50 protein-coding genes and 1 pseudogene are annotated in these 53,850 nt (G+C 42.0%); 26 read left to right on the top strand and 25 right to left on the bottom strand.

Going from position 1 to position 53,850, the window contains the following annotated elements; translation table 11 throughout:
- A pseudogene (locus H6G18_RS25355) lies at positions 1 to 93 on the top strand (IS982 family transposase); the annotation flags it as partial.
- Between the two features lie 338 nt (positions 94 to 431).
- On the opposite strand, the gene H6G18_RS18635 reads toward H6G18_RS25355, so the two are convergent.
- Both H6G18_RS18635 and moaA read right to left on the bottom strand, forming a co-directional pair.
- Entirely contained in the window at positions 432 to 1,100 is a 669-nt protein-coding gene (locus H6G18_RS18635) for a Uma2 family endonuclease (RefSeq protein ID WP_190408589.1), read from the bottom strand.
- 34 nt (positions 1,101 to 1,134) lie between these two features.
- Positions 1,135 to 2,121, bottom strand: a complete 987-nt coding sequence (moaA, locus tag H6G18_RS18630) for a GTP 3',8-cyclase MoaA (RefSeq protein ID WP_190408588.1) — start codon at positions 2,119 to 2,121, stop codon at positions 1,135 to 1,137.
- A gap of 169 nt (positions 2,122 to 2,290) precedes the next feature.
- Here moaA and H6G18_RS18625 point away from each other — a divergent pair, with 169 nt between their 5' ends.
- Together H6G18_RS18625 and H6G18_RS18620 are read left to right on the top strand one after the other, a co-directional pair.
- On the top strand, positions 2,291 to 2,530 hold the full coding sequence (locus tag H6G18_RS18625) for a hypothetical protein (protein ID WP_096648910.1): 240 nt from the start codon (positions 2,291 to 2,293) through the stop codon (positions 2,528 to 2,530).
- Positions 2,527 to 2,976, top strand: coding sequence for an HNH endonuclease (locus H6G18_RS18620; RefSeq protein WP_190408587.1), 450 nt, complete (start codon positions 2,527 to 2,529; stop codon positions 2,974 to 2,976). Before H6G18_RS18625 ends, H6G18_RS18620 begins: the two co-directional genes overlap by 4 nt.
- 128 nt (positions 2,977 to 3,104) lie before the next feature.
- Here the strand turns inward: H6G18_RS18620 and H6G18_RS18615 are convergent, their stop codons facing one another.
- A complete protein-coding gene (locus H6G18_RS18615; RefSeq protein ID WP_190408586.1) occupies positions 3,105 to 4,148 on the bottom strand; it encodes an aromatic ring-hydroxylating dioxygenase subunit alpha in 1,044 nt (347 codons plus the stop codon).
- Positions 4,149 to 4,413: 265 nt separating this feature from the next.
- Between H6G18_RS18615 and H6G18_RS18610 the strand changes: the two genes are divergently transcribed.
- Positions 4,414 to 5,778: a cysteine desulfurase-like protein gene (locus H6G18_RS18610; RefSeq protein ID WP_190408585.1), complete on the top strand. Its 1,365-nt coding sequence runs from the start codon at positions 4,414 to 4,416 to the stop codon at positions 5,776 to 5,778.
- Between the two features lie 53 nt (positions 5,779 to 5,831).
- Here the strand turns inward: H6G18_RS18610 and H6G18_RS18605 are convergent, their stop codons facing one another.
- Positions 5,832 to 6,230: a RidA family protein gene (locus H6G18_RS18605; RefSeq protein WP_190408584.1), complete on the bottom strand. Its 399-nt coding sequence runs from the start codon at positions 6,228 to 6,230 to the stop codon at positions 5,832 to 5,834.
- 18 nt (positions 6,231 to 6,248) lie between these two features.
- Positions 6,249 to 6,686: an NUDIX domain-containing protein gene (locus H6G18_RS18600; protein ID WP_190408583.1), complete on the bottom strand. Its 438-nt coding sequence runs from the start codon at positions 6,684 to 6,686 to the stop codon at positions 6,249 to 6,251.
- A gap of 187 nt (positions 6,687 to 6,873) precedes the next feature.
- Between H6G18_RS18600 and malQ the strand changes: the two genes are divergently transcribed.
- Positions 6,874 to 8,382, top strand: a complete 1,509-nt coding sequence (malQ, locus tag H6G18_RS18595) for a 4-alpha-glucanotransferase (RefSeq protein ID WP_190408582.1) — start codon at positions 6,874 to 6,876, stop codon at positions 8,380 to 8,382.
- Between the two features lie 103 nt (positions 8,383 to 8,485).
- On the opposite strand, the gene H6G18_RS18590 is transcribed toward malQ, so the two are convergent.
- Together H6G18_RS18590 and H6G18_RS18585 are read right to left on the bottom strand one after the other, a co-directional pair.
- The gene (locus H6G18_RS18590; RefSeq protein WP_190408581.1) at positions 8,486 to 9,310 is read right to left on the bottom strand and encodes a helix-turn-helix domain-containing protein; all 825 of its coding nucleotides are present in this window, start codon (positions 9,308 to 9,310) and stop codon (positions 8,486 to 8,488) included.
- An 85-nt stretch (positions 9,311 to 9,395) separates the two neighbouring features.
- Positions 9,396 to 10,184: a pseudouridine synthase gene (locus tag H6G18_RS18585; protein WP_190408580.1), complete on the bottom strand. Its 789-nt coding sequence runs from the start codon at positions 10,182 to 10,184 to the stop codon at positions 9,396 to 9,398.
- A gap of 144 nt (positions 10,185 to 10,328) precedes the next feature.
- Between H6G18_RS18585 and H6G18_RS18580 the strand changes: the two genes are divergently transcribed.
- Positions 10,329 to 11,042, top strand: coding sequence for an LmeA family phospholipid-binding protein (locus tag H6G18_RS18580; protein WP_190408579.1), 714 nt, complete (start codon positions 10,329 to 10,331; stop codon positions 11,040 to 11,042).
- An 86-nt stretch (positions 11,043 to 11,128) separates the two neighbouring features.
- On the opposite strand, the gene H6G18_RS18575 is transcribed toward H6G18_RS18580, so the two are convergent.
- Both H6G18_RS18575 and cbiT read right to left on the bottom strand, forming a co-directional pair.
- Positions 11,129 to 12,016, bottom strand: coding sequence for a phosphatidate cytidylyltransferase (locus H6G18_RS18575; RefSeq protein ID WP_190408578.1), 888 nt, complete (start codon positions 12,014 to 12,016; stop codon positions 11,129 to 11,131).
- A 197-nt stretch (positions 12,017 to 12,213) separates the two neighbouring features.
- Positions 12,214 to 12,816, bottom strand: a complete 603-nt coding sequence (gene cbiT / locus H6G18_RS18570) for a precorrin-6Y C5,15-methyltransferase subunit CbiT (RefSeq protein ID WP_190408577.1) — start codon at positions 12,814 to 12,816, stop codon at positions 12,214 to 12,216.
- A 94-nt stretch (positions 12,817 to 12,910) separates the two neighbouring features.
- Here cbiT and H6G18_RS18565 point away from each other — a divergent pair, with 94 nt between their 5' ends.
- The 3 genes from H6G18_RS18565 to tatA all read left to right on the top strand — a co-directional run bounded on the left by H6G18_RS18565 (position 12,911) and on the right by tatA (position 15,104).
- Positions 12,911 to 14,302, top strand: a complete 1,392-nt coding sequence (locus tag H6G18_RS18565; RefSeq protein ID WP_190408576.1) for a serine/threonine protein kinase — start codon at positions 12,911 to 12,913, stop codon at positions 14,300 to 14,302.
- 209 nt (positions 14,303 to 14,511) lie between these two features.
- Complete coding sequence (locus H6G18_RS18560) at positions 14,512 to 14,889, top strand: transposase (RefSeq protein WP_242040405.1); 378 nt, start codon at positions 14,512 to 14,514, stop codon at positions 14,887 to 14,889.
- A gap of 50 nt (positions 14,890 to 14,939) precedes the next feature.
- Positions 14,940 to 15,104, top strand: a complete 165-nt coding sequence (gene tatA, locus H6G18_RS18555; protein ID WP_277875612.1) for a twin-arginine translocase TatA/TatE family subunit — start codon at positions 14,940 to 14,942, stop codon at positions 15,102 to 15,104.
- A gap of 75 nt (positions 15,105 to 15,179) precedes the next feature.
- Here the strand turns inward: tatA and cphA are convergent, their stop codons facing one another.
- Both cphA and H6G18_RS18545 read right to left on the bottom strand, forming a co-directional pair.
- Positions 15,180 to 17,885, bottom strand: a complete 2,706-nt coding sequence (cphA, locus tag H6G18_RS18550) for a cyanophycin synthetase (protein WP_190408593.1) — start codon at positions 17,883 to 17,885, stop codon at positions 15,180 to 15,182.
- Between the two features lie 171 nt (positions 17,886 to 18,056).
- Positions 18,057 to 18,920, bottom strand: a complete 864-nt coding sequence (locus tag H6G18_RS18545) for a cyanophycinase (RefSeq protein WP_190408592.1) — start codon at positions 18,918 to 18,920, stop codon at positions 18,057 to 18,059.
- Between the two features lie 620 nt (positions 18,921 to 19,540).
- Here H6G18_RS18545 and trmD point away from each other — a divergent pair.
- From trmD to argH, 6 genes are all read left to right on the top strand, one after another.
- The gene (trmD, locus tag H6G18_RS18540) at positions 19,541 to 20,287 is read left to right on the top strand and encodes a tRNA (guanosine(37)-N1)-methyltransferase TrmD (RefSeq protein WP_190408574.1); all 747 of its coding nucleotides are present in this window, start codon (positions 19,541 to 19,543) and stop codon (positions 20,285 to 20,287) included.
- A gap of 31 nt (positions 20,288 to 20,318) precedes the next feature.
- On the top strand, positions 20,319 to 20,801 hold the full coding sequence (gene ispF / locus H6G18_RS18535; protein WP_190408573.1) for a 2-C-methyl-D-erythritol 2,4-cyclodiphosphate synthase: 483 nt from the start codon (positions 20,319 to 20,321) through the stop codon (positions 20,799 to 20,801).
- 94 nt (positions 20,802 to 20,895) lie between these two features.
- On the top strand, positions 20,896 to 22,683 hold the full coding sequence (locus H6G18_RS18530) for an ABC transporter substrate-binding protein (RefSeq protein WP_190408572.1): 1,788 nt from the start codon (positions 20,896 to 20,898) through the stop codon (positions 22,681 to 22,683).
- 75 nt (positions 22,684 to 22,758) lie between these two features.
- Complete coding sequence (larB, locus tag H6G18_RS18525; protein WP_190408571.1) at positions 22,759 to 23,535, top strand: nickel pincer cofactor biosynthesis protein LarB; 777 nt, start codon at positions 22,759 to 22,761, stop codon at positions 23,533 to 23,535.
- Between the two features lie 106 nt (positions 23,536 to 23,641).
- The gene (locus H6G18_RS18520; protein ID WP_190408570.1) at positions 23,642 to 23,848 is read left to right on the top strand and encodes a hypothetical protein; all 207 of its coding nucleotides are present in this window, start codon (positions 23,642 to 23,644) and stop codon (positions 23,846 to 23,848) included.
- Between the two features lie 167 nt (positions 23,849 to 24,015).
- Positions 24,016 to 25,401: an argininosuccinate lyase gene (gene argH, locus H6G18_RS18515; protein WP_190408569.1), complete on the top strand. Its 1,386-nt coding sequence runs from the start codon at positions 24,016 to 24,018 to the stop codon at positions 25,399 to 25,401.
- A gap of 135 nt (positions 25,402 to 25,536) precedes the next feature.
- Here argH and H6G18_RS18510 read toward each other — a convergent pair whose 3' ends face one another.
- Positions 25,537 to 25,701: a hypothetical protein gene (locus H6G18_RS18510; protein ID WP_010998029.1), complete on the bottom strand. Its 165-nt coding sequence runs from the start codon at positions 25,699 to 25,701 to the stop codon at positions 25,537 to 25,539.
- A 467-nt stretch (positions 25,702 to 26,168) separates the two neighbouring features.
- Here H6G18_RS18510 and H6G18_RS18505 point away from each other — a divergent pair, with 467 nt between their 5' ends.
- Positions 26,169 to 26,912 carry a hypothetical protein gene (locus H6G18_RS18505; RefSeq protein WP_190408568.1) on the top strand — a complete coding sequence of 248 codons (744 nt, stop codon included), beginning with the start codon at positions 26,169 to 26,171 and terminating at the stop codon, positions 26,910 to 26,912.
- A gap of 766 nt (positions 26,913 to 27,678) precedes the next feature.
- On the opposite strand, the gene H6G18_RS18500 is transcribed toward H6G18_RS18505, so the two are convergent.
- Complete coding sequence (locus H6G18_RS18500; protein ID WP_190408567.1) at positions 27,679 to 29,391, bottom strand: diflavin flavoprotein; 1,713 nt, start codon at positions 29,389 to 29,391, stop codon at positions 27,679 to 27,681.
- A gap of 118 nt (positions 29,392 to 29,509) precedes the next feature.
- Positions 29,510 to 31,234 carry a diflavin flavoprotein gene (locus H6G18_RS18495; RefSeq protein ID WP_190408566.1) on the bottom strand — a complete coding sequence of 575 codons (1,725 nt, stop codon included), beginning with the start codon at positions 31,232 to 31,234 and terminating at the stop codon, positions 29,510 to 29,512.
- A 109-nt stretch (positions 31,235 to 31,343) separates the two neighbouring features.
- Here H6G18_RS18495 and H6G18_RS18490 point away from each other — a divergent pair, with 109 nt between their 5' ends.
- Positions 31,344 to 32,174: a pantothenate kinase gene (locus H6G18_RS18490; protein ID WP_190408565.1), complete on the top strand. Its 831-nt coding sequence runs from the start codon at positions 31,344 to 31,346 to the stop codon at positions 32,172 to 32,174.
- Between the two features lie 7 nt (positions 32,175 to 32,181).
- Here the strand turns inward: H6G18_RS18490 and H6G18_RS18485 are convergent, their stop codons facing one another.
- Both H6G18_RS18485 and H6G18_RS18480 read right to left on the bottom strand, forming a co-directional pair.
- A complete protein-coding gene (locus tag H6G18_RS18485; protein WP_190408564.1) occupies positions 32,182 to 32,997 on the bottom strand; it encodes an alpha/beta fold hydrolase in 816 nt (271 codons plus the stop codon).
- A gap of 103 nt (positions 32,998 to 33,100) precedes the next feature.
- Positions 33,101 to 33,595, bottom strand: coding sequence for an NUDIX hydrolase (locus tag H6G18_RS18480; protein WP_190408563.1), 495 nt, complete (start codon positions 33,593 to 33,595; stop codon positions 33,101 to 33,103).
- A 488-nt stretch (positions 33,596 to 34,083) separates the two neighbouring features.
- Between H6G18_RS18480 and H6G18_RS18475 the strand changes: the two genes are divergently transcribed.
- Positions 34,084 to 35,277, top strand: a complete 1,194-nt coding sequence (locus H6G18_RS18475; RefSeq protein WP_190408562.1) for a site-2 protease family protein — start codon at positions 34,084 to 34,086, stop codon at positions 35,275 to 35,277.
- 100 nt (positions 35,278 to 35,377) lie between these two features.
- Here the strand turns inward: H6G18_RS18475 and H6G18_RS24860 are convergent, their stop codons facing one another.
- Complete coding sequence (locus H6G18_RS24860) at positions 35,378 to 38,254, bottom strand: tetratricopeptide repeat protein (RefSeq protein ID WP_242040404.1); 2,877 nt, start codon at positions 38,252 to 38,254, stop codon at positions 35,378 to 35,380.
- Between the two features lie 605 nt (positions 38,255 to 38,859).
- Positions 38,860 to 39,330: a hypothetical protein gene (locus tag H6G18_RS18465; protein ID WP_190408561.1), complete on the bottom strand. Its 471-nt coding sequence runs from the start codon at positions 39,328 to 39,330 to the stop codon at positions 38,860 to 38,862.
- Positions 39,331 to 39,424: 94 nt separating this feature from the next.
- On the opposite strand from H6G18_RS18465, the gene H6G18_RS18460 reads away from it, so the two are divergent.
- Positions 39,425 to 40,039, top strand: a complete 615-nt coding sequence (locus tag H6G18_RS18460; protein WP_190408560.1) for an HD domain-containing protein — start codon at positions 39,425 to 39,427, stop codon at positions 40,037 to 40,039.
- On the opposite strand, the gene H6G18_RS18455 is transcribed toward H6G18_RS18460, so the two are convergent.
- A complete protein-coding gene (locus H6G18_RS18455; RefSeq protein ID WP_190408559.1) occupies positions 40,023 to 40,754 on the bottom strand; it encodes a lipoate--protein ligase family protein in 732 nt (243 codons plus the stop codon). The two genes, H6G18_RS18460 and H6G18_RS18455, sit on opposite strands and share 17 nt — an antisense overlap.
- A gap of 52 nt (positions 40,755 to 40,806) precedes the next feature.
- The gene (locus tag H6G18_RS18450) at positions 40,807 to 41,286 is read right to left on the bottom strand and encodes a YbjN domain-containing protein (protein ID WP_190408558.1); all 480 of its coding nucleotides are present in this window, start codon (positions 41,284 to 41,286) and stop codon (positions 40,807 to 40,809) included.
- Positions 41,287 to 41,535: 249 nt separating this feature from the next.
- On the opposite strand from H6G18_RS18450, the gene H6G18_RS18445 reads away from it, so the two are divergent.
- Positions 41,536 to 42,120: an endonuclease dU gene (locus tag H6G18_RS18445; RefSeq protein ID WP_190408557.1), complete on the top strand. Its 585-nt coding sequence runs from the start codon at positions 41,536 to 41,538 to the stop codon at positions 42,118 to 42,120.
- Between the two features lie 42 nt (positions 42,121 to 42,162).
- Here the strand turns inward: H6G18_RS18445 and H6G18_RS18440 are convergent, their stop codons facing one another.
- The gene (locus tag H6G18_RS18440) at positions 42,163 to 43,050 is read right to left on the bottom strand and encodes an ATP adenylyltransferase family protein (RefSeq protein WP_190408590.1); all 888 of its coding nucleotides are present in this window, start codon (positions 43,048 to 43,050) and stop codon (positions 42,163 to 42,165) included.
- Between the two features lie 797 nt (positions 43,051 to 43,847).
- Between H6G18_RS18440 and cysH the strand changes: the two genes are divergently transcribed.
- The 6 genes from cysH (at position 43,848) to H6G18_RS18410 (ending at position 50,525) form a co-directional block, all read left to right on the top strand.
- Positions 43,848 to 44,573: a phosphoadenosine phosphosulfate reductase gene (gene cysH / locus H6G18_RS18435; RefSeq protein WP_190408556.1), complete on the top strand. Its 726-nt coding sequence runs from the start codon at positions 43,848 to 43,850 to the stop codon at positions 44,571 to 44,573.
- A gap of 115 nt (positions 44,574 to 44,688) precedes the next feature.
- Complete coding sequence (sbcD, locus tag H6G18_RS18430; protein WP_190408555.1) at positions 44,689 to 45,921, top strand: exonuclease subunit SbcD; 1,233 nt, start codon at positions 44,689 to 44,691, stop codon at positions 45,919 to 45,921.
- A gap of 85 nt (positions 45,922 to 46,006) precedes the next feature.
- Positions 46,007 to 47,446: a BCD family MFS transporter gene (locus H6G18_RS18425; RefSeq protein ID WP_190408554.1), complete on the top strand. Its 1,440-nt coding sequence runs from the start codon at positions 46,007 to 46,009 to the stop codon at positions 47,444 to 47,446.
- Positions 47,447 to 47,471: 25 nt separating this feature from the next.
- A complete protein-coding gene (locus H6G18_RS18420) occupies positions 47,472 to 48,278 on the top strand; it encodes an inositol monophosphatase family protein (RefSeq protein WP_190408553.1) in 807 nt (268 codons plus the stop codon).
- Positions 48,279 to 48,873: 595 nt separating this feature from the next.
- Positions 48,874 to 49,443 carry a hypothetical protein gene (locus H6G18_RS18415; protein ID WP_190408552.1) on the top strand — a complete coding sequence of 190 codons (570 nt, stop codon included), beginning with the start codon at positions 48,874 to 48,876 and terminating at the stop codon, positions 49,441 to 49,443.
- A 125-nt stretch (positions 49,444 to 49,568) separates the two neighbouring features.
- Positions 49,569 to 50,525, top strand: coding sequence for an MDR/zinc-dependent alcohol dehydrogenase-like family protein (locus tag H6G18_RS18410; RefSeq protein ID WP_190408551.1), 957 nt, complete (start codon positions 49,569 to 49,571; stop codon positions 50,523 to 50,525).
- A gap of 69 nt (positions 50,526 to 50,594) precedes the next feature.
- Here the strand turns inward: H6G18_RS18410 and H6G18_RS18405 are convergent, their stop codons facing one another.
- The 4 genes from H6G18_RS18405 to petP all read right to left on the bottom strand — a co-directional run bounded on the left by H6G18_RS18405 (position 50,595) and on the right by petP (position 53,669).
- The gene (locus tag H6G18_RS18405; RefSeq protein ID WP_190408550.1) at positions 50,595 to 50,882 is read right to left on the bottom strand and encodes a hypothetical protein; all 288 of its coding nucleotides are present in this window, start codon (positions 50,880 to 50,882) and stop codon (positions 50,595 to 50,597) included.
- 273 nt (positions 50,883 to 51,155) lie between these two features.
- Positions 51,156 to 52,169, bottom strand: a complete 1,014-nt coding sequence (gene chlG / locus H6G18_RS18400; protein WP_190408549.1) for a chlorophyll synthase ChlG — start codon at positions 52,167 to 52,169, stop codon at positions 51,156 to 51,158.
- Positions 52,170 to 52,289: 120 nt separating this feature from the next.
- Positions 52,290 to 53,390 carry a Get3/ArsA fold putative tail anchor-mediating ATPase NosAFP gene (locus H6G18_RS18395; protein ID WP_190408548.1) on the bottom strand — a complete coding sequence of 367 codons (1,101 nt, stop codon included), beginning with the start codon at positions 53,388 to 53,390 and terminating at the stop codon, positions 52,290 to 52,292.
- A gap of 84 nt (positions 53,391 to 53,474) precedes the next feature.
- Positions 53,475 to 53,669, bottom strand: a complete 195-nt coding sequence (gene petP, locus H6G18_RS18390; protein WP_190408547.1) for a cytochrome b6f subunit PetP — start codon at positions 53,667 to 53,669, stop codon at positions 53,475 to 53,477.
- Positions 53,670 to 53,850: the final 181 nt, after the last annotated feature.

The raw sequence follows: 53,850 nt of genomic DNA, 5'->3' as shown, positions 1-53,850 counted from the left end.
ATTGCTGCCAAAATCGCCTCTCACACACTACGCAAATTGCTTCGCCGCCTTTTTGGTATTGATGTTCTCACCTTCCAGTCTCATTCTCTTTAATTCACATTAGACGTAAGTTAATTCTCTAAACCTACCACGTCCAATCACCATTCAGTTGTCGTTTATCTGGAATATATCTGCTATCCAGTCGCCAATGTTTTAAGCATGGTGTAGCGTTAAGCAGTAGAGTAACACAATGTATTACTCTACTTACCTAGCCTAATTACCTAGTTAACGTGAGTTCGACGGAACCTAACCCCAACCCCTTCCCTTGTAGGGAAGGGGCTGAAAATCTATAACTGAGTACCAAATAATCAAGGTTTTAAGCCTCTCCCCGCGTCGGGGAGAGGTTTGGAGAGGGGTTCTTCCGAATTTATCGAACTCATCACTTAAAAAGGTTATTTGTTTAGCTCGTCAGCTGCTTTCAATCCCTGTTCAAATTCATCAACAGCTTGAATGGAATCGGAAATAGAAAGGCATTGCTCTAGCAAAGAAATGTCTAATTCTGGCAGTATCTTACTTGTGACTATCAGCTCATACCCATAAGTTTCAGGGTAAACAGTGGCTTGCTCATTCTGGGAATTGTTCCGCAGATGGTACAACTTAAACTGGTTTTTCTGCCAAAACCAGACTTCTGTAACTCCTAGTCTGCGGTAAATTTCTAGTTTGTTGATACTGCCGCTAGTAACAACTACTTCGATGGCTAAGTCCGGTACTTTTTTCTCTTCACCTATGCAGTAACACTCATCTGGTTCTGCACCTGCTTTTTTGGCTTTGTTTTTAAAAGTAGAACTTCCCATCGGCACAAAACGAATGCGCTTGCTGTAGAAGAAACGCTCTAACAGCATACCTAAATTCGTTTTGATTTTTTCATGTCTAATTGATGGCGACACTATCTCTAATATTTCATCTAAATAAGTAACACGGTAATGAGAGTTGTTTTCTAGTTTGGCTAGTAGGGATTCATAGTTTTCCCAACTCACCCCACTGCTGATAAACCTTTCCTCTGAGTCGTCATGACGATGTAACTCTGGCTCATCAATTAGTTCTTTAAGGCTGTTGACCATTGTCATCTCTCCGGTTTAATCATATTGTCTATGCTTATCCCCCAATTTGTGACATGGTGCGGCTGTAGACTCCTGTCGTACCTGAGTCGCGTCCTTTATAGTTAATTTCTGGTTTGATTGCTAATAAATCTCTAACCTGTTCTCGTAACTGGTGGGTGCTGATACCATTACGTAAAGCGGTTTTTAAGTCAAGTTGACCAGTTTCGTTTAATAAGCAAGGACGTAACCAACCATCAGCACTCAAGCGCATCCGGTTACAGCGATCGCAAAAACATTCTGACATTTGACTAATAAATCCTAGAGTACCCTTGGCTCCAGGGATTTGGAAGACATCCGCCGGGCCAGCTCCACGAACTTGAGATTCTGTCAAACCCCAGCGATCGCGGATTTTTTGGCGTAATTCGGCGGAGGATATCCAACCGCGATCGCCAAATAATTCTCCGTTACCAATGGGCATAAATTCAATAAACCGGATGTGCCATTGTTTATCAATACTTAAGGCGGCTAAATCTAAAATTTCATGGTCGTTGACACCAGGAATTACAACTACATTTAATTTCAACGGATCGAAGCCGACACGATGGGCTGCTTGAATCCCATCCCAGACTTTTTGCCACTGAGAACGTCCGCGATTGCCGATAATTTGGTCAAATATGTGGGGGTCGAGGGAATCTAAACTAATATTTATGCGCCTTAGACCAGCATCGTAGAGATTTTGGGCGATGGGTGCGAGTAAAAAGCCGTTGGTAGTCATGGAGAGGTCTTGCGTTTGGGGGAAAGATGCGATCGCCTTGACCAAATCCACCACACGAGGACGTAGTAAGGGTTCTCCCCCAGTCAACCGAAAGCGACTAAAACCAACAGGAATAAATACTTCTTGAACTAAAGTGAGCAATTCCTCATCAGTCAATAATTGTTGCTTGAGGATATAGTCTAGCTCTGACCCCTCTGGCATACAGTACTGACAACGGAAATTGCAGCGATCTATTAAGCTAATGCGGAGGTAGTCTACCTGGGTCATTGTGGTTTTATTTCTATTGTGAGCGATCGGTTGCATCTACAACATTAGAGTTCTATGATATCTTTTCAACAATTCAGAATATGACTCCGATATTCATCCTCAAACAACGCAGACAGGATTCGTTGTTACAATACCACCAGTCCGCTTAATTAAACGAGAGCAGAAGCTTATGATTACTCAAATGATGGTCCAACCCTCATTCTGGGTAGAATCTGGAATCAAACTAAGTCAAGTTAGGAATATATATTTATTTAAATTTACTGAAGAATTACAGTCTCGACTCGAAGAACTATCTGAGAAGAAAAAAGCCGGATTACTAACCTCAGAGGAAGACGCGGAATTGGCAGGAATATTAGAACTTGATAGAATTTTTACCTTGCTCAATGCCAAGATTATCTCAGAATCATGACCATCAATGATGTCACCAAAAAATTAGTCCGAGCAAGAGCTAAATTTCTTTGTGAATACTGTCATTCTTCTGAAGAAGCAAGTGCTGCGCTATTTTCAATTGACCACATCATGCCTCAATCTCTCGGCGGTTCAGATGCCCCTGATAACCTAGCGTTAGCTTGTCAGCGTTGTAACGGGTATCGTTATAACTTCACGACTGGAATTGACCCAAATACAGGAGAAATCATACCTCTATTTAATCCACGCCAGCAAAAGTGGCATGACCACTTTATTTGGTCAGAAGATGGTCTAAAAATTATTGGGCTTACTTCCACCGGACGGGCTACTTGTAATAGTTTAGATTTAAATGATGAACGTCATAATGAGGGGTCGATTGTCAAAGCGCGCCGTCTTTGGATCAAAGGCGGTTGGCATCCACCGGATGAAGACCTGCGAAAAATATAAGGTAGTTTAGCTATGATTCCTTTAATTTTTTCTTTTTCAAGTTTCGGCTTTTTTGATGCTTTTTTCAAACTGTCAAACTCACTTTAGATATAAGCTTCTAGGTAGGCTTTAAATCCTATGTTCTCATTTTATGATGCTTGATTTTTCATCAATCTTTGTACACTAACTAAAGCTCGATTCAACTCATAATTGCGTCTTTGGGGATTTTGTAAATAAGCTTGCTGTTCTTCTTCAATCATCTGTACATCTTTAACAACTAAACCATCAAGAAATTTTTGGGCTGCACCAAACAAACTATCTTTGATAAATCGTCGAAACCATATAGGTAATTTATGCAAGCGCCAAAAAGCGTTTAGAGATGTGAAATGAATTAAATAAGCTTTTGTTTGAGTTTCATTTATCGGACACAATAAACAATAAATTTTAAAATCTTTTCCCAAGGTAGACATCCAATGGGGATAGATGTAACTCACATCTAAAGGTTCAGGATGTAAGCGTCGTAAAGCCGGGAAAAATAATTGCGAAATAGACCAAATTTTATCTATTTTGTAATAGCTTTGGGCTTGATAATGAGCGTCTACACGATCGCTTGATTCTTTGATGTCTTGTAATTCTGCTTCTGCCCAAGCTTGTAAATCTTCATGTAAATGTCCGTGATACATATCCATCAGGTTTTCAATTAAATAAGAATAATGAGCCTGACAGTTAATAATGGCAACTGAAGCAATGTAATTCAAATGATCCCATTCTGGTAAACCCAGAGGCTCTACAGATGGTTCTCCATCACCAGGAAATAACCAAATAAAACCGTCTTGTTCTTTGACTGGGTAACGGCGAATTGTGCAGTTTGGTATTTTTTGATTCTCTGCTAAGTATGGAACAGATGCACATTCACCATGATGATTGAAGCGCCAACCATGATAAGCACATTCTAATTCATTACCGATGACTTGACCGTGACTAAGTTTAACTTGACGGTGGGGACAACGGTCTTCTAGGGCGTGAATTTGTCCTTCTTTGTCTCGATACAGTGCGATCGCCTGATGCCAAAGTGTCACACCCAAAGGCTTATTCGTGACTTCATCACTACGTGCAATTACATACCAATGATTAAGATTAATACCCAACTGACGAACATCACGTACAGGCACAATTTGAGACAGAGAGGACATAGTTTAAGGCATCCTTTTCGGCTATAAAAGTGAATTTGTTACATTAGTCATTAGTCATTAGTCATTAGTTAATTTCTCTTACACCCCCATATTTCTTATCACACAAGATATTACATCTTTTGTTCTCTTTACAAGTATGACCAACGTAGAAAAAAGCAGGGGAGCAGAGGAGGCAGGGGAGCAAGGGAGCAGGAGTATTTACTCATTACTCATTACTCATTACTCATTACTCATTACTCATAATTTTGAATATCAGGAGTTTTATATGGAAGCTTTAGACCTAAAATGGATACGCGCTCAGTTTCCAGCACTTACACAAAAAATTAACGGACAACCAGCCATATTCTTTGATGGCCCCGGTGGAACACAAGTACCGGGTTCTGTTCTCGATGCTATCAGTGACTATTTAGTGAGGTCAAATGCCAATGCTCACGGGTATTTTGCTACCAGTGCGCGGACAGATGCTTTAATTATCGCAGCTAGAACAGCGATCGCTGATTTTTTGGGTTGTCATAGTGATGAGGTGGTTTTCGGCGCTAACATGACGACCCTCACCTTTACCTTGAGTCGCGCTATTGGACGCACAATCAAACCTGGTGATGAAATTATCGTTACACGGCTAGACCACTCGGCTAATGTTTCTTCCTGGTATGCTTTGGCAGAACAAGGTGCAATTATTCGCGTTGTCGATGTCAAAATTGATGATTGCACCTTAGATATAAGCGATTTAGAACAACAGATTAACCCCCGCACCAAGTTAGTAGCAGTCACTTATGCTTCCAACGCTGTCGGGACAATCAACGATATCGCCACCATCGTCAAACTAGCCCATGCTGTAGGCGCTTTGGTGTTTGTCGATGCAGTTCATTATGCTCCTCATGGGCCGATTAATGTTCATGCTTTGGGATGCGACTTTCTCGCCTGTTCTGCATACAAATTCTTCGGCCCCCACGTAGGAATTTTGTATGGTAAGCGAGAATATCTTGCAAATCTGCAACCTTATAAAGTCAAACCAGCCCCCGATGAAGTTCCATCCCGTTGGGAAACCGGAACCCTGAACTTTGAAGGACTGGCGGGTGTGGTAGCGGCGATTAACTATTTGGCAAAATTAGGTTGTCATGTCTCGCCAACAATAGACGATGAGTTGGTTTCTACGTTGATCGAGGCTGATAAGGAAGGCTTAGAACACTTCCATTGTCCCCGGTTTTTAACATCACCAGAACAACCATCATCCACTCTGGCATCAGCTTATCACAGTCGCCGGGCGGCTCTAGTTGCAGCCATGTCAGCCATTCAGCAATATGAACGAGAATTGAGCCATAAGCTGATTTCCGGCTTGCAAGAAATTCCTGGATTAACTATATATGGCATCACAGACCCCAATCGTTTTGCTTGGCGAACACCAACAGTAGCAATTCGACTCCAAGGTAAAAGTCCAGAAACTCTTGCAAAAGAATTAGGCGATCGCGGTATTTTCTCCTGGCATGGTAACTTTTATGCCTTGAGCCTCACTGAGAAACTAGGTGTAGAAGCCAGTGGCGGCTTATTGCGCCTTGGGCTAGTACATTACAATTCAGTAGAAGAGATTTTGCAATTACTGCAAGCTTTAAAAGAAATTGAGCATCATTAGAATTAATAGAAAGATAAGATCCCCTATTTTTTACAGGGGATCTAGAAATTTCACTATTTTTCAGGAATAACAGCAATACATTCAATTTCTACTAATACATCTTTTGGCAACCGCGACACCTCTACACAAGCACGAGCCGGCGCTGTGGCTTCGTCAAAATACTTAGCGTAAACTGCATTTACATCTGCAAAGTCATTCATATCAGCCAAGAATACGCTAGTTTTGACCACGTTTTTAAAAGTCACACCTGCTGCTGTCAAGATAGCTTCCAAATTAGCGAATACTTGCTCAGTTTGCTTTTTTACATCATCAGTATAGACAACATCACCCAATCGGGGATCGATGGCAATTTGTCCAGCTACAAATAATAATTTACCAGAAGCAGCGATCGCTTGATTATAAGGCCCCACTGGTGCAGGTGCTTTATCAGTACGAATAACTTGATGTGTCATGGTTTCCTCTGCGGTGCGTTACTCAAAACCCAATCTGGGACGAATCCCATAATGGCGATAACGCCAATAATCCCGCAAAATGCGATCGTGGTCAAAACATAAATTATTAGGTACAAGCCAAGGCTCAAAAATGCCTACACCTTTAGCATCATCTCCCGCTTTGGGTTCTCCTGTCGCTGTCGCCAAAAACACAACACTAATGGTATGCTGACGAGGGTCTCGACTAGGGTCAGAATACACCAAAAACTGCTCAACTAATTCCACCTGCAAACCCGTTTCTTCTTCCGCTTCCCGTTGCGCCGCTACTTCCACAGCTTCCCCATAATCCACAAAACCCCCAGGAAGCGCCCAACCCAAAGGCTGATTATGTCGCTCAATTAATACTATCGGTCTATGTGGTCTGTCTATCAACTCAATGATGATATCAACCGTAGGTGCAGGATTTCTGTAATTCATAGTCATTAGTCATTAGTTAACAGTTCTCTTCTCCCTACTCCCCTGCTCCCTGCTCCCTGCTCCCCTGCTTCTTCCCATTCCCCTATCTACCGATAGCTTTCCAAGGTGGTCTTGGCGTGATAGATTCGATGCGATCACTTGTGATGGGCGCTTGCACCATCGCTTCTTGCTGTATTGAAAGTAAAATATGCCTTTTATTAGATCAAGCGGTGTTCTACTGCATCCTACCTCGTTTCCTAGTCAATTTGGTATCGGGGATTTAGGCTTAGAAGCCTACAAGTTTATTGATTTCCTCGAAAAAAGCTATCAGCAATTTTGGCAAGTATTACCCTTGGGGCCGACAGGTTACGGTAATTCTCCTTATATGTGTTACTCAGCATTAGCGGGAAATCATCTGCTAATTAGCCCAGAACAATTACTCAACGAAGGTTTACTAACTGAAGCTGACTTAGTTGATTTACCAAACCTTCCCACCGAAAAAGTTGATTATGAGCAGGTTGCATCAATTAAGATTCAACTCCTCAAGAAAGCTTGTGAAAATTTTAAAACTAAAGCATCAGCCTTACAGCAGAAAGAATTTGCGGGGTTTTGTGAAACTAAAGCCTATTGGTTAGATGATTATGCCTTATTTATGGCGCTGAAAGATACCCAAGATGGCGCTAGTTGGCACACTTGGGAACCAGCACTGGCGCAGCGTGAACCAGAAGCCTTGGAGAAGGTACAGCGTCAGATGACCGATGAGATTTTCTATTATAAGTTCATTCAGTATGAATTTTTCCGCGAGTGGTCAGAGTTGAAGACTTACGCCAATATGCGGGGGATAGAAATTATCGGTGATATTCCAATTTACGTAGCCCATGATAGTGCTGATGTTTGGGCGAATCCTGAAATATTTTGCCTAGATGAAGAAACGGGAGAAGTTGCACTCATGGCGGGTGTTCCACCAGATTATTTTAGTGCTACTGGTCAGTTGTGGGGCAACCCGGTTTACAACTGGGAGGAATTGCAAAAACAAGACTTTGAGTGGTGGGTGCAGCGTTTTGAAGCGATGCTGGATTACGTTGATGTGATTCGCATCGACCACTTCCGGGGGTTTGAAGCTTTCTGGACTGTACCCCAAGGAGAGGAAACAGCTATGAATGGTGAGTGGGTGACAGCACCAGGAGAGGAACTATTCGATGCAATTAAGCAAAAACTGGGTAAATTACCTGTCTTAGCAGAAGATTTAGGAGTGATCACACCAGAAGTAGAAGCACTACGAGACAAGTACGAATTTCCAGGGATGAAGGTTTTGCAGTTTGCTTTTGGTTCTGACCCTGGTAATCCATTTTTACCTTTCAATTACACCCGTAATTTTGTGGTTTACACGGGGACTCACGATAATGACACAACAGTAGGTTGGTTCAACCAAGCCAATGACTACGAGAAACAAAATCTATTACTTTATTTGGGTTGTGTTAGTCCTGAAGGTATCCACTGGGATTTAATTCGCTTGGCGTTGGGTTCCATAGCTAATCAAGCGATTCTTCCCTTGCAGGATATTTTGGGTTTGGGTAATGAGGCGCGAATGAATTTCCCTAGCATTGCTACAGGAAATTGGGCGTGGCGCTATGATTCCTCAGCTTTAACAGATGAATTAAGCGATCGCCTTAAGACTCTAACCAAACTCTACGGTCGCGCCCCTCATGGAAGATAGAGGAATTAATTTGTAATTCGTAATTTAGAGTGTGGGGGTTTAAGGGTGTAGGGGTGTAGATTTAATAGCTATACCCCTATACCCCCATACCCTTATACCTCTTCTACAATCCAGGTTTAGCAGCAGCAATCTTAATTTCTTCCTCTTCACCTAGTTGTCCCATTTCTTTGGCTGCTTGCTGATTGACACTCATCAGCACACCACCTGCATTGTTGGTTTTTACTGTTAGTTGTTCTTCGGCTTTCCAAACTCGATGAGTACCTTCTGGTAAAGTCCCCTCAAATTCTGTTTTACCGTCAGCTACTACACGAATCCACGATGATGCTTTGAGGGTGACACCAATCTGTACTGATTGATTACTTTTGTCTCTACTATGATGGTCTCCTATCGACGCTCGGTCATCGCTTACAGGTTCAGTTTTGATTAACTTCTCTTGAGAGTTGACTACAGTTCCTTGACCTATTACTGGTGTACTCTCGTTATTATTTGCCCTCAACTCGGCATTATTCAATAATTGAGACAACCCACTAACAGAGCAGATAATGACAAATATGTAAAGTAAATAAAGATGTATAGGACGTAATAGACCAATTGATTTAGGTTCGCCTACAGGCTGAAGTTTCATTTGCTCGGAAGCAACAGGGAAATTGCTTGCAAATTCTGCACCATTAAAGCCGACTGCATCCGCAAATTGTCTAATTAAACCTTGAATATAGATTGGTTCTGGCAAATCATTGAGATTACCTTCTTCAATTGCTTGCAACAATCGTCGGGGAATTTTGGTCATGGCGACCATTTCTTCTAAAGATAAACCCCGTTCTTGTCGGGAAGCCCATAATTGAGCGCCTAACTCTGCTATTTTTTCGGCTCTTTGTTGCTCTACGGAAAGTTGTGGTTGCGCATCCTGCTTTCTTTTTAGCCATTTCATGACTTGTCTAAACTCCTTACCTCAGCTGAATCTTTTAATAGAATTAAGTCTTAATTTTCAGTCAAAATTTATCAACTAACCGTCTTTATGGCTGGAGATTTTTAATGTTGACTGATTTGATAGGGATATGCTTTACCTGCTCTTGCAAACCGCAAATTTCGTCATCCTGAAGAAACCGATAATTTCCTTCACGTAATAAGGGTTTTTTTGGTGTTTGTAATTGAATTGAACCAATCGCAGTGCGGTGTAATTTAATTACCGGATATCCCAATTGTTCTGCTACACGGCGAATTTGGCGATTGCGTCCCTCCTGCAAAACGATTTCTAAACGAGTTTTATTACCAAGACTTTCTAGCAAGCTTACCTTGGCTGGACGGGTTTTTCTCCCATCTAACAGCACACCCCACCGCCACATTTGTAGCACTGCTTCAGGGGGATGACCTTTAACTAAAACTTGATAAGTCTTGGGAATACTGTGACTTGGATGAGTCAACCTGAACGTCAAATCTCCATCATTTGTCAGTATTAATGCTCCTGTAGAATCTGCGTCTAGGCGACCAACTGGATGAAGACCCAAACCCTTGCGTAATTCTTCTGACAATAAATCTAACACAGTCTTTCTACCCTGGGGATCGTAGCAAGTAGAAACTACTCCGGTGGGTTTGTTTAATAATAAGTATGTTAGATGAGGATGTTCTTGAGCAGATACTGACTTACCATCTACTGTAATTATATCTCTTTGAGGGTCAACTTTTTGACCTAATTGAGCCAATGTACCATTGATTCGCACCCGCGATCGCCGAATCATTTCTTCTGCCTCCCGACGAGAGGCAATACCCCATTGAGAAAGAACTTTTTGTAACCTATCCTCCATGTAAAAATTACGGATAATACTTTAAGGGTTTAAACAATAATCATAATATTGGCATTTTGTAGATATTAGCCATAAATGTTACAGTTAAGACTTATTTAAATTTCGGTTGATTACCCCGCAAATACCCATCAGTAGAGTGGTTAAATGCCAGAGAATAACACCCAGAAAAGAGGTTTAAACAAAATCCGCATCATTACAAATGTGCTGACCACAGCTTTAAAACTGTGGTTGCGATCGCAAGTCAGCCAAGTATCTGATCTGGAAGTAGAAATTAAAGCTAGCGATCGCCAACTTCTCTCCGGTTGCATTCCCTGGGTTTCCATATTTGCTAGTCATGCCATCTACCAAGACCTCCATATTACACAAATTAAACTCGCAGCAGAGAATATTAAAGTCAACATAGGTCAAGTACTTAAGGGTCAACCACTGCAATTATTACAAGTGGTATCGGTAAGTGGTGAGTTAACAGTAGACGAGACGGATTTGAATAGTTCCCTCTCCTCTGAGTTATTATCGACTGCTTTAAATGATGTACTGGATAAACTTTTACCAGAATACTGGTCAAAATCCAAGCCTATTCTTTGGCAAAAAATTATTCTAGACCATCAGCAAATAAAACTGAACGCTATCCTAACATCTACAAGTGAACCTATACCCCTGGAAATTTGCTTACACTTAGAATTGCTCAGTGGGCATGAATTGCAATTATCTCAAATCCAAGTCAAACAAAACCAAATCACACTATTAGAAGGTAGCGATTCCCACAATGTGGATCTTGGCTCAGATGTCGATATTCAAGAACTGAAGCTGATCCCCGGACAGTTAGTTTGTCGTGGACAAGTCAATGTCAATCCGTGATCGGGAAGCAGGGGAACAGGGGAAGCAGGGGAACAGGGGAAAGAAAATCGACAACTGACAACTGACAACTGACAACTGACAACTGACTATTGACCAAGTAATGGCAAAATCAGGGTGACAAAATAGTAAACCAAAGGAGCAGTAAAGATATAGCTATCGGTGCGGTCTAAGATGCCACCATGACCGGGGATCAACTGCCCAGAGTCCTTAACTCCAGCATCACGCTTTAGCATTGACTCAGTGAGATCACCTAAAAGACTAGCCAAGCCAATGAGTAAGCCTAAAATTATACCAGTCAAAAGAAATTTGGGTAAGTGAAGGTAATAAGCGCCAGCCAGGGCTACGGCTAGACTCGCACTGATCCCAAAGACTGCACCTTCAACAGTTTTCTTAGGACTAATATCAGATAGTCTAGTTTTACCGAAGAATTTACCGATAGTGTATGCACCAATGTCTGCTGCCCAGATGCACAAGAAAGTTAGTACAGTGATCTTGAATCCCTGTGGTATAGAGGCAAAATTTCTTTCTTCGAGAATATCAGTCCAACTTGCTGGCCAGTAGCCACCCAAAGGTAAATTACTGACGGTGGTGCTGCCAATAGCTCGTAATCGCACCCAATAACTCGGCAAATAACCTACATAAAACAGCCCCATAATCGATGCGGAAACATCGGCGATTGTGGCCATTTTTGGTTGAAATAGCAAGTAAAAACAAATAAACGTACCAGCAATGGGCATGACAGCATCGACTAAATTGCTATCCAAAGTGCAAGTAACCAGTAAAACTTGACTGAGGAATATGGTAGTTTTTGCGGCTGGCAAAATGCCTCTAGTGCGTACTAAATCAAAATATTCCTGTTGTCCCAAAAAAACGACAACTGCCAACATGATGGTAAAATACCAACCCCCCAACAGGACAGCAACTAAAGCAAGCGCGATCGCAACAATTCCACTTATAATCCGAGACCAAGGCATAGAAGTATTTGGGGTTGGGGATTGGGTAATTACTAATTCGTAATTTGTAATTAAAATTGGGTATTTCTGACTGAGTATAAGGAATGAGCGAGTTTTTATTCCGCTTTTTCCTCAGCTAAATGACTTTTAATTTGCGTTATCCCTAAAGCTAGAATGATTACCATGACCAGGTTTTTTCATTTTGAATTGCTTTGTTCCTAGTCTAGTTTCTCACCACTGAGGATAAAAATGGGATCAACTGCGGCAAAGGTTTGGGAAAATCCCCGCGTTTCTAGGCGATTGACCGCAGATTGAACGACTTCAATATTTCTCGCCTGTAACTGAGAAAAGCTCTGGGAAATAGCATACAGGCTTTCGAGATTAGGTGCTGTAGCAATGATTCTGCCTGATGATGGTAAATACTGCCACACTGCTTGCAAAATATCTTGGATGGGTCGTCCTCCCTCAATACAAACCCGATGAGGGGCAACCTTAATATTATGTAAACATTCTGGGGCGCTACCCTCGACAATTTCCACATTTTTGACACTAAAGCGATCGCAATTGCGCTTAATTAAATTAGCTACTTCTTCATCTCGTTCCACAGCAATAATTTGCCCTTTTGGACATAGTAGCCCCACTTCCACAGGAATTGTACCTGTTCCTGCGCCAATGTCCCATAAAACTGAATCAGGTTCTAAACGTAGCTGAGAAATCAACAACAGCCTAATTTCTCGCTGGGTGAGGGGGATACCCGGTAAATGCTCAAAGAATTCATCGGGAATACCAGGGGTAACGTAAGGCCAAAGTTGGGAAGGCATAGAAATATACAATATATTAGGTGTATTAGTTTGTTTAATTAGGCAAGCTATAATCTATGGGACTTTTGACAACGTAGCGTTATAAGCAATTATTATGCTTGGAGAAATTTTTAACACTCGCTACGAGATTCGACAGGTATTAGGAAAAAAAGCAGGGCGGCGAACACTACTCGCTAAAGATGTTGTCACTGGTGAGTTAGTAATTGTCAAGTTGCTGGCTTTTAGTAGTGACTTTGAATGGGACGATCTCAAGCTGTTTGAGCGTGAAGCTGAAACCCTCAAGTCTTTGTCTAATCCCATGATTCCCTGCTATTTGGACTATTTTGAGGTAAATTCACCTACTATCAAAGGGTTTGCCCTTGTACAGAGTTATATCCCGTCCCAAACTTTAGAGCAATACTTACAATCTGGGCGTAGCTTTAGCGAATCTGACATTAAGCAAATAGCTACAGCACTTTTAGAGATTCTCATCTATCTACACGGGTTGTATCCGCCTGTAATTCACCGTGATATTAAGCCTAGCAATATTTTGTTGGGAGAGCGCTCTGGCAATAATGTCGGTCAAGTTTACTTGGTAGATTTTGGTTCAGTACAGACAGCCTTGGGTACAGAAGGCGGGACAAGGACTGTTGTGGGAACCTACGGTTATATGCCACCAGAACAGTTTGGTGGACGTACCGTGACAGCATCTGATCTTTATAGTTTAGGAGCGACGTTAATTTATTTAGTTACAGGTACTCACCCAGCAGATTTACCCCAAAAAGATTTTCGTATTCAATTTGAATCAATCACTCATCTCAGTCCTGGGTTGACAAACTGGTTAAAATCGATGATTGAACCCAGTTTAGAAAAACGCTTTAGTTCAGCACAGGAAGCACTCAAGACTTTGGTACAGCCACAGTTAGCCAATGCTAGTAAATTAGTTGTCAGTCAACCAGCCGAGAGCAAAATTCAACTCACAAAAGATGGGGATTCTCTAGAGATACTGATCCCCCCCCTTGGTTTTCAGCCATCAATGGTATTTATGGGATTATTTGCGATCGCCTGGAATTCCTTTATTCTATTTTGGACAATAGGCGCACTCTCGGCACCATTTCCTATCAACATCCCCTTTGCTTTATTCTCCCTGCCTTTTTGGGGTGCTGGCTATTTTATGGCTTATACTTTTCTCCTCAGTTTATTTGGCAATATTCGACTAATTTTGAATAACAAACAAATTAAATTGACTTATGAATTATTTGGCTTTAAATACAATCGCCCTAAACCTTCAGCCAGGAAAAATATTACCAAGCTAGTTTATACGCCAAAACATTTAACCAAAGATTCTAGTGGCGATAAAACTCAAGTATCAGCACAATTAGAGATTTGGGCTGGAGTCCGAAAATATCAGCTTGGTGATACCACCGTAATTCAATCAGAAGCAGAACTAGAATGGTTAGCCCATGAATTAAGCGATTGGCTCAACCTCCCAATCCAACGAGATTAACAATTCAAAATTCAAAATTCAAAATTAAAGACAGTTGGAGTTGGGGATTTAAACCCCGACTCAACTGATACTATGTATAGACGTAAGGGTCTGGAAGCATTGATTTTATGATAAAAGATGCCACAATTTCCTCAAACCTCTGCGTCCCTTTGCGCTCCCTGCGTTTAAAAAATCAAACTCAGCTTTCCACAAAAGCAGGGCGGTAAAACATGGTAAAAAACCACAACCTAGCTAAATCAATCAGTGATGCTGCTTGGGGTCAATTTTGTACCATGTTGAAATACAAGGCAGAATGGGAAGGAAAAATATATATTGAATTAGATAGATTTTTCCCCAGTTCCAAAACTTGTAGTAACTGTTTGCACCAAGTAGATAGCCTCAATTTAGATATTCGTATTTGGCAGTGTTCCAAATGTCAAACGATACATGATAGAGATATTAACGCTGCGGTGAATATCAGAGATGAAGGTTTACGACTTTTGGCGGGAGGGCATCTCGCTACCGCTTCTGGAGAAAGAGTAAGACCAAGTAAAGGCACTGCTTTTACAAGGCGTTTTTCTGTGAAGGAAGAATCCCCACGCCTTTAGGCTGGGGAGTTGTCAAAGTTAATTAAGATACTTTAGAGGAACTGTATATGTTGTTCGGACTAGGATGGCCAGAAGTGGCGATAATCGTCGTCGTAGCTGTGGTAATATTCGGCCCAAAAAAAATTCCCGAACTGGGAAGCGCACTAGGTAAAACCCTGAGGGGTTTTAAGGAGGAGTTGAAAACTCCTAGTGAGGATACCAACCCGGAAGAATAAAAATAAAAATTTCCCATTAGAAGATTCAGCAACGGTCAATAGTGGAGATGCGGATCATCACATCTCTACTATCGACTACAGCAAAGTATTAATTACTGAAGAAGATGCTACGCCATTTTGGTTATCTATAACGGTTGTTGAGGGATTTTGTTGCTGTATCTCCTCTTTGACTAAACCGCGCAGTTTAATTAACTTAATAGCGCGGTTGACGCTTTCTGGTAAGATGACAACCAGACCATTAGCGGGAGCCATATCCAAGCCTTTGTTAATTGCTTGGGTTTCGTCCAGAATTGACTCATAACGAGCATCTGGTTTAACTTGGGTGATGCCTTTGGTGATCAACTCGGAGGCTGAACCCCTGGCTCTACCTCTAGTGTCGTCATCTTCTTTGACGATGATATAATCAAATATTTCGGCTGCTAGTTTGCCTAAGGTGACAAAATCTTCGTCACGGCGATCGCCTGGCCCACCGATTACGCCAATCCGTTGTCCATTCGTCCAGTTACGCACAAATGCACCCACAGCTTCGTAACTGGCTGGGTTGTGTGCGTAATCGACTAAAGCATGATAATTCCCCAAATTAAATAAGTTCATCCGTCCTGGCGTTTGACTCACGGAAGCCCGAAAGGTCTTTAAGCCAGCGCGAATTTGCTCAATTGAGACGTTCTGCACAAAAGCAGCCAAACTAGCCGCTAAGGCGTTAGCAATCATAAATGGTGCGCGTCCACCCATTGTCAAGGGGATTTGTTCTGCCCTTTCGATGCGGTGTGTCCAGTCGCCTTTGACGATTGACAGATAGCCATTTTCATAGACGGCTGCTACTCCGCCCTTTTGGATGTGCTTCCGCACCAATTCCGAATCGGGGTTCATGGTGAAGTAGGCAATATTGGCTTTGGTTTTTTCTGCCATTGCTGCCACTCGGCGATCGTCGGCATTTAAAACCGCATAGCCATCAGGATATACTGCTTCTGCCACCACGCTCTTCAGGTTAGCTAACTGATCGATGGTATCGATGTCACCGATCCCTAAGTGGTCGGCAGCAACATTTAACACGACACCTACATTTGCAGCTTCAAAGCCCAAGCCAGAGCGTAAAATACCCCCACGGGCTGTTTCTAAGACTGCCACCTCTACCGTTGGGTCTTGTAAAATCAAATGAGCGCTTTGAGGCCCGGTATTATCACCTGTTTCTACTAAGTAATCACCGATATATGTGCCATCTGTAGTTGTATAACCAACAACTTTACCTGTTTGCTTATAAATATGTGCCAACAAGCGGGTAGTTGTGGTTTTACCGTTAGTCCCGGTGACGCTGAGGATAGGGATGCGGCTGGATTGTTCATTGGGGAATAGCATATCCATAACTGCGCCGGCAACGTTGCGGGGAATGCCTTGGCTGGGGGCTACGTGCATTCTAAAGCCGGGAGCAGCATTCACTTCGACAATTACACCATCTAGTTCCCTTAGGGGACGGCTAATGTCTGTGGTGACTATATCTAGTCCGGCGATATCTAAGCCAATAATTTTGACTACCCTTTGGGCTAACCAGACGTTTTCCGGGTGAATTTCGTCTGTTCTATCTACAGCAGTACCACCTGTACTTAAGTTAGCAGTTGCCCTTAAATAACAAATCGTGCCTTTTGGCGGCACGCTGTTGAGTGTATAACCGGCCCTTTCCAGTAGCTGGTAGCTGGTGCGGTCTAGTTCTATTTTGGTGAGGACTTTATCATGTCCGTCGCCACGGTTGGGGTCAAGGTTTGTTTCTTCGATTAGTTCGGCAATGGTAGATCGGCCATTCCCAATCACATGAGCGGGTACACGTTCGGCAACGGCCACGACTTTACCATCTACCACTAGTACCCTGTGGTCGCGCCCAACGTAATACCTTTCAACAATGATTGACCGGGAAACCTGTCTGGCTGCTTCGTAAGCGGCTTCAGACTCTTCCCAACTTCTAATATCAATAGTGATACCGCGTCCATGATTGCCATCTAGCGGCTTAATCACAATTGGATAACCACCAACATATTCGATGGCTTCTTCCAAATCATCCAAGAAATTAATGACTGTACCCCTGGGTACTGGTACACCAGATGCGGCTAGGATGCGTTTGGTTGCTTCTTTATCGCAAGCTAGTTCTACGCCTAAAATGCCGGTTTTATCGGTCATGGTGGCTTGCATCCGCTTGTGATTCACGCCATAGCCTAGCTGAATCAAAAAGCGTGCGCCTAGTTGCATCCAAGGGATACCGCGTTTCTCTGCTTCTTTGACAATTGCTTCGGTGGAGGGGCCCAGGGAAGCATCACGCCATAAATCTTTCAGGTCTTGTATATCTTGCTCTAGTTCTGCCTTGGGGTATCGACCGCGATCTACAATGCTTTGGCACAACCTGACAGCTGCTCGTCCAGCATAGCGTCCCGCTTCCTCGTTTAAATACTCGATTACTACCTGATAAATTCCGGGTGTGGAAGTTTCACGGGTACGACCAAAGCCCACGTGCATTCCCGCTAACTCTTGGAGTTCTAGGGCTACGTGTTCCACGATATGACCCATCATGGTGCCTTCTCGCACTCTCATCAAAAAACCACCATGACAGCCAGGCGAGCAATAATGACCCTCCAGACTTGGCAGCGCCTCTACTAATCCTTCATAAAATCCGGGGATTTCATTTGATGGCGTCTCGGCAAGGGTTTCTAAATCGAGGCGCATGACGATCAGTTTGTGGCGTCGAATGCTCCAGTAGTTTGGGCCGCGTAAGGTCTGGATCTTGAGGATTCTCATGGGAATAGGTAGATGGAGATTCGGAACCAAAATTCTAGTTTCTTACTGGAATTGATCGCTAAACTGTTCATCGTAAACAGTTTTTTCTTTTTACATGGTATTCCTCTGATTTTTTTACATCAGGAAATAAATCGTCGATCAATTCAGTCTAACCTCAGGTACTCTATTCCGTCAGCTGGAGATGCGGTGTACCGCAGGCAATACAGTCCTTTGGTACAGGTGGAAGCGATCGCCGTAGCTGAGGATATGCAGACGTAAGTTATGCACGGTTAAGGGTTCGTTAGCACCAACGTGGGGTTCGTTGGTATGGGTGAGTTCGGTGGGATCGACAATAGTGACACTGCCTTTACCCATTACCTGTAGCCAACCATCACGTTCAAATACAGCACAAGTATCTTCATCAATGCCAATGCCTAAGCGATCGGGGTGAGCTGAGATCGCACTAATGAGACGACCCATCCGATTGCGGTTGTGGAAGTGTTGGTCAACAATTACTTCAGGGATTAACCCTAAACCTGTTGCCATATCCACTAGGGAACGATTGGGTGTTTCGCCACTACCGCCGCCAGCAATCATATGATGCCCCATCACTGCCGCCCCAGCACTTGTGCCTGCCAGGGTAAGTTGCCCACCTCTGACTCGCTGCCGGATAATTTCCATCACTGGTGTATCAGACAATACACCACACAGACGCAGTTGGTCTCCTCCTGTTAAAAACACACCACTACAGGCTTCGAGGGATGCTTTTACTTGGGGGGATTCGCACTGTTCCCGTTCACGGATGTCTAAAATCTCGACCTTTTCAGCACCCATTTCTTCAAAAATGCGAATGTAGCGACCACCGATGATCGCAGGTTCGCGGGAGGCAGATGGAATAATTGTAATATAGGCTTTACTTGCACCAGATCGTCCAAAAAAAGTTCTGAGGATTTCGCGTCCATGAACTTTATCTTCTGCGCCTCCGATTACGAGAACGGCGGTCTTAGTTGCTTGAGGTGTCCTCATTTCCAGCGATTTAGCTTGTAGTTGCGGCATTGTGTTTCTCCTGTCAACAACTTCAGGAGCCATCGCCTTGGACGGTGAGTGCAGCCAAACGTGCGGTATGAAGCGCCGAGTGGACTGCCGTTCCCCGGAGGGATTCCCCGACTTGTGGCGAATGGCGTGTGAATTTAACAAGGTTTAGCAGCCTGATGATATTCGCACTTTGTTTTTTTCTTGAGGACACTGCAAAATATGCACACAAAGCCTCATGATTTGTATGTCCTGTGTCCTCAAAGCCAGCGCCTTGTTTTTCACCTGTCCACTTTTTCCAGACTGGCTCAATAGTGCTTGGGGTTCAGGTTCCCCTCTGGCGCTAGGAATTAGTTTTCCCATCTGGGCTAGGAATGAGCAGGTCATTACACACATTTTCTGAGGCTGGCTCGACGCATCCTGTAAGTTGTTAACCTGGTTAGATTATTTATTTAAATGGTAGTTGTGACAATATTTAAACATAAATTAAGTAATTAGAAAAACTTTTGATCCCAATAAAAAACAATAGTTCTAGTACTTTTAGATACTATTGTTAAAGTCTATCTCTACTTTTACCCTGTATAAGCATCTTGTGTTTGATAGTCATTCAAATTTAAGATTAGTGTTCTCGAATACGAATTACTGTGCGTTTTGATATAGTTACACTTTTTCCTGACTGTTTTACCTCAGTTCTGAGTTCCGGCCTACTGGGTAAAGCCCTTGCCAAACAAATTGCTCAAGTGAATTTGGTGAATCCCAGGGATTTCACCACAGATAAACACCGCAAGGTAGATGACGAACCCTATGGCGGTGGTGTAGGGATGCTGATGAAGCCAGAACCAATTTTTAGTGCAATAGAGTCGCTACCGATTCTAGAGCGCCGAGAAATTATTTTGATGAGTCCCCAAGGTCAAACTATTAATCAACCTCTACTGCGAGAATTGACTAGTAATTATGATCAATTGGTCGTAATTTGCGGGCATTACGAAGGAGTAGATGATAGAGTATTGCATCTAGTCACCCGTGAAGTATCTTTGGGAGATTTCATTCTCACAGGGGGAGAAATTCCCGCAATGGCACTAATTAATGGCGTGGTGCGGCTTCTCCCTGGAACTGTTGCCAAAACAGAATCTCTCACCGCCGAAAGTTTTGAGGAGGGTTTATTAGATTATCCTCAATACACCCGCCCCGCAAACTTTCGTGGTTGGAAAGTTCCTGATGTTTTGCTATCTGGAAACCATTCAGCGATCGCTCAATGGCGTTATGAACAGCAAATTCAAAGAACAAGCGATCGCCGCCCGGATTTGCTAGAAAAATGGCAACAGGAGAAGAAGCAGGGGAGCAGGGGAGCAGAGGGGCAGGGGAAGCAGGGGAAGCAGGGGGAGAAATAGCAAATGAAAACCGATAACTGACAAGTAACTAATGAATATCAGAATTGGTAACGGCTACGATATCCACAGATTAGTAAGCGATCGCGCTTTGATTTTAGGCGGTGTTCACATTCCCCATGAACTCGGTTTATTGGGGCATAGTGATGCAGATGTACTCACACACGCCATTATGGATGCCATGTTAGGAGCATTATCTTTGGGGGATATCGGTCATTATTTTCCCCCCACTGATCCCCAATGGGCTGGGGCAGATAGTTTAGTTTTGTTAAGTCAAGTAAATGAGTTAATTCGCGCTCAAGGTTGGCACATAGGTAACATTGACTCGGTGGTAGTCGCAGAACGTCCAAAATTGAAACCACATATTAAAACAATGCGTGACAAACTAGCAGATATTTTGCAATTACAACCAAATCAAGTTGGTATTAAAGCCACTACCAACGAACAACTAGGCCCAGTGGGACGAGAAGAAGGTATTTGTGCTTACTCTGTTGTCTTGTTGGTAGCTGCTGATTAAGTTAGTTAATTAACTAACAATTTGAGGATAGTAAACGAAGAAATAATTACAAAATCAATGAAACATTAATTCAACAATTAGTGCATCTAAATTTATGCAATATACAAATAATCTCATTTCCTTAATTAAACGTTTTTGGATACTCATAATTCTATCTGCCTTCACAGCAGTTACAGTTGCAGCTTGTAATCCAGCTAACTTTAGAAGTTCGGCTACTCAAGTACCTCAATTAGTAACTAGTATTCTTAGTGATCCTAAAACGTTTAACTACCCTCTAAGTTCAGAATCACCTAATGTTTTTGGTTTGATTTATGAAGGGCTAATTACCGAAAATTATGATACTGGTGAAGTTGAGCCAGCCTTAGCGGAGTCTTGGGAAATTTCTGATGACAAATTAAAAATTGTTTTTACTCTCCGCGACGGTTTAAAGTGGTCTGATGGACAACCGTTAACTGTAGATGATGTTGTCTTTACTTATAATGACATTTACTTCAACGAAGCCATTCCTACAGATATCAGAGATATTATGAGGGTTGGTGAAAGTCGAAAACTGCCAACTGTTAGAAAAGTTGATAACCGTCGGGTTGAGTTTGCTGTTCCAGAACCATTTGCTCCTTTTTTGCGGAGTTCTACAGGGGCTGCGATTTTACCAGCTCATGCACTGAGAGAATCAATACAAACCAAAGATGCTGAGGGTAAGCCGACGTTTCTCCAAAAATGGGGAGTAGATACACCGCCAGATCAAATCGTCGTTAATGGATTGTACAAATTAGAGCGTTATGACACCAGTGAGCGTGTAGTTTTCCGACGCAACCCTTATTATTGGCGTAAAAGTCCCAAAGGAGAAGCCCAACCTTATATTGAACGATTAGTATGGCAAATTGTCGAATCCACAGATACTGCGTTACTACAATTTCGTTCCGGTGGGTTGGATAGTATTGGTGTCACCCCAGACTACTTTTCTCTGCTGAAAGTACAAGAAAAACAAGGTAATTTCAAGATATATAATGGTGGGCCGGCTGCTGGTACGACTTTTATAGTATTTAATTTAAACAAGGGTAGAAGAAATGGTAAACCACTAGTTGATCCGATAAAATCTCGTTGGTTTAATACTTTAGAATTTCGCCAAGCAGTAGCTTATGCGATTGACAGACAGACTATGATTAATAATACTTATCGTGGTTTGGGTCAAACGCAAAATTCACCCATTTCTGTCCAAAGTCCTTATTATCTTTCGCCGGAAGAAGGATTAAAGGTTTACGATTATAATTCAGAAAAAGCCAAGCAATTACTGTTAAAAGCTGGCTTTAAGTACAATACTCAAAATCAGTTATTAGACTCTGAAGGAAATCGAGTCCGGTTTACGCTGCTGACGAATGCTGGAAACAAGATTCGTGAGGCTATCGGTTCGCAAATCACCCAAGACTTAAGCAGAATCGGTATTCAAGTCGATTTTACACCCTTGGCATGGAATACTTACACAGATAAGCTGGCTAACACCTTGGATTGGGACGTTTCGATGCTTGGTTTAACTGGAGGTTTAGAACCCAATGATGGTGCTAATGTATGGAATCCTGAAGGCGGGTTACATATGTTTAATCAGAAGCCCCAAGCAGGGCAAAAGCCAATTGAAGGTTGGGAAGTAGCACCTTGGGAAGCGAAAATTGGTCAATTATACATTCAAGCTGCTAGAGAGTTGGACGAAACTAAACGCAAAGCAATTTATGCTGAAACTCAAAAAATAACTCAGGAAAATTTACCATTTATTTATTTGGTAAATCCCTATTCATTATCAGCAGTACGCGATCGCTTTGAAGGTATCAGATTTTCTGCACTAGGCGGCGCATTCTGGAATTTGTATGAAATCAAAATGGTTGAATAGTTATTGGTCATTAGTCCCTAGAAATTCCTTAGTTTTGAATTTTGAATTCATTTGTCCCTACTCCCCAAAATTGCTGTGACTCAACCCGAAGCTTTGCGATCGCTCTTAGAGGCTGTCGCTAATGGTAAAGTTACCCCAGATGTGGCATTAGACTCCCTCAAAGATTTAGCCTATGAACCTGTGGGTGAATTTGCCAAAATTGATCATCACCGTCATCTCAGAACTGGTTTCCCAGAAGTGATTTGGGGGCCTGGTAAAACACCAGAACAAATTGCTCAAATCATGGAGGTGATGCGTCAGCGCAATCCGGTAGTTATGGCTACTCGCATTGAACCAAGTGTTTATAGCCTATTGCAACCAAAAATTAGAGATTTACGATACTACGAATTGGCGCGAATTTGTGCTATTACTCCCCCTACTATCGAAGCAAAGTTTGAGGGCGTCATTAGTATTCTTTCTGCTGGGACTGCTGATTTACCTGTAGCTGAAGAAGCAGCCGTAACAGCTGAACTGTCTGGTTTTCGTGTACAGCGTCTCTGGGATGTGGGTGTTGCGGGGATTCACCGTTTGCTGAGTAATCGTCATTTAATTGAATCAGCATCAGTGTTGATTGTTGTAGCTGGGATGGAAGGCGCTTTACCCAGCGTCGTGGCTGGCTTGGCTAATTGTCCTGTAATTGCTGTACCTACTAGTGTGGGTTATGGCGCTAGTTTTGGCGGTTTAGCACCTCTATTGACAATGCTTAATTCATGTGCTGCGGGAGTAGGAGTAGTCAATATAGATAATGGTTTTGGTGCGGCTGTGTTGGCTGGGCAAATTTTGCGAACAGCAGAGAAATTGCGGTTGGCATAACTGGGATCTTGAGTTATCACATCAAGGTAAATACAGAAACTAGGGATGTAGAGGAATTCATAAAGAATTCAATACCTCTAGCTTCTAACTTAATCAATTACCTAAGATGAACTACTTTAGTGATTTAATCTCTCAGACTATTGGGGATCTACCTATAAATTTAACTGTAGTGGCAGTAAATATTACCGATCCTAACGTTGTTGGTCAGATGCAGAAAGTTTGGCATAATTTTGTCCAGACAGGACAAATCTGGGCGCTGTTGATTGGTGTAGTTATTGGTTATATGTTCCGTAACCTGACTAAGTACGGTTGACAAGTATGGGGTGTAGGAAGTAAGGAGTAGGGATTAGGGGCTAGAGCCTAAGGAAAATTACCCAGTCCCCGCCCCCCTTGAATTTTGGATTTGCGATTTTAAATTTTAGATTGTTCAATCCAAAATCCAAAATCTAAAATTCTTCACTCCCCAGTAACCTTGTATTTATGACCGAAAAACAAACTTGGAGTCAGCGATTTGAATCTGCGCTACATCCAGCGATCGCTCGTTTTAATGCCAGTATAGGTTTTGACATAGAATTAATAGAATACGACCTCACAGGTTCTCAAGCTCATGCCAAAATGTTGGCGCATACGGGGATTATTTCACCTGAAGAAGGAGAACAACTAGTTACAGGTTTAGAACAAATTCGCCAAGAATACCGCCAAGGTCAATTTCAGCCAGGAATTGATGCGGAAGATGTACATTTTGCAGTAGAACGGCGGTTAACAGAGATTGTCGGGGATGTAGGCAAAAAACTCCACACAGCGCGATCGCGTAATGACCAAGTTGGTACAGATACTAGGCTTTACCTACGTGACCAAATCTTGCAAATCAAAAACCACCTGCGGGAATTTCAACGAGTCTTATTAGATATAGCAGAACAAAATGTAGAAACTTTAATTCCCGGTTATACTCACCTGCAACGCGCCCAACCTGTAAGTTTAGCTCATCATCTGTTGGCTTACTTGCAAATGACACAACGAGACTGGGAACGATTGGGTGATGTTTATCGCCGGGTGAATATTTCGCCCTTAGGCTGTGGTGCTTTGGCTGGTACTACTTTTCCCATTGACCGCCACTACACAGCCGAATTGTTAAATTTTGAGCGTATTTACGAGAATAGCTTGGATGGAGTGAGCGATCGCGACTTTGCTATTGAATTTTTGTGTGCGGCTAGTTTGATTATGGTTCACCTCAGCCGTCTTTCTGAGGAAATTATTCTGTGGGCTTCAGAGGAATTTCGCTTTATTACTCTCAAAGATAGCTGTGCCACAGGTTCCAGTATCATGCCTCAAAAGAAAAACCCTGATGTACCGGAATTAGTCAGGGGAAAAACTGGGCGCGTATTCGGTCATCTCCAGGCCATGTTGGTAATTATGAAGGGATTACCCTTGGCATATAACAAAGACCTGCAAGAAGACAAAGAAGGCTTATTTGATAGCGTTAACACTGTTAAAGCTTGTCTAGAAGCTATGACTATTTTGCTGCGGGAAGGTCTAGAATTTCGGACTCAGCGCCTAGCGGAAGCTGTTACACAAGACTTCTCTAACGCCACCGATGTGGCAGATTATCTAGCAGCTAGGGGTATTCCCTTCCGGGAAGCATATAATCTCGTGGGTAAAGTAGTCAAAACCAGTATTGCTGCTGGCAAACTTTTAAAAGATTTAACCTTAGAAGAATGGCAACAAATACATCCAGCATTTGCAGCCGATATTTATGAAGCGATCGCCCCTCATCAAGTTGTATCTGCCCGTAATAGTTATGGTGGCACTGGTTTTGCTCAAATCAGTAAAGCCCTCGCTACTGCGCGTGAGCAAATTGGAGAGTAAGGAATAGAGACTGGGAAGCAGTAGGGGAGAAGAACTTTTGACTATGGACTGTTGACTATTGACAAAAAACAAGGGTGTACAGATGTACACCCTAAAAAATAAAACACTTAAAGAATCACATTCTGAATAGGCAAATTATTCAGCGTCAACTGCTGCTGCGCCTTCTTCTTCCTCACTCTTAGGTGTTCTTTGTTGGAACCTTCTTTGCATTCTTCCTGTTGTAGTCCGTTTACGAAACTTTCTGGCGTATGCCTGGTTCCGTAGCGCCTTTTCTTTTTTCGGGTTACGGCGCTTTGCCATATTCACCTCGTTAATAAACAACAAAAAATGGCTGCTAGGCTTTTTAGAGAATATCAGCCACGAAAGTTATTGATAAAACTCTAGCCTAGTTTAGCTTGCATAAATCTTTGAACAGCATACAATACTACCGTATTTGATTTGATTGTGTCAATGGTAAAAAACTATGACAAAGTAGGGTTTCTTGGGAATAAATTACGGAGACAACCCTAACAACACTTAAATATAATCTGTGAACTTTTTAAGTGTAAATACTATGTAAGATTATATATAAGCCTTTTAAAAAGCTTGTATAGCAATACAAGTAAAACAATTTATAAAAAAGGTTGCCTTTTATGAAAATCGTGTTAAGGTGTTGTTTTACACTGTAAAACCATAAGATTCAGGATAGCCTGCGGCGATAGACTATCTGTTCACTTATGGCTCCTGACTCTTATGATTCTTTTTTGAAAATAATTAGGACAGGTTAAATGATTAAATATCGCCAATTGCCAAAGTATCTGGCTTTTTTGTCTTTAGCAGCAGTCTTCTCAGCTGATTTAGTTACTCCTTCAGCGATCGCCCAAACTACAATTAAATCATCTGTTCGTAATGCTGTAACATTCACTTGCAATGATAGTGAAGCAACTATCAAGGCTAAAAATGGCCCTAAAGTGGTGATTGGACTCACCACCATCTACATCGGTTATCAGCAGGTATCATCTAAGAACAAAGACCCACGCATCGTTCGTTTTGATAATGGAGTCAAAACATGGTGTCGTAGTGACTATGAAACGACAGGGGACGATGGTACAGGGTACGGACTGTACTGGGATGGGGGAAGCAACCTGTATGGTGTGTTTACTTCCACTGGTACTCAGACTGGTAATGATTTTCGTCGCTTTGCTAGTGGACGTTGGCTAAGTAGCTACGGTAGTGGTGGCGGTGCAAAAGTAGCCGTTATCGCTAGAATTAATCCCAGCAATGGTAATGTTACCTCGGCAAGTTATTTATCTGCTAAAAAGCCTAGTGATGGTAAAAGTAACTCGTTACTTGTTACTGGTTTGTCATGGAATGGCACAAATCTGACTGTGCAAGCAGATTCCTGGTGGTCTCCTCGCCGTCCTGATAAGAATCACATGAACTGTTCGGGATCATCACCTTTTAAATACACAGTTGTCTTTGCTGGCGACTTAAAAACGGTGAAATCAGCTTCAGCTATTAACTGTAGCTGAGTCCGTAATTTCTAATTACAAACTGTAAATTAATTTTGTTGTCAGGGTTGTATCTCCTTAATTTTTACGAATAGTATGATTCTAACCAGGGACTAAAATAACCATCAGCAAGAAAAACTAGTGGCGCTGGATTTAGCTCAAGTGCGTCAGGTATTAATTAAAAACAGTTATTTAAAATTTCTAAAATTTCAAGTACTTAACCTACATCAACAGTCGGCAATGAAGAAAACCGTTAATATTGCTTAAATACAAGCTCAATACTATATCTTATGTTTAAGTATTTTGAAATTTGATGCTACAATAGAACTTAGGTGTTCTTTATTTTGATTTAAAGAACACCTATAAAATTATATAAGGAGAATAAAGTGAAAAAAAGACCCAGCTCACCAATTACACGCTGGTTACTTATAGCATTGCTTATTACTTCTCCTGTGGTTGCCATTGCAGCTAGTACAAACTTAACTATCGAATTGACACATTTGAAAGTTAAGCTGTCAAAGAAGTAAATTTTTGCCGTCTCTTACCAAATTAGACCACCATCTAATTTAGAGTTTTTATCATTTTGTAAGTAACTCAGTCTTGTAAGTTACTTACAAACCAATAATAACATACATACTTGACATCGCCAAGTAAAATGTCTTTCAAACTCTTCCTAAAATTGCCTACAATCCAAATACCCCACGCCCAACTCTAACCAAATGCGGTCAAGAGGAATTTTAGGCTGGTAAAAGCAGGATAGGGTTATTGGTAATTTTCCGTGAATTGTTTAATAATGATTGCCTGATGTGCGATGATGCACTGCTGTAACGCCGTCCTGATTTAGAACTTTGCCATTCTCTACCGTTGCATAAACTAGCCAGTGGTCGCCTGATTCCATTCGGTTTTGTACTGAACATTCCAAATATGCCAGAGCGTCTTTGAGTACGGGACTGCCGTTTTCAGCTTCTGCTGTCGCCACATCAGCAAACCTGTCTTGCGCTGGGCCAAAGGGTTTGAGGAAGTGTTTCATTAGCCCCAGATGATTACCCTCTTTTAAAACATTGAGGACAAATTTATTACCGGAATGTGTCAGTTTTTCTACCGCCCGGTCTTTAGCAACAGCGATAGTTAAGCCGGGAGGATTAAAGCTGGCTTGGGCTACCCAAGAGGCTAACATGGCGCTAGATACTTCGCCTTGCTTGGCTGTGACAACGCACAAGGAACCAACAATTCGTCCTACTGCTTGTTCTACATTTGTGGCTGGGACACTTTGAGTCCGCACTTTCCTAGCTTTCTTCAATGCTTGAGCAAAGTCGGTTCCGGCTTCTTCGCACATTTGCAAGGTGACTTCGTTTGGTTTGAATTTCACACGAATTGAATCAAAACCAAATCGATAACCTGCATCTTTGAGCTTACCCTCAATTAAATCAACGGCTTCACCACTCCAGCCAAAGGAACCAAACACACCAGCTAATTTATTATTGGTGGCAGTTGATAAGACAATACCTAAAGCTGTTTGCACTGGTGTAGGTGCATGACCGCCAAGGGTGGGGGAACCCATGACAAAGCCTGCTGATTTTTCTATTGCGGCACGAATCTCTTCTGGGTCGGCAAATTCACAGTTAATTGATTCTACCGCGACACCAGCTTTGGTAATACCACGAGCGATCGCCTGAGCTAAGGTTGCCGTGTTTCCGTAAGCTGACGCATAAATTAAGGCTACTGTCAAGTCAGCAGAGGTCTGTTGTTGACTCCATTCCCGGTAGGCGCGTGTCAGTTCAATTAAGCCGTAACGCACCAAGGGGCCGTGACCAGTGGCGTACAAGCGTGCAGGGAAATCGGCAAGTTTATCTAAGGCGGTTTCTACTTGTCTGGCATGGGGAGCCATCAAGCAATCATAATAATAGCGGCGGTCTTCGTTGATTGTCTCCCAACCTTCATCAAATACTTGGTCGCCGCAAATATGCGCCCCAAATAGCTTATCTGTATAGAGAATTTCGGTTTGGGGGTCGTAGGTACACAACTCATCGGCGTAGCGGGGGTTGGGTGTGGGGATGAATTGTAAGTGATGCTCCTTGCCTAAATCGAGGGTTTCCTCGCCCCGCATAATCAGAATGGGTAAATCCTGGTTTTCTAAGGCTCCCCGCAAATTAATCGCCCCTGGATTAGAACAGACAAAGGTGATTTGCGGTGCTATTTCCAACAAAGCTTTTAAGGTAGCCGCCCGGTTGGGGTTAACGTGACCGAGGATGACATAATCGATAGTTTTGACATCCAGCCTTTGTTGCAACGCATCCAGGTAAATTTGGGTGAAAGTTTCCCCTGGAGGGTCGATCAAAGCCAGCTTATCACCTTGGATAAGATAGGAATTTGCCGTCGTTCCTTTGGCTAAAGCATACTCAATTTCAAATCTCAGTCTTGTCCAACTGCGCGATCGCAGTACTGTAGTATTTGTACCAATTGGTAGGACTTGAACGTCTCGTGGCTTATTTGTTGGCATAGCTTTTTACAGTGATCAGTTATCAGTGATCAGTTATCAGTTCTTAGTGATGTTTTTGTCCTGGAGTTTACACTGTCTACCGATAACTGATGAGAATGAGCAATGGAAACCACTACGTTTAGTAGTGATTACCTACCTTGCGGTGGTGAACTGCTGTCAATGCTTCGGGTTTAGAAACGCGTCCGGCGTAGACTGTGCTGTATACTGCCCAGTGGTCGTTGCAGTCCATACGGCTGACGACTTCGCATTCCATGTAAGCTAAGGCATCACTAAGGATGGGCGCACCGTTTTCGGCTGGTTGGGTTTTGACACCCTCAAAACGGTCTGCACCAGGGGCGAATCGTTTTAAGAAGTGGCGCATGAGTTGTTGGTAATTGCCTTCTTCTAATACATTTAAGACGAAGCGATCGCCTACTTGCATTAATGATTCAATTGCTCTATCTTTAGCTACGGCAATGGAGAATCCTAAGGGTTTGAAGCTGGCTTGATTTACCCAGGAGGCTAACATAGCGCTGGAAACGTCGCCTTTTTTGGCTGTGATGATATATAAACCCCCGCTCAGTCTTCCTAGTGCTTTGTCTAAATCAGCACCCAAGGATTTCATGGCTTTGATGCTGCGATCGCGTGTTACCCATTGTCCCAAATCTGTGCCTGCTTCTTCACACAGTTTGTAGGTGTTTTCTGTGGGTGTTTGTTTAATCCGAATCGCGGGGAAAGCTGTTGTCAAGCCTAAGTTGCGGAATTTACTCAATAATGGGTCTATCGGTTCATCATCGCCGCCGCCGGTTTCAAATATGCCTACGGCTTGCTTGGCGTTGGTAGACCCTAAAATAGTACTAAGTGCGCCTTGGATGTTGGCTGCACTAGCAGCAGGAGACATTCCAATTACCAGTCCAGTACAGCGCCCAACTAGTTCGCGTAACTCTTGTAAATCTACGGCTGAACCCAAGTCTACAACGTCTACACCGACACCAGTTTTCGTAATACCGTTAATAATTGCTTGGGCTAGGCGATCGCTATATCCATATTCAGAAACGTAAAATACACCTATGCTGGTTTCTGCCTTGGTTTGTTTCTGGCTCCAACTGCGGTAACGTCCGGTTAATTCCTCAACGTTATGGTAAAGTAACGGCCCGTGACCAGTGGCAATCATTTTCACCGTTGGTAGTTCTCCCATGCGCTTGAGGGCAGATAGTACCGATCGCGCATTTGGCCCCATCAGGCATTCATAATAATAGTGGAAGTCAGCTTCAATGGTTTTTAAGTCTTCGTCAAAGGTGCTATCAGAACAGTAGTGCATTCCAAAAGCGTCGCAGGTGTAAAGGGTCTGGGTTTTGTGGTCGAAACTGAAGATGGTGTCTGGCCAGTGTAAATTGGGGGCGATGACAAACTCAAACTCGTGACCGTTGCCTAAATCTAGGCGATCGCCATTTTTAACTATTTTCCGCTTAAATGGCTGATGTACTAAATCTTCCAAAAACTGGATTGCTACTTTTGAGGCGACAACTGTAATATCGGGAGCCATCTGTAATAAATCTTTGACTAAGCCACTGTGGTCTGGCTCGGTGTGGCTGACAATCAAATAATCTATATCTGTGGGATTAATTAGCCCTGTCAGGATATCAAAATAAAGTTTACGAAACTTTTCATGAGAAGTATCAACCAAGGCTATCTGCTCACCGCGTATGAGAAATGAGTTATACGTAGTACCGTTTTGCAGACCAAACTCAATATCAAAGCGATCGCGTTCCCAATCTAGAGAGCGAATTGCTGTAGTATCCTGAGCAATTTCCGCAGTCTGTATGGTGAGCCGTTTTTCAGTTTTATCGGTGAGTGCTACCATAACTCTCTCCTTAACACAATGAGTATTTATTCCTCTAGTCTTATTGTGACACGTAACATTTGTAAATTTTTATTAAAAAACCTATAGATAACTTAAAAAATATAAAACAGTGAAATCACAACAGTATCTAAAACATATAGAAAATCAGTGGTTAGCCTTGGAAATAGGTAATTCCCGGCTACATTGGGCTTTATTTGTAGGCGAATCCCTTAAGTCTACCTGCGATACAGAATATCTACCTGAGTCAGTTATACAGCAGTTAGGTAACAGTCAGACAAACTGGGGTGTGGGAAGTGGGAAAAAGGGAATTTTCTCTACGTTTCTCCCCCTACCCCCTGCTTCCTACCCCCTGCCTCTCTTTATAGCCTCTGTTGTTCCGAAGCAAACAGCACTTTGGGAAAGTTACCCCGATGTTCGGGTGATGACTTTAGACCAAATACCCTTGAAAAATATATATCCCACTTTGGGAATTGACCGCGCTTTGGCTTTGTGGGGTGCGGGGATGACTTGGGGTTTCCCGATGTTGGTAATTGATGGGGGGACTGCACTGACTTTTACGGCTGCGGATGCTGAACAGACTTTGGTTGGCGGTGCAATTTTGCCAGGGGTGGGTTTACAATTTGTGAGTTTAGGTCAAAAAACTGGACAATTACCACAAGTAAAGATGGAAGAAATTACATCTTTACCTCCACGTTTTGCCCTTAACACAGCAGAAGCGATGCAAAGTGGAGTAATTTACACTTTATTAGCGGGAATCAAGGATTTTATTGAGGCATGGTTATGTTTATTTCCTGATGGAAAAATTGCCATTAAAGGAGGCGATCGCATCTTACTATTAAACTATCTCCAAACCTTATATCCTGAGATGGCATCAAGTTTAATAGTCGAACCAAACTTAATCTTTTGGGGAATGCAAAAAATAGTTATGGCTACTAAATAATTACCAATTACCCATTCCTCTGAATAAAATCCCGAACTTCCCCAGCCACCACTCCAACACAGGCGTTTGGTAAATTATCACCAGCGTGAGCAATCATTTTCAACTCTGCTTGGGGAATCAGTTTAGTATAAGCTTGACTTCTAGCCAAAGCATCTGGCCTATCTTTACCACCTTGCAAAATTAACACCGGAATTTCTAGTTTAGCTAAATAGCTTTGCAATAATTCTGCTTCGATTTCTGGTTGTTGTCTTTGAAATAATAATCGAGAAGCTGTAGGGTGTTGCAGTAACATTTGGCGTGTTTGCCAATCTTGTTCTATTTTTTTGTCTAGCCCCAAGATTTTAGTGAAAAAACGTAGAGATCGCAGTATTTTAAAAAATAATGGCGATCGCTTCATTAATTGCCTAATATTTTGGCAATTTTGTGCTTGTCCTTCTATTGTTACACCCTCTGGTGCTAACAAAACTAACCCATGTATTTGCTCTGGATATTTTAAAGCATAACTAGCAGCAATCCAAGCACCAAGAGAATCTCCTAATAGATAAATTTTTTCTAACTTTAAAGCTTGGAAAAATTCAGCTATACACTCTACTTGTAAATCAATTGAATAATGAATACTAGGTGTTTCTGATTCTCCAAAACCTAATAAATCTGGTGCAAAGCAATGAAAACTTTGTGAAAGTGACTCTACAACTTCCACCCATTGGCTGCTATCATGCCAAGCACCATGTAACAAAACTACAGGAATTCCCTCACCAGCTTCACGCCAGAATAATAGCCCTTGAGATAGTTTTCTCCGGGCGTTACGTAATAGCGTATCCATCTTTAATGTAGTATTTATCCTTCTGTAGATTTTAGGTTTTTAATTAGAATATTCAGACTGTATCTAGAATCCCCAATTTTACCCTAAAATTTTACATAACTTTTTATGCCAATGTCGTTAATCCGTTTAAGTAGTCTTGTAATTGTCGAGAGTGGTCATGAGACATTGGCCCTTGAGGTAGAGAACTAGGAAGAAAAGCCTTAATTTCCATAACTTCTAAGGTATCCTGAACCTTCATTGTTCCCTGTACTTCGGCTTCAACCACAACACAAATCGAATGGATTCTGGGGTCTCGTTCTGGTGCAGAGTAAACTCCAACCAAACGCCTAATTTTTGTTAACTCCAGTCCAGTTTCCTCCAACAACTCACGGCGGACTGTAGTAGGAATATCTTCTCCCCAGTCCACCATACCTCCAGGTAATGCCCACAAACCATCGTCACGCCGACGGATTAATACAATCCGCCCATCAGATAATATTGGGATGACACTGGTTCCCGTAATTGGATGACGGAATATAATCCCCAGTACTGCTTGTCCAATGCGCCACAAGCTACGGGTGGATTGGATTGGTGATTTTAAAAAAGCAATAACGTTCAATCTAAAAATATCTATGGTTGAGTTTTTTAACTTTCTACCACTTAAACAATCTCAACTAATGAAAAGTTGGGCTTTACATTATAATGTATAATGCAAATATTTGTTAGTGGTTGGCAAATATATTTTAACTACATTCATATAAGATATCAACTTTTCTATTTAGTTACATATAAATTTATTGTATTTTGCTATACAAAAGCCGTATTTAAGAGAAACAGGATTAGGCGATCGCTACAGATGAAAATCAGAGTAGCTTATAACTGGAAACTTGTATTTTTTTATTTTTTGAATGATCAAATAGGCTGGATTGTCTATTCTAGAATCTGGGGCAACTCAATTAGTAAAGTTTGATTGTGTTACTCCTATTGATAGATACTGGTGAGTTTAGCCAGTCGAATAGTATGAAAAGAATAGAAAAATCGTATACAAAAAACCCACATAGTGTATGTGATGTATTCACTAAAAATATTTAATTTCAGGATAATGTGATGCAAACAAATTGGAGAATCGGGTCTTTATTTGGCATTCCTCTATTCTTAGACCCTCTGTGGTTTGTAATTTTAGGTTTAGCAACACTGAATTTTGGTGTAGCTTACCAAGAATGGGGAACAGTGACAGCGTGGAGTGCTGGACTGATTATGGCGTTGCTGCTGTTTGGTTCGGTACTATTGCACGAGTTAGGTCATAGTTTGGCAGCGCGATCGCAAGGGATTAAAGTAAATTCTATTACTCTATTTCTGTTTGGTGGAATTGCCGCCATTGAAGAAGAATCGAAAACTCCTCTTAAAGCGTTTCAAGTAGCCATTGCTGGGCCTTTGGTTAGTATTGGCTTATTTTTGCTATTCCGACTGAGTGGTGTTGTCGTACCAGATAGTAACCCAATCAGTATGATGGTGGCTGATTTGGCACGAATTAACTTAATTGTGGCCTTATTTAACTTGATTCCTGGCTTACCTTTAGATGGGGGTCAAGTTTTGAAAGCTGCACTGTGGCAAATTACCGGGGATCGTTTTCAGGCGGTACATTGGGCAGCAAGGGCGGGACAAATTTTAGGTTACAGTGCGATCGCCTTAGGTTTTGCTGTAGATTTCTTTACTAGAGAACTAGTCACAGGTTTGTGGATTGCTTTATTGGGTTGGTTTGCTGTGCGTAACGCCAACAGCTACGACCGCGTCACTACATTACAAGAAACTTTGCTGAAAGTCACGGCCGCCGATGCTATGACTCGTGATTTCCGTGTCATCGATGCCGACCAAACCTTACGTAACTTTGCTGACTCCTATCTATTGGCAACTACTACACCAGAGGTTTATTTTGCCGCTTCCGATGGACGTTATCGGGGTATGGTCGCCATTGAGGATTTACGCTTAGTGGAAAGAAGCCAATGGGAAACCCAAACTCTCCACAGTATCGCCCATCCTCTGACGGAAATTCCCACGGTTGCCGAGTCAACAACTATAGCTGATGTCATCAACAAGTTGGAAAATGAACAGTTACCTCTTGTGACTGTACTTACCCCGGCTGATGCTGTGGCTGGAGTGATTGACAGGGGCGATATTGTCAAGGCATTGGCACAAAAATTAGGTCTACGGATTACCGATGCGGAAATTAAGCGCATCAAAGATGAAGGTAATTATCCGCCTGGGTTGCAATTGGGGGTAATTGCTAAGTCAATTAATTAGTAGTGCGCCTAATTTGGAGAAAGGTATTATGGCAACTACTACTGACAAGAGAATGGGCAAAGTTACTACTTGGACTATAAATTGTGTATTGACTAAATATTCATGTCAAAGAAGATTTTAATAACTGGCGCATAGCTTGAGCTTGTACATGATTAGGGAAAATTATCAAAAATTCGTTGAGGTCTTGAATAGCTTCACGTTTACTCTCTAAGGAAGCACCATGAGATAACCCATAACGATACAACTCTTCTGCTGGGTTAGTATATTCAGCAGCTAAATAGTAGATGGCTAAATTAAATGTATTACACCAGTTTTTAGCATCTTGTTCGTAACCCTGTTTAGCAAGCTTAATGGCAATTGCTATGTCAGCTTGTGCTTTATCTTTTTGCTGAAGAGCCGTATATGCTAAAGCACGCATATATAAATACCAATCATCATCTACATTTAAACTTATAGTGAGATTCAAATCTTTGACTGCTTCCTCATAACGCTGCATTAGTAGATAAGTTTGACCACGAAGTGCGATCGCCCAATCGTATTTAGGATTAAGTTCAATGGCGCAGTCGAAATCTTGCAGTGCTTCCTTATAACGCTTCATTGCCATGTAAGTTTGACCGCGACTAGCGATCGCCCAATCGGATTTAGGATTAAGTTCAATAGCGAGGTCGAAATCTTGCAGTGCTTCCTCATAACGCTCCATTGCTCTGTAAGTTTTACCGCGACTGGCGATCGCCCGACTATATTTAGGATTAAGTTCAATGGCGTGGTCGAAATCTTGCAGTGCTTCGGGATAAAGTTCCATTAAGCGATAAGTCATACCACGATTTGCGATCGCCCAATCAGATTTAGGATTAAGTTCAATAGCGCAGTCGAAATCTTGCAGTGCTTCCTCATAACGCTCCATTGCTCTGTAAGTTTCACCGCGAGATGCGATCGCCCAGTCAAGTTTAGGATTAAGTTCAATAGCGAGGTCGAAATCTTGCAGTGCTTCGGGATAACGCTCCATTGCTCTGTAAGTCATACCTTGGACAATAATCGCCCATTCGCGTTTGGGATTAAGTTTAATAGCATGGTTAAGATCGTGCAAAGCTTTCTCATAATGCTGTATTGAGTAAAAAGCAAAACCTCGAAGTGCGATCGCTTCATCATATTTGGGATTAAGTTCAATGGCGCGATTGTAATCGAGCAGTGCTTCCTGATAACGCTGCATTAATTGGTAAGTCCAACCTCGGTTTGATAAATACTCAGCTTCATCCGAGGCTAACTTGATAGCTTCTGTTAAATCTTCTAAAGCTTTGGAGTATTGATTTGATTGAGTGTAAACATGACCACGCCAGTCTAAGGCTACTGCACGGCATTTGACTTCAAGAAAAGTATTGCTCAACAACGCTGTGAACATTTCAACAGCAATTTCATACTGTTTTTCCTCGTATGCTTTTAACCCATTAGCTAACTGTTCACCCCAACGCTGAATTTCATCTACACCCGTGTCTTTACCTGCTTGTATCATTCTTTCTGCCCAGAGTTGGGCAAAAGAACGTTGATTTTTCAGTGCAGCCAGAAATTCATTTAAAGCAGCAGGTAAACTTCTCTGTGGTGACTGACATAAACCGTGATACAAAACATTGAGAGTGTAACTTTGCCAAATAGGATCACGCTGTTTTTTCTCTTCCTCTAGGTGTAAATTATTTCGCAAGGTGTTGTAGTAGTCTGCTAACTTGCCATGTAAATCAGCCCAGCTTTGCGGTGATGAAAGACGCTTTTGGCGTAGCATTTGAGTTTTGACGACATCATGATAAGCCCAACCATCAGTCCGTTCGTCAATAAATGGCATCTCTTTCAGCCAGCTAAATAAACCATCCGCCTCATCTTCTCCTCGCAATTTAGCTAAGACATCCCGATTTAAACACAGAGGAAGCGCAGCATCCACCGCTAATTGTCGCCGTTTGGGGTCATCAATCCATTTTAAGAAGCGTTCTACTGCTGTACCGCTAGGATCACCGATTTGGCTGGGGTCGCTGGGAGTTTCTGCCGCCAAGGTTGCGACTAACAAGGGCAAACTCCCAGAAAGACGTAAAATTACTTCTATAACTCGACTGTTAGTAATGCCTTTACGCGATAGATATTGTTGGGCTTCTTCTTCTGTAAATGGTTCTAAAGGGAAACGAACTATTAACCCCTCATAAATTGCCCAATGGTTTTTATCTAATTCCTGCCGACCAGCAATAATAATCAATATATTGAGAGGGACTTCACCGTGGCGACCATCCAGTATTTCCCTTAGCCAGTTATCTAGAAACTCTGCGCTGCGTTCATAGGTATCGAATAACAACCCAAGCCCAGACTTTTGAGCAATTTTAGAAATATCTTCTAAAAATAAGGGAGTCAGCACTTCCACAGGTTCTTGGACTAAGAGAACTTCATCTTTATTCGTTAATTTTTTTGCAACATAAGCCGCCCATTCCCCGGCTTGGGTAGCAAAAGCATCTTCATTGATTAAACCAAATACAGCACCAGAACCAGGAACTTGTTTAGCCATACCCATTCCGGCTTTCGCTACAGTTTTGCCGACAAAAGCCGAGAAGCCTTGCGGTGCTTCGGGGTCGGTTTCTAATTCTTGGCGCTTCTGACGATAAACTTTGTAGCGTTCTGTAAACTGTCCCAGCTTATGACCTTGCTGTTCCAACTGTTCCGCCAACCGTCCCATGACTTCCGGTACACTTTTTTCACTCTCATCTGTGTAAGCCGTGATAATTTTTGCCCCGTCCGCAATTTGGCGAAACTGACGCAGCAGTGTACTTTTACCCACGCCCCCTTGACCCCAAACATTAAATAAAAAATGCCGCCGGGGGTCTTCCAAAGGCAATTCTAGATTGTGGCGAAATGTGTTGACTTGTTCCTCACGACCAACAAACCCTGATTGTTGCCGTTGTTTGAGAATATCCTGTAAACTCTTGGGCTTATTTTGGGGATTCATTACAAGATTCAGGTGTAAGGTCTAATACATACAAGATAACTACTAACTACGCATTACTAGTTTCGGATTTAGAAAGATTTATAGCACTTCTCGTTTGTATGCAATACACTCTAACCTCTCTCCAAACCTCTCTCCTACAAAGATAGAGGCTTTGAGCTTTACTCCCCTTCCCTTGTAGGGAAGGGGTTGGGGGTTAGGTCTGCATTAGACTCAACTGCAAACCGCTATAATTCTCAGTTTTTACCAAAATGAAAAACTTAGAAAGCCAACTGTTTAGAAAATTCAAGTTTCTTTTTGTTCCTCAGCTACGTAATAACCGATATTATCCCCAGCGATCGCACTTTAACTCACAACTGTTTAGTTCTGAACACAAATTTTTTAATTTCAAATGAAAACGTTCTCACTCAAAACAAGAACATTCTCACTTAGAACGAAAATGTTCTCATTTAAAACGAAAACGTTCTTATTTAAAACAAGAACGTTCTCACTTAGAACAAAAAAATTTTAGCCCCGAACTCGGCGTTTTTCACTTGAAACTGAAACACTCAAGCTCAGAGCTTAAAATTTTAAGTTTTTCAGTAAAAGTGTCGAGTTAATTTCTGGACTTACAAGGATGCTTGTGGTTGTATTTTTTTCGATTTCCGGGCAAATCTACGACCCAAATCATCAATCATTGAATCTAATCCAGCACCTCTACCACTAGCTTTGGCATAGTTATAAACCATCAAACTCGCTGCATACGCTTCACTACCAACAGCCACAGATGTATCATCTACCAGCTCTTGCAATTGCGTCAATGACAGCAAAATGGGATATAAAGCCTCAAATAGCTCAATGTCTTGGCGCATTTCATCCAAATCAAAAGAACGAGGCAAAAAGTCAGGGTTTTGTGTTGCTATTTCCAACGCCTTAGTTACAAACGCCCGACTCTTATCACCAAGTTTGGGCAAAGATTTACGCTCCTCTGTGCTTAAATCAATCAAAAATGGTAATTTTTCTTTAATAGTCGCAATTGCATTCATTACAGCTTCCTTGTCTGCTGGGGAAAGCTTGGTACTGGCTCGATTATTTGCCATTTTTATTACAATGTTTATGTACTTAATCTCAGTATTCCCAAAACAATTGAGAATAATTTATTAATCTAAGTAAAGTAGTTCTTGGAAAATACCCGTGTCCATCAACCGCCTGACTCAACAAATCCAATTCATCATCGAAATTGACCGCCTGAAGTTGATACTCCGCCAAACCTTACTAACTGATGGTTCGCGTCGAGAAAATAGCGCGGAACATTCTTGGCATTTGGCGATAATGGCGATGAGTTTGGCAGAATATGCGCCACTAGGGGTTGATATTTCCCAGGCGATGAAAATGCTATTGATTCACGATTTGGTAGAAATCGATGCTGGGGACACCTTTTGTTATGATGTGCAGGGTAACGAGAATAAAGCCCACAGGGAAGCACAAGCAGCATTACGCTTGTTTGGATTGTTACCAGCAGATCAGGGACAGGAATTTCATCAACTTTGGCATGAGTTTGAAGCCGGGAAAACACCCACGGCTAAATTCGCCGCCGCTTTAGACCGGATACAACCTTTATTACATAATCAGCAAACTCAGGGTGGAACTTGGCGCATTCATGGGATTAGGCGTGATCAGGTGATGAAGCGGGTAGCACCAGTAGAAACAGGTGCGCCGGAACTATGGCCGTTTGTTTTGCAATTAATTGATGATTCTGTAGCGGCTGGGTATTTACACGAAGCGCCAGATATTAACACTCAAGATTAGGCTGTGCTTGAATCTCATCCCATTCAAACTGAGAGAGGGGTTGCAACTCAAGCTGCATCTCAAAACAATCACTAGCAGCAGTAGTCAAAGCTGTCATAATCTGTTCTACACTCAAGTTTAATTGCACTGGTGTAAAAGACTCTGCACCAAATACCTGGGCAAACAATTCTGCATCTGGTTGTAAACGCATGGAACCATGTTGCAAAATTACTCCCCCGCGCCGCAGTTGGGCGCTACCAATCATTTTGGTTCCATTGGGTAAAACTAAATCTGCACCTGTGGCTGTACCAAAGCAGTTGGGATTGTGAATGTAACCACGTCCGGCTGTACCATAGGTTAATTCAATAGCGATCGCTTTCCATCCTTGAATTAAAAATTCACAAATCTTTTGGTATGCTGCCATCCGATTACCAACTAGTCCAGATGTGACTACAGCATAAGTTAAATCACCTTGGTGGAGTACAGCCCTACCACCAGTGGGACGACGTACTAAGTCTAATTTTTGGCCTTTCCAGATGAGTTTTTGCCAATGTTGGGGATATTGGCGTTGATGATAACCAAGGGAAATGGCTGGTGGCGACCAAGTATAAAATCTCAGAGTGGGCGGATGTTTACCTGATTGGTGTTGTGCTAATAACCAACGGTCAATTTTCATCTGCACATTACCGGAAGCTTCCAGTAAGGGGATTAGTCGCCAAACCTGCTTGTTGTGCATTGAGGAGGATTAAACGCAAAGTAACGCGGAGTTAGCGCAGAGGGGCGCGGAGTTAGGTTAGACTGAACTCTGATTGTAAGGCTTCGTCGTTGTTGTCGGCGATCGTGGCGACGATGGTAATTAGGCGAGAAACTTCACCAGGGGATAAATCTGCTACAGTGCGGGTGGAAATAACTACTACTTGATTTTCAATGATGCCGAAACGGGATTCCAAAGTGGTGGAACAGTTCATTTCTAATAGATGACGCATTAACTTTGGTTCATCTTTGGCTGGTAATGGAAGTACTGCTGACCAAACTGTGATGGTGTCTTCATCACTTTTGCCGGTGAGTTGGACGTACACTTCTACAGTGCCGTATTTAAACTTCCACAGATAGCCACCTTCTGGGGTGTGGCTGACCATTGCACTGTCATCTTGTTCTAGGGAGTCGATGACGTTTTCGATGACTTCTACATGATTAATGTTGGTTGTCTCTGTGATTAGTCCATCACAGAGTTCGTTGCTAGTTAGGGTTTCTTGGTAGTTTGCCATACAGATTTTTCTCTCAATATATTTTCTGCCATCTACACATACTTTATAACTTGTGAGCAAAACTTAGTTTTAGCTCTTAAAGAGTAAATATAGTTAGATGAGGTGTGATTCACTCGCTTCTAAGGACTTCCAACTAAAACAATATCCCATCACTGAGTAGGCAAGGGAGCAGGGGGAAGATAACAAAATATTATCTGAATAAATTTGCATAATTTATTTTGTGGAAATCCTCTACCGCGAGCAATCATCATGGAACTAGAAACTCTGTTGCGAAACCGCCGTAAAATCCGCGCTATAGGTTTTGATGATGCTCCCTTTGTGCGCCATGCAACTAAACCTGTGGGAGTTGCAGGGGTTATTTGTGCAGATACTCGCTTTGAAGGAATGGTTTGGGGAGAGATAGAAGCTGATGGCTGGGATGCTACAGATACTCTGTGTCAATTACTCATCGGAGGTAAATTCCTATCACAAATCCATGTAGTGTTGTTGGATGGAATTTCTCTAGGTGGCTTCAATATAATTGACTTGCCATTGTTAGCAGAACGACTGGAGCGTCCTTGCATTGCCGTAATGCGAAAGCAGCCTAAATTAACTGCTGTAATACACGCTATGCAAAGACTACCACACCCAGACAAACGACTAGAAATTTTACGCCGTGCCGGGACTGTATACGAGCATCCACCATTTTATTTTCAGGTCTGCGGTGCTGATGCTGGAGTCACAGCCCAAGTCCTGCAACAACTCACAGACTGTGGTCACGTTCCAGAAGCCCTACGTCTAGCCCATTTGATAGCTTCTGCGGTGGTGAAAGGGGAAAGTGGGCGACAGGCTTGAGAGATTGGGGAGTGGGGGAGAATAACTGTTGAATGTTGACTATTAACTATTGACTGTCATTGCAACCTCCTTGAGGATAGTCATTGGCCCATGTTGTTTGAGAAGTTGCATTTCTGAATCATTTTTCACTAGCAAAGCACCAGCAAATCCTAAAGAGTTAACAGAAATGGATTGGAAATGTTCTTGCGATCGCGGTACGATTAACATCCATTCTCTGGTTACTAGTAAGTTATAAGCATCGATTTTTCCATTATCATCACCTACCCCTAAACCTACTGCGCGCAGTAATTTATAGTAAGTTTCTAAAGTTGCTTTAGCCTCTGGCTGTAATTTAGCGAAGGCATGGACGAATGGTAGCCCTGGTATGGTTGCAATTGAATCCTGAAATTTCGCTGATGCTAGTAATGATGCAATGGGTATCTGCGGTTCGGAAGCTGTAAATGTTATTGGTACTAGTTGCAAGTGTTTGTGTCGCTGACTAGCACCAGCGATTTTGCCACTGTTGTAAAATACTAAACCATCAATTCCCGCTAAACACGCCCACATGGCGGCAAAATCTGCTAACGTCAGCAAGCTTTCCTGCTCTTCAAAATCACGGGTAATAATCAGTAAGTGATAGTCAACAACATTGAATTTATTTAATATACATACATGAGTGTCGGAAATATCCGCCACAAATAAATCCTGTTCGTAAGGTAAAAAGGGGTTAAAGTCTTTGCCAGCAGATTGCTTCTGTTGTTTTTTCTTGGCTTTATTTTTACGGTCAAGGTTAGATAAAATTCGCACCAAAAACTTAACCCCATTTTGCTCGATAAATTCAAATTCCGTCGGTATCGATAGCAACGCACCACAATTTAAGGCATAGTTCGTCTGTTTTTTTACTCTTTCCCATAATGTGTCCGGTTGTAAGATTATCTGTCCTTCAGACATGGTCACGTTATTTGGCTCCGCATTCAAAATTAACCATCTCCTTAAATTTATTTATGGGGTTGTATCTTTTTCTTTGTTAGTCAGCATTTTATCTCTGAGGAAATAAGGACTAAAGTCCTCACTACAAACAGGTTCACCCATCAAATTTAATAGGTATGAGAACGTTTGACAAAAATAATAACTCTTTCTACTTACTCGCCATGAAAAGGAAATTTATACTTTTTTCCTAAATAATTTAGATACAAAACTTAAAAACTCCTCTCATGGTTGAGCGGAGTTGTGTAAATTTTATTTGACTAAATTATTAATGGTTTAATTTTAAAATGCACTCATGATGGTGATGATGCTAAAACTAGTCAGCATGATTAAACTGCCCATAATTACATACTCACGCACTGGAGTCGGCAATTTGGTATTTTTCATTTTCGTAAAATCCCTTAATATATCTGTTCCATTTACAATATCAATTTCCGTATAAATATCTGTGAAATATAGTCAAAACTTAAAATAGCTTCAATCTTCTTAGTAAAGACTATAGCGATCGCTTCACACATATTCATTAAAATATTTTAGTTTAGAGAAACGAAATGATAAATAACTAATATTATTAATTTTTTATTAATAAACTTTAAATATATAAAAAGTCAAAAATATCCAATTTGAAGAGTATAAGTCTTCAAGGTGGTGATCTCCGTACAATATAATTACCTAAATTACCCAATATCCGAGCGACTTGTGTGCCTTAGTAGTATAAAATTGAGTTTAATCAAGGTAACAAATATTTAACGGAAATTCTCATGACAGGTTCCACGGCATCTAGAAACCAAACAACCGAATTTGATTTAGATCAATTAAATCAACAGTTTGAAACTGCCACTCCCAAAGAAATTCTGGCATGGTCTATAGAGCATATCCCCACAGGACTAGTACAAACTAGTGCCTTTAACGTGGATGACTTGGTAATTACCCATATCCTTTATAGTGAACTCAAGCAACCAGTACCTGTAATATTTCTCGATACTCTGTACCACTTCCGCGAAACCTTAGAACTCGTTGCGAAAGCTAAAGAACTATATAACCTAGATTTACAAACCTACAAAACTCCAGATGTAGATAGTCGTGAAGCCTTTGTTGCTAAATACGGTGAAGCACTCTGGGATAAAGATATTACTCAATTCCACCACGTTACCAAAATTGAACCCCTACAACGTGGTTTAGACGAACTCAACACCGTTGCTTGGATTACCGGCCGTCGTCGTGACCAAGCTGTCACCCGTGCGAATATGCCTGTGTTTGAATTAGATGGCAAAGGTCGCTTGAAAGTCAATCCCCTAGCAGCTTGGACACGTAAAGATAGCTGGGATTACGTAGCTGAACATAAAGTAATTTACAATCCTCTACACGACCAAGGTTATCCCAGCATTGGCGATGAACCCATCACCACCAAAGTAGGTGAAGGCGAAGACGAACGCGCTGGACGCTGGCGGGGAAGTAATAAAACTGAATGTGGGATTCACGTTTAGTCAATAGTCCACAGTCAATAGTCCAAGGTGAAGATTTTAACTATTTAACAGTGAGTGATTCAAAGTTGAAAACAAGCATTACTATTGACTATTGACCATTGACCATTGACTAATCATGATCAAAATCCTCCATCTCTCTGATATCCACATGGGAAGCGGTTTTTCTCACGGACAGATTAATCCTGTCACTGGATTAAATACACGATTGGAGGATTTTGTCAATACTTTGTCTGTATGTATTGATCGGGCGCTGGGAGATGCAGTAGATTTAGTTATATTTGGTGGCGATGCGTTTCCTGATGCTACGCCGCCGCCGTATGTACAAGAAGCATTTGCCAGCCAATTTCGTCGTTTGGTTGATGCTCAAATTCCCACAGTGTTGTTGGTGGGGAACCATGACCAACATTCCCAAGGACAGGGGGGTGCAAGTTTAAATATTTACCGCACTTTGGGAGTGCCGGGTTTTGTTGTGGGTGATAGGTTAATGACTCATCACATCCAAACCCGTAACGGTAAAGTGCAGGTGATTACTTTGCCTTGGCTAACTCGTTCGACACTGATGACGCGTCAAGAAACAGAAGGTTTGGCGTTGTCTGAAGTCAATCAATTATTAACAGAACGGCTACAAGTCGTTATAGAAGGGGAAATTCGTCGTCTTGACCCCGATATTCCTACAGTACTTTTAGCTCATTTGATGGCTGATAATGCAACTTTCGGCGCTGAACGCTTTTTGGCAGTAGGTAAAGGCTTTACTCTACCCTTATCTTTGTTAATTCGTCCCTGTTTTGATTATGTGGCACTGGGACACGTCCACCGCCATCAAAATTTGAATAAATCAAATGACCCGCCGGTAATTTATCCGGGGAGTATCGAACGGGTAGACTTTAGTGAGGAGAAAGAAGATAAGGGTTATGTGATGATTGAACTGGAACGGGGGAATGTGCAGTGGGAGTTTTGCCCTTTACCCGTTCGGACTTTCCGCACTATAGAAGTTGATGTATCAAAAGTGGATGATCCGCAAGCTGCTATTGTGAAGGCGATCGCTAAACATGATATTCAAGATGCTGTAGTCCGGCTAATTTACAAACTCCGTTCCGAACAGATGGATATGATTGATAACGCTTCCCTACATTCTGCGTTAAGTAATGCTCACACATACACCATTCAAGCTGAATTATTAAGTCAGTTGGCTAGACCCCGGATTCCTGAACTAAGTGCAAGTAGCAGCATCGACCCAATGGAAGCATTAAAAACTTACTTACAAAATCGTGAAGACCTCAAAGAGATATCAGCCTCCATGCTAGAAGCCGCAGAACAGTTGTTAGCAGAAGATTTAATCAACAGTTAATAGTCAGTGGTTGCTGAATTGTTATCAGGGTTTATCTTAAGTTAAAGAAAGGCTAAATCCTGTATTGTTTCTCATTAAAGTCATAATGGCAACTAGCAATTTTGTACCCGATCCTGAATCCGGTCAATCAATCAAGACGGAATCAGTCAAGAGAGTTGATTTACTGACTGTGTTTCGACTAGGACTATTCCAAATGGGTCTGGGTATGATGTCAATTTTGACTCTGGGTGTACTCAACAGAGTCATGATTCAAGAAATAGCAATTCCGGCGACGTTGGTAGCGGTAGTTTTGGCCTTACCGGCGTTTGTCGCTCCTGCTCGTATCTGGTTCGGTCAGCTTTCGGATGCCAAACCTTTATGGGGTTATCATCGTACAGCTTATGTTTGGGTAGGGGCGGCGGTATTTGCGATCGCCTCTTTTTTAGCGGTACAAGTAATGTGGCAGTTAAATAATGTCACCAATGACTCTAATGGTTGGGTGTGGAATACTCAAACCATCGGCTGGATATCTGTTCTGGCTTTAGTTTTTGCAGTATACGGTCTAGCAATTTGTGCTAGTAGTACACCTTTTGCTGCTTTGTTAGTGGATATCTCTCAAGAAGATAACCGTTCTCAGGTGGTGGGTGTAGTTTGGTCAATGTTGATGGTGGGAATTATTGTTGGGGCAATTGTCTCTGGCAGGATATTACCGTCACAAGCAACTACAGTAAATTTCCAACCAGCCGTTAACAGGCTATTTATAATTGTGCCAACTATTGTCTTTGGGTTGTCAATTTTAGCAACCCTTGGTGTAGAGAAAAAATATTCTCTTTATAGCCAGCGTTCCACTCTGGTAAACCGAGAAGATAGTATTACATTGGGTTCGGCTTGGAAAATTTTGACCGCTAGTCCCCAAACTGCGTTGTTCTTCACTTTTTTAGTAGTGATGACCATCAGTTTATTTATGCAAGACGCAGTGGTAGAACCTTATGCGGGTCAAGTGTTTAAGATGCCTTTAGCACAAAGTACCCAACTGAATGCTTTTTATGGTACGGGTATTTTGATTGCCTATGGTGTAGCTGGCTTTTTTGTCGTCCCCCGTTTGGGTAAGCGTCGCACTACACGTATGGGCTGTGTGCTGGTCGCATTCGCAGCGTTATTGTTGGGCGCGTCAGGATTCTCGGCTAATCCCGCCTTCTTAAAGTTAGGCTTGGTATTGTTTGGTTTAGCCGCCGGTTTCTTAACTACAGGCGCAATTAGCTTGATGCTGGATTTGACAGTTGCAGAAGCCGCAGGCACATTTATCGGGGCTTGGGGACTGGCGCAGGCTTTAGCTAGGGGAACGGCTGTAGTAATAGGTGGTGCAGCCTTGGATGTAGGGAAAAGATTTTTACCAACTTTAGAATTAGCTTATGGGTTTGTGTTTCTCCTAGAAGCTGTGGGGATGATAGTGTCGATTTGGTTCCTGAACCGCGTTAGTGTAACGGAATTTCAAACTACCACCAAGCAAGCGATCGCTTCTGTTTTAGAAAGTGATTTAGATTAGAAAGCCTTTGCGTGAAAATTGATCAATGAATGATTTTTGGACAACAGTTCTCGATTTTGCCCAAACTACCACAACCAGGGTGGGAACACGATTAATGCAGGATTTTGGGCAAGTGCAGGCTTTACAAAAAGCTGATGGTAGCTTGGTGACGCAAGCTGATAAATGGGCAGATCAAGAAATTCGGGATGCGATCGCTTCTACTTTCTCTGGTTACGGAATTTTGAGCGAAGAAAGCGACCAAACTTTCCCTGATACAGAATGGTGCTGGGTTATTGATCCTTTAGATGGAACAACGAATTTTACACGCGGTATCCCCATTTGGTCGATTTCTCTGGCTTTGCTTTACCAAGGTACACCGATTTTCGGTTATGTTTATGCACCACCCCTGAATCAAGCCTTTCATGGTTTTTGGCCTGGTAAATCCGGTTTAAGCACCCCATCTGGAGCATTTCTCAATCATCACCCAATCCATACCAGTAGTGATGCTCCCAGTAGCAATCACTTTTTTAACCTCTGTTCCCGCAGTTTAGCAGTTGTACAAAACGGTTTTCCTTGCAAAATTCGGATGCTGGGCGTGGCTAGTTACAATTTCCTCACTGTTGCGGCTGGTGCAACACTAGGAGGAATAGAAGCAACACCAAAGGTTTGGGATATAGCAGGCGCTTGGGTAATTGTCCAAGCTGCTGGTGGTAGCTGGATTTCCCTTAACTCGGAACCCTTTCCTTTATCAGCAGGGGAAGATTATAGCGATCGCTCTTTCCCTACTCTCGCTGTTAGTCGTGCTGAATTAGTCCCGTTTTTTACACCTTTGATTCAAAATGTAAAAATTTAACTTACCAAATACTTTGTTATCAGCCCAAGGCGACTTGGGCAATTTTTATGGATATGAGATTTTTATTTTAAAGTGAGTCTCCAACGGAGGCGCACTTTATTTTAGTGAAGTTATACCAATTTGAAAGTTTTAATAAAGCTTTGAGTTTGATAGAAATGAGATGCTCTCGATTCGATGTTCCTTTAGCCGTGAACTGAAACTGAATTCTTTCATGAGTCAAATAAACATTTATGATTATTTTCAGTATTTATACTCTAGAAATTTAATAAATTCAAGTTATAACTTTATAATCAACTTGATATATCAGCACAATATAAAGTTTAATTTAATTGGAAAATATTCCGAAAATAATATTGATAATAATGTATATATTATTAATAAATATAGTTATTCAGGCATTAATCAAAAGGTTTAAACCTTTTAATTAACTCTTAAGCAAATATATATGCTTAAATCTATGAATCTATCTTAAAAAATGATTTATGTATAGTTAAATTTCTACCAATTTTGTAATAACTCATGTTTATTTGCTAATTACTAAATTACAATTGGTTACAACTTACATAAAAAATTGTGAATTAATTATAAACAAGCAATGTTATCTAATTTAGAGTTATTACAAGAGTTTGTAGCTCAATCTATCCAAAAACAAGAAATCCTGTTAGCTAACGCTACTTTACAAGCCCAGACAGCTTATAAAATTAACCAAGTTATAGCTAAAACTGAAGGAGTAATTGCTACAGCCCAATTTACACAAACACCCATAGAATTTTCGGTTAAAGCAACTTCATCCTATTGGGAATTGATGAATGAGGTATTAGCTGATAATAACTACATTCTCACAGGAGAAATAGATAGCCGTAATTGTTATAAATATCAATACTGCCAAATCCCCAAAGGTTATCGGATGCACTGTATGAAAGCAGTTCATTTGTGGCGTTCTTGGTGGAAATATCGCAAAAATACTTTACAGCTAGGGATTCCTTTGGATTTACTTATCCGCACTCGAAGTTCTTGGTATCCTATTCGAGATTTAACTATTAGCGACGGACTCTTATACATCAAAACTTTAGGAAGTGAGATTGCCGTTCACTCTAATGATTTAGTAATTTGGTTAAGCAAGATTGAAGAGAAATTTTCCAATACACCTGAGTCAGAAAACTGACTGAGATTATATGTTGTGCTACTATGTAGCTTGAAAAATTTCTACCTTCATTGTTTCTCATACCTTCAATATAGGAACAGAGATTTTTCTGCTCTCGTTCATGGGTGGCTAGCAGGAAAACGACCATGAAAGGACTATGGCTAGAAAATAACCAGTTACAGCTACTTACAGATATTCCAATTCCAGAACCACCGCCAGGAGAAGCTCTGGTGCGTGTTTTACGTGCGGGGATTTGTAATACAGACTTGGAATTGCTGAGAGGCTACTATCCGTACACAGGGATATTAGGACACGAGTTTGTGGGACTGGTGGAACAAGGTCCAGAACATCTACTCCATCAAAGAGTGGTGGGAGAAATCAACGCTGTCTGCGGTCATTGTCGTTTTTGTCGTCGAGGACAACCAACTCATTGTGAAAACCGGACAGTTTTAGGTATTGTCAACCGTCATGGAGCATTTGCTGAGTATCTCTGTTTACCAGTAGAAAATCTCCATGTTGTACCTGAAAATGTACCAACAGATATTGCGACTTTTACTGAACCCTTAGCAGCAGCACTAGAAATTCAACAACAGGTCATATTGAGTAAAGATGACCGTGTGCTAGTAGTAGGAGATGGCAAACTAGGTCAATTAGTAGCACAGACACTAGCATTAACTGGTTGTGAATTATTAGTTGTCGGTCGTCATCAAGAAAAACTCGCTAATTTAAAAGCACGCGGTATTCAAACTGGTCTAGCCGATGCTGTCACAGATAGAGCTTTTGACATTGTAGTCGAGTGTACTGGCAATCCAGAAGGATTTGCGATCGCTCGTCGGGCTTTACGTCCCCGTGCTACTCTGGTGCTAAAAAGTACTTATGCTGGCAATCTCAGTCTAGATGCTTCTTCTTTGGTGGTAGACGAAATCACACTCATCGGTTCTCGTTGTGGCGTTTTTCCGCCTGCGCTGGAGCTATTAGCTACAGGTAAAGTTGACGTAGAACCCCTAATTCATAGTCATTATCCCCTCACCAAAGGACTTCTAGCTTTTGAGGAAGCCCAACGTCGAGGAGTGTTAAAAGTATTGTTGGAGATTAGTCAATAGTCAATAGTCAATAGTCCTCTTCTCCCCCAGATCCATGCTCCTGTGCCTTTTCACAGTTTCCAGTCCTCACTAATACAAGTACGGATTGGTTTTGGCTTGATAGTCCATACAGTTAATGGCTTCTTCTGTGTTGGCAATAGATGGATGCACAGTACATTTTAGGCGGTAGTCATCTGTAAAAAATTGGCAGCCAGAACATGGTATTTGGTGCATTTGTTTGGCTGTTTTGATACTGTCTCGCGTTGCTGACCAAAGACTCCAAGCAAGCAGAATAATTACAAACCAAGCGGTAACAAAGCAAATAGGCACTATAAATGTCTGAATTCCTTTAATGAGAAAAACTGTCAATTTTAACACGGCAATTTCTGACAAAAATTAAGAGCTAGAAGTATCTTAACTCCTAACTCTCACATCTTAACTTCTGGCTTTAGAGGTATAGTAGGGGACTTGTTACAGGGAACAGGTGACAGTATTGAAAGCCTCTTGTTATGTGTTTTTATGATTCGTTGGTGTCCTAATCTATCTGGAGACTGCTATGTAAATTGTTAGAAACCTACTCTTATAAAAAGTGGGGAATGGAATTGTTACATAATTTAACAGTTATCAGTTCCTTGATAACTGTTAACTGTTTTAAATTCCCGCATGACCCAATGCTAAACCGGCAACAAGCATTCCTAACACTAGGAATGGTTGGGCGCTGGCTTGATATTTCACATCATTCTTTAAGGGGTCACGTAAGAAATACATATCTTGGAAGGTGATTTGGGGAATGATTAACAGCACCAAGATGGCGGCGTATAAATTCTCATGAATACTCACCAGATAAGCAGCAATTAATCCTTGGAATACATCAATCATGACCACACAAATCCAAGCAGCAGTGGTGACACCAAACATTACAGGTAGAGATTGTAATCCAAGTTGGCGATCGCCTTCTACACTCTTAAAGTCATTGACAATTGCAATTCCCAATCCAGCCAAACTGTAAATCAAGGTGAGAACGGCAATTTTCCAGTTGAGTTCGCCAAATAAAGAATGACCAGCCCACCAAGGTAAAGCAATATAACTAGCACCCAAGGCGTAATTACCTAACCAGCCGTTTTGCTTCAGCTTCAAGGGAGGTGCAGAATAAATAAATGCAATAAAGGAACCAAACAGCGCTAAGACTGTAACGTTGGGGAATTCGTGACCCGCCCATAAATCCAGCACAAATGCTAGGGAAACTCCAGCGATAAATAGTATTACAATCTGGGTGACAACCTGAGGTACAGAAATTGCGCCAGAAGGAATGGGGCGGTATGGTTCATTGATAGCATCGATTTCGCGATCGTAGAAATCGTTCAGGGTTTGAGTGTAACCCGTCAGCAGTGGCCCAGACAACAACATACAAGCTGCTGCTTTCAACACATTTTCTAGTGTCCAGGTATAGTTACCAGAAGAAGCCGCGCCACAAACTACACCCCAAATGAGAGGAATCCAGGTAATCGGCTTCATCAATTGCAGGCGGATTTTCCAGATGGAAGTTTCCCCTGGTGCAGCACCTTTCATCCCTAACAACTGCCTAGTTTTGGCACTGCGGTCGCTGGGATTTGCTAATGCTTCAGATTGATTGGAATTGGGAGTAATGGGAGGTGTTTCAGACATAATACTAATTCGTAATTAGGGTATACAGAGAAACGTTTTAGGAATTGGAGCTTAGTGAATAGGAAAATTTGCTCTTTCCTAGTCCCCACTCCCCAGTTCCTAGTCCCCAATCTCCGCTACTTAGAAAGAAATTATCAAATAATTGTTTTGGAACTTTGCTCCGGTGATAGGCCTACCACTCAAGGCTGGAGGTAAGAAAATATTCCGCCGTTGGTCGCCTGCTTCTACCGTTACTTCTGGCCCAACCTGGGTGAGTTTGACTTGTTTTTTATCAAATCCAGGTAAAAAGAGGCGTACCTGACGATTGTGGATGTCGATAGTAATTGGAGTAGGCGCTTGTACTGCTTGCTCAACAAAGTTGGGAAGGGCATCTATTAGAGGTTGCCAGTTACCTTGGGCAGTTTCAGGAACAACACTTACGGGTAAGGGTGTAAATTCGTCTGAAAGGTTGGTATCTGTCGGAGAAGATACCTGGATGACACCACCAATGGTCAACCCAATTTGTTGAGCGCTACCCCATAAATAACGCACATTTGCAACTTCCAAGGGGTCTGCGGTAGTCACTAAGAAGGCAGAAATACGCTTGGGGTCAGCTAGCGCCTCTTTTCCTTTATCTAAGAAATTATTGACTTGGTTGGTAGGTTGAGCAAAGTTATCTGCTGTCCAATTGACATTGAAAAAGCTGCTAATTAGCGGTTGAATCAAGGGTGATTCGGTAATGTTTTTACCTAAGTCAGAGTTGACAAACAATTGCCGAAAGCGCCGCACATACCAGCTTAAAGATTCTGGTAAACCCAACATCCGCAAGGTAAAAGAGTCACCTGTGCCATTGTAGACGATCGCATCATATTTACCACTGGCATCATATTCGCGGATCGCATTCAAAGCCAAGGCACTGTCCATACCCGGTAAAACTACCAGTTCTTGACCATACACCTCTTTGATAATGGGTGTGCGGAGATATTGCGCCTCAAGTTTTTTTACTTCTTCCCAATTGCGTTCTAGCAGTATAGAAGATTGAAACTGCACAACTTCTAGATTAGGAGCAATTTGCTGGGGGTCAGGAGTCAGGGTTTTCTCTAACAGGAGGGGTAGTATAGGTTCTGCCAATCCTGCTAGAAGTACCCGCTTGCCTTGACTTGCCAATAACTTGGCTGCGGCGATCGCTATTTTTGTCCGAGCAACACCACTATTGCCCAAAAATGTCAATATCATGGACATTATCTTGATTTCCCAATACCGCCGTTCTTTTCAATTCCAACTTAGCACTAGGCAAATACTCTTAGCTTCTACCCAGAGTTTTTTCTATGACACTGGTTTAATTTCATCTTCAAAAAACCAGGTGGAAGTATTATCGTTAAACTTCACCACTACACCAATACCCTGACCATCGGTAACTTTGTAACCCTCAATGATACCTATTTGTCCCAGTTTTTTGGCGATTGGAGCAGAAACGCGATCGCGCAAACGAAACACCTTAACCTTTTGTCCGATTTCCATGCCTACATAAAACGCAATAAACCAAGTTTCAGTTTAGCTGAATCCGGTACTCATCGGTTATACGATTTGGGGAGGTGACAACTCTCCCGCTAATTGCAAGCAATATAGCGGGAGCATCTCAAATTCACATAAGAGACTTGCTGCTTCACGGGCTGACTAATGTCTAAGCCTCCACAGCCAG

It is taken from the genome of Anabaena subtropica FACHB-260 (assembly GCF_014697105.1).
Lineage (GTDB): Bacteria > Cyanobacteriota > Cyanobacteriia > Cyanobacteriales > Nostocaceae > Trichormus > Trichormus subtropicus.
Note: the sequence above shows the minus strand (reverse complement) of the source record. Positions and strands in the feature narration are given on the sequence as shown.

What these genes read in the sequence shown, in the direction of transcription:
- H6G18_RS18635 (WP_190408589.1), bottom strand. Translation starts at nt 1,100, where the DNA reads ATGGTCAACAGCCTTAAAGAACTAATTGATGAGCCAGAGTTACATCGT.
- moaA (WP_190408588.1), bottom strand. Translation starts at nt 2,121, where the DNA reads ATGACCCAGGTAGACTACCTCCGCATTAGCTTAATAGATCGCTGCAAT.
- H6G18_RS18625 (WP_096648910.1), top strand. Translation starts at nt 2,291, where the DNA reads ATGATTACTCAAATGATGGTCCAACCCTCATTCTGGGTAGAATCTGGA.
- H6G18_RS18620 (WP_190408587.1), top strand. Translation starts at nt 2,527, where the DNA reads ATGACCATCAATGATGTCACCAAAAAATTAGTCCGAGCAAGAGCTAAA.
- H6G18_RS18615 (WP_190408586.1), bottom strand. Translation starts at nt 4,148, where the DNA reads ATGTCCTCTCTGTCTCAAATTGTGCCTGTACGTGATGTTCGTCAGTTG.
- H6G18_RS18610 (WP_190408585.1), top strand. Translation starts at nt 4,414, where the DNA reads ATGGAAGCTTTAGACCTAAAATGGATACGCGCTCAGTTTCCAGCACTT.
- H6G18_RS18605 (WP_190408584.1), bottom strand. Translation starts at nt 6,230, where the DNA reads ATGACACATCAAGTTATTCGTACTGATAAAGCACCTGCACCAGTGGGG.
- H6G18_RS18600 (WP_190408583.1), bottom strand. Translation starts at nt 6,686, where the DNA reads ATGAATTACAGAAATCCTGCACCTACGGTTGATATCATCATTGAGTTG.
- malQ (WP_190408582.1), top strand. Translation starts at nt 6,874, where the DNA reads ATGCCTTTTATTAGATCAAGCGGTGTTCTACTGCATCCTACCTCGTTT.
- H6G18_RS18590 (WP_190408581.1), bottom strand. Translation starts at nt 9,310, where the DNA reads ATGAAATGGCTAAAAAGAAAGCAGGATGCGCAACCACAACTTTCCGTA.
- H6G18_RS18585 (WP_190408580.1), bottom strand. Translation starts at nt 10,184, where the DNA reads ATGGAGGATAGGTTACAAAAAGTTCTTTCTCAATGGGGTATTGCCTCT.
- H6G18_RS18580 (WP_190408579.1), top strand. Translation starts at nt 10,329, where the DNA reads ATGCCAGAGAATAACACCCAGAAAAGAGGTTTAAACAAAATCCGCATC.
- H6G18_RS18575 (WP_190408578.1), bottom strand. Translation starts at nt 12,016, where the DNA reads ATGCCTTGGTCTCGGATTATAAGTGGAATTGTTGCGATCGCGCTTGCT.
- cbiT (WP_190408577.1), bottom strand. Translation starts at nt 12,816, where the DNA reads ATGCCTTCCCAACTTTGGCCTTACGTTACCCCTGGTATTCCCGATGAA.
- H6G18_RS18565 (WP_190408576.1), top strand. Translation starts at nt 12,911, where the DNA reads ATGCTTGGAGAAATTTTTAACACTCGCTACGAGATTCGACAGGTATTA.
- H6G18_RS18560 (WP_242040405.1), top strand. Translation starts at nt 14,512, where the DNA reads ATGGTAAAAAACCACAACCTAGCTAAATCAATCAGTGATGCTGCTTGG.
- cphA (WP_190408593.1), bottom strand. Translation starts at nt 17,885, where the DNA reads ATGAGAATCCTCAAGATCCAGACCTTACGCGGCCCAAACTACTGGAGC.
- H6G18_RS18545 (WP_190408592.1), bottom strand. Translation starts at nt 18,920, where the DNA reads ATGCCGCAACTACAAGCTAAATCGCTGGAAATGAGGACACCTCAAGCA.
- ispF (WP_190408573.1), top strand. Translation starts at nt 20,319, where the DNA reads ATGAATATCAGAATTGGTAACGGCTACGATATCCACAGATTAGTAAGC.
- H6G18_RS18530 (WP_190408572.1), top strand. Translation starts at nt 20,896, where the DNA reads ATGCAATATACAAATAATCTCATTTCCTTAATTAAACGTTTTTGGATA.
- H6G18_RS18520 (WP_190408570.1), top strand. Translation starts at nt 23,642, where the DNA reads ATGAACTACTTTAGTGATTTAATCTCTCAGACTATTGGGGATCTACCT.
- argH (WP_190408569.1), top strand. Translation starts at nt 24,016, where the DNA reads ATGACCGAAAAACAAACTTGGAGTCAGCGATTTGAATCTGCGCTACAT.
- H6G18_RS18510 (WP_010998029.1), bottom strand. Translation starts at nt 25,701, where the DNA reads ATGGCAAAGCGCCGTAACCCGAAAAAAGAAAAGGCGCTACGGAACCAG.
- H6G18_RS18505 (WP_190408568.1), top strand. Translation starts at nt 26,169, where the DNA reads ATGATTAAATATCGCCAATTGCCAAAGTATCTGGCTTTTTTGTCTTTA.
- H6G18_RS18500 (WP_190408567.1), bottom strand. Translation starts at nt 29,391, where the DNA reads ATGCCAACAAATAAGCCACGAGACGTTCAAGTCCTACCAATTGGTACA.
- H6G18_RS18495 (WP_190408566.1), bottom strand. Translation starts at nt 31,234, where the DNA reads ATGGTAGCACTCACCGATAAAACTGAAAAACGGCTCACCATACAGACT.
- H6G18_RS18485 (WP_190408564.1), bottom strand. Translation starts at nt 32,997, where the DNA reads ATGGATACGCTATTACGTAACGCCCGGAGAAAACTATCTCAAGGGCTA.
- H6G18_RS18475 (WP_190408562.1), top strand. Translation starts at nt 34,084, where the DNA reads ATGCAAACAAATTGGAGAATCGGGTCTTTATTTGGCATTCCTCTATTC.
- H6G18_RS24860 (WP_242040404.1), bottom strand. Translation starts at nt 38,254, where the DNA reads ATGAATCCCCAAAATAAGCCCAAGAGTTTACAGGATATTCTCAAACAA.
- H6G18_RS18465 (WP_190408561.1), bottom strand. Translation starts at nt 39,330, where the DNA reads ATGGCAAATAATCGAGCCAGTACCAAGCTTTCCCCAGCAGACAAGGAA.
- H6G18_RS18455 (WP_190408559.1), bottom strand. Translation starts at nt 40,754, where the DNA reads ATGCACAACAAGCAGGTTTGGCGACTAATCCCCTTACTGGAAGCTTCC.
- H6G18_RS18450 (WP_190408558.1), bottom strand. Translation starts at nt 41,286, where the DNA reads ATGGCAAACTACCAAGAAACCCTAACTAGCAACGAACTCTGTGATGGA.
- H6G18_RS18445 (WP_190408557.1), top strand. Translation starts at nt 41,536, where the DNA reads ATGGAACTAGAAACTCTGTTGCGAAACCGCCGTAAAATCCGCGCTATA.
- H6G18_RS18440 (WP_190408590.1), bottom strand. Translation starts at nt 43,050, where the DNA reads ATGTCTGAAGGACAGATAATCTTACAACCGGACACATTATGGGAAAGA.
- cysH (WP_190408556.1), top strand. Translation starts at nt 43,848, where the DNA reads ATGACAGGTTCCACGGCATCTAGAAACCAAACAACCGAATTTGATTTA.
- sbcD (WP_190408555.1), top strand. Translation starts at nt 44,689, where the DNA reads ATGATCAAAATCCTCCATCTCTCTGATATCCACATGGGAAGCGGTTTT.
- H6G18_RS18425 (WP_190408554.1), top strand. Translation starts at nt 46,007, where the DNA reads ATGGCAACTAGCAATTTTGTACCCGATCCTGAATCCGGTCAATCAATC.
- H6G18_RS18420 (WP_190408553.1), top strand. Translation starts at nt 47,472, where the DNA reads ATGAATGATTTTTGGACAACAGTTCTCGATTTTGCCCAAACTACCACA.
- H6G18_RS18415 (WP_190408552.1), top strand. Translation starts at nt 48,874, where the DNA reads ATGTTATCTAATTTAGAGTTATTACAAGAGTTTGTAGCTCAATCTATC.
- H6G18_RS18410 (WP_190408551.1), top strand. Translation starts at nt 49,569, where the DNA reads ATGAAAGGACTATGGCTAGAAAATAACCAGTTACAGCTACTTACAGAT.
- chlG (WP_190408549.1), bottom strand. Translation starts at nt 52,169, where the DNA reads ATGTCTGAAACACCTCCCATTACTCCCAATTCCAATCAATCTGAAGCA.
- H6G18_RS18395 (WP_190408548.1), bottom strand. Translation starts at nt 53,390, where the DNA reads ATGTCCATGATATTGACATTTTTGGGCAATAGTGGTGTTGCTCGGACA.
- petP (WP_190408547.1), bottom strand. Translation starts at nt 53,669, where the DNA reads ATGGAAATCGGACAAAAGGTTAAGGTGTTTCGTTTGCGCGATCGCGTT.